The 55,839-nt window shown below is 75.2% G+C and carries 55 protein-coding genes and 3 pseudogenes (1 of these 58 only partly in view); 13 read left to right on the forward strand and 45 right to left on the reverse strand.

The window, feature by feature from the left end:
* From AB0G08_RS22625 to gltB, 4 genes and pseudogenes are all read right to left on the reverse strand, one after another.
* Positions 1 to 568: pseudogene (locus tag AB0G08_RS22625) on the reverse strand (cell division protein FtsK); the annotation flags it as partial.
* A 191-nt stretch (positions 569 to 759) separates the two neighbouring features.
* Positions 760 to 852, reverse strand: a pseudogene (locus tag AB0G08_RS22630) (lipase); the annotation flags it as partial.
* Between the two features lie 106 nt (positions 853 to 958).
* A complete protein-coding gene (locus AB0G08_RS22635; protein ID WP_358091193.1) occupies positions 959 to 2,470 on the reverse strand; it encodes a glutamate synthase subunit beta in 1,512 nt (503 codons plus the stop codon).
* Positions 2,463 to 7,157, reverse strand: coding sequence for a glutamate synthase large subunit (gltB, locus tag AB0G08_RS22640; RefSeq protein WP_358091195.1), 4,695 nt, complete (start codon positions 7,155 to 7,157; stop codon positions 2,463 to 2,465). Before gltB ends, AB0G08_RS22635 begins: the two co-directional genes overlap by 8 nt.
* Before the next feature lie 146 nt (positions 7,158 to 7,303).
* Between gltB and AB0G08_RS22645 the strand changes: the two genes are divergently transcribed.
* Positions 7,304 to 8,149, forward strand: coding sequence for a GNAT family N-acetyltransferase (locus tag AB0G08_RS22645; protein WP_358091197.1), 846 nt, complete (start codon positions 7,304 to 7,306; stop codon positions 8,147 to 8,149).
* A gap of 155 nt (positions 8,150 to 8,304) precedes the next feature.
* Here the strand turns inward: AB0G08_RS22645 and AB0G08_RS22650 are convergent, their stop codons facing one another.
* Both AB0G08_RS22650 and lgt read right to left on the reverse strand, forming a co-directional pair.
* A complete protein-coding gene (locus tag AB0G08_RS22650; protein WP_358091199.1) occupies positions 8,305 to 9,492 on the reverse strand; it encodes an NAD(P)/FAD-dependent oxidoreductase in 1,188 nt (395 codons plus the stop codon).
* Positions 9,493 to 9,504: 12 nt separating this feature from the next.
* Positions 9,505 to 10,683: a prolipoprotein diacylglyceryl transferase gene (lgt, locus tag AB0G08_RS22655; protein ID WP_358091201.1), complete on the reverse strand. Its 1,179-nt coding sequence runs from the start codon at positions 10,681 to 10,683 to the stop codon at positions 9,505 to 9,507.
* A 101-nt stretch (positions 10,684 to 10,784) separates the two neighbouring features.
* Here lgt and AB0G08_RS22660 point away from each other — a divergent pair, with 101 nt between their 5' ends.
* On the forward strand, positions 10,785 to 11,336 hold the full coding sequence (locus tag AB0G08_RS22660) for an NUDIX domain-containing protein (RefSeq protein WP_358091203.1): 552 nt from the start codon (positions 10,785 to 10,787) through the stop codon (positions 11,334 to 11,336).
* 70 nt (positions 11,337 to 11,406) lie between these two features.
* Here AB0G08_RS22660 and trpA read toward each other — a convergent pair whose 3' ends face one another.
* The 3 genes from trpA to trpC form a co-directional block, all read right to left on the reverse strand.
* Positions 11,407 to 12,210, reverse strand: a complete 804-nt coding sequence (trpA, locus tag AB0G08_RS22665; RefSeq protein WP_358091205.1) for a tryptophan synthase subunit alpha — start codon at positions 12,208 to 12,210, stop codon at positions 11,407 to 11,409.
* Between the two features lie 4 nt (positions 12,211 to 12,214).
* The gene (trpB, locus tag AB0G08_RS22670) at positions 12,215 to 13,453 is read right to left on the reverse strand and encodes a tryptophan synthase subunit beta (RefSeq protein WP_358091207.1); all 1,239 of its coding nucleotides are present in this window, start codon (positions 13,451 to 13,453) and stop codon (positions 12,215 to 12,217) included.
* A 63-nt stretch (positions 13,454 to 13,516) separates the two neighbouring features.
* Positions 13,517 to 14,320 (reverse strand): indole-3-glycerol phosphate synthase TrpC, encoded by an 804-nt coding sequence (trpC, locus tag AB0G08_RS22675; protein WP_358091274.1) that lies wholly within the window; start codon positions 14,318 to 14,320, stop codon positions 13,517 to 13,519.
* Between the two features lie 490 nt (positions 14,321 to 14,810).
* On the opposite strand from trpC, the gene AB0G08_RS22680 reads away from it, so the two are divergent.
* Positions 14,811 to 15,068, forward strand: coding sequence for a hypothetical protein (locus AB0G08_RS22680; protein ID WP_101415126.1), 258 nt, complete (start codon positions 14,811 to 14,813; stop codon positions 15,066 to 15,068).
* On the opposite strand, the gene AB0G08_RS22685 is transcribed toward AB0G08_RS22680, so the two are convergent.
* From AB0G08_RS22685 to AB0G08_RS22710, 6 genes and pseudogenes are all read right to left on the reverse strand, one after another.
* Positions 15,061 to 15,597, reverse strand: coding sequence for a Trp biosynthesis-associated membrane protein (locus AB0G08_RS22685; RefSeq protein WP_358091276.1), 537 nt, complete (start codon positions 15,595 to 15,597; stop codon positions 15,061 to 15,063). The two genes, AB0G08_RS22680 and AB0G08_RS22685, sit on opposite strands and share 8 nt — an antisense overlap.
* A gap of 77 nt (positions 15,598 to 15,674) precedes the next feature.
* A complete protein-coding gene (locus AB0G08_RS22690) occupies positions 15,675 to 17,258 on the reverse strand; it encodes an anthranilate synthase component I (protein WP_358091209.1) in 1,584 nt (527 codons plus the stop codon).
* Positions 17,255 to 17,692 carry a phosphoribosyl-AMP cyclohydrolase gene (gene hisI / locus AB0G08_RS22695; protein WP_358091278.1) on the reverse strand — a complete coding sequence of 146 codons (438 nt, stop codon included), beginning with the start codon at positions 17,690 to 17,692 and terminating at the stop codon, positions 17,255 to 17,257. Before hisI ends, AB0G08_RS22690 begins: the two co-directional genes overlap by 4 nt.
* Before the next feature lie 180 nt (positions 17,693 to 17,872).
* Positions 17,873 to 18,469 (reverse strand): annotated as a pseudogene (locus AB0G08_RS22700) (phosphoribosyl-AMP cyclohydrolase); the annotation flags it as partial.
* A 178-nt stretch (positions 18,470 to 18,647) separates the two neighbouring features.
* Entirely contained in the window at positions 18,648 to 19,652 is a 1,005-nt protein-coding gene (locus tag AB0G08_RS22705) for an aldo/keto reductase (RefSeq protein WP_358091211.1), read from the reverse strand.
* Positions 19,649 to 20,035, reverse strand: a complete 387-nt coding sequence (locus AB0G08_RS22710) for a MerR family transcriptional regulator (RefSeq protein ID WP_358091213.1) — start codon at positions 20,033 to 20,035, stop codon at positions 19,649 to 19,651. The genes AB0G08_RS22705 and AB0G08_RS22710 overlap by 4 nt, the downstream gene beginning before the upstream one ends.
* Positions 20,036 to 20,145: 110 nt before the next feature.
* On the opposite strand from AB0G08_RS22710, the gene AB0G08_RS22715 reads away from it, so the two are divergent.
* The 3 genes from AB0G08_RS22715 (at position 20,146) to AB0G08_RS22725 (ending at position 22,332) form a co-directional block, all read left to right on the forward strand.
* The gene (locus tag AB0G08_RS22715) at positions 20,146 to 20,883 is read left to right on the forward strand and encodes an ABC transporter ATP-binding protein (RefSeq protein ID WP_358091280.1); all 738 of its coding nucleotides are present in this window, start codon (positions 20,146 to 20,148) and stop codon (positions 20,881 to 20,883) included.
* Positions 20,880 to 21,617: an ABC transporter permease gene (locus tag AB0G08_RS22720; protein WP_358091215.1), complete on the forward strand. Its 738-nt coding sequence runs from the start codon at positions 20,880 to 20,882 to the stop codon at positions 21,615 to 21,617. Before AB0G08_RS22715 ends, AB0G08_RS22720 begins: the two co-directional genes overlap by 4 nt.
* Before the next feature lie 106 nt (positions 21,618 to 21,723).
* A complete protein-coding gene (locus AB0G08_RS22725; RefSeq protein WP_357876584.1) occupies positions 21,724 to 22,332 on the forward strand; it encodes a TetR family transcriptional regulator in 609 nt (202 codons plus the stop codon).
* Between the two features lie 25 nt (positions 22,333 to 22,357).
* Here the strand turns inward: AB0G08_RS22725 and AB0G08_RS22730 are convergent, their stop codons facing one another.
* A complete protein-coding gene (locus AB0G08_RS22730) occupies positions 22,358 to 23,116 on the reverse strand; it encodes a DUF2470 domain-containing protein (protein ID WP_358091217.1) in 759 nt (252 codons plus the stop codon).
* Between the two features lie 68 nt (positions 23,117 to 23,184).
* Here AB0G08_RS22730 and rpsD point away from each other — a divergent pair, with 68 nt between their 5' ends.
* Positions 23,185 to 23,796, forward strand: a complete 612-nt coding sequence (rpsD, locus tag AB0G08_RS22735; RefSeq protein WP_358091219.1) for a 30S ribosomal protein S4 — start codon at positions 23,185 to 23,187, stop codon at positions 23,794 to 23,796.
* A 58-nt stretch (positions 23,797 to 23,854) separates the two neighbouring features.
* Here rpsD and AB0G08_RS22740 read toward each other — a convergent pair whose 3' ends face one another.
* Positions 23,855 to 25,582 (reverse strand): ABC transporter ATP-binding protein, encoded by a 1,728-nt coding sequence (locus AB0G08_RS22740; protein ID WP_358091282.1) that lies wholly within the window; start codon positions 25,580 to 25,582, stop codon positions 23,855 to 23,857.
* Positions 25,583 to 25,792: 210 nt separating this feature from the next.
* Positions 25,793 to 27,673 carry an ABC transporter ATP-binding protein gene (locus AB0G08_RS22745; RefSeq protein WP_358091221.1) on the reverse strand — a complete coding sequence of 627 codons (1,881 nt, stop codon included), beginning with the start codon at positions 27,671 to 27,673 and terminating at the stop codon, positions 25,793 to 25,795.
* A 146-nt stretch (positions 27,674 to 27,819) separates the two neighbouring features.
* Between AB0G08_RS22745 and AB0G08_RS22750 the strand changes: the two genes are divergently transcribed.
* The 3 genes from AB0G08_RS22750 to AB0G08_RS22760 all read left to right on the forward strand — a co-directional run bounded on the left by AB0G08_RS22750 (position 27,820) and on the right by AB0G08_RS22760 (position 31,493).
* The gene (locus AB0G08_RS22750; protein WP_358091223.1) at positions 27,820 to 28,449 is read left to right on the forward strand and encodes a TIGR03085 family metal-binding protein; all 630 of its coding nucleotides are present in this window, start codon (positions 27,820 to 27,822) and stop codon (positions 28,447 to 28,449) included.
* A gap of 124 nt (positions 28,450 to 28,573) precedes the next feature.
* Positions 28,574 to 29,527 (forward strand): terpene synthase, encoded by a 954-nt coding sequence (locus tag AB0G08_RS22755; protein WP_358091225.1) that lies wholly within the window; start codon positions 28,574 to 28,576, stop codon positions 29,525 to 29,527.
* A gap of 139 nt (positions 29,528 to 29,666) precedes the next feature.
* Positions 29,667 to 31,493 carry a long-chain fatty acid--CoA ligase gene (locus tag AB0G08_RS22760; RefSeq protein WP_358091227.1) on the forward strand — a complete coding sequence of 609 codons (1,827 nt, stop codon included), beginning with the start codon at positions 29,667 to 29,669 and terminating at the stop codon, positions 31,491 to 31,493.
* Between the two features lie 67 nt (positions 31,494 to 31,560).
* Here AB0G08_RS22760 and AB0G08_RS22765 read toward each other — a convergent pair whose 3' ends face one another.
* Positions 31,561 to 32,865, reverse strand: coding sequence for a low temperature requirement protein A (locus AB0G08_RS22765; protein ID WP_358091229.1), 1,305 nt, complete (start codon positions 32,863 to 32,865; stop codon positions 31,561 to 31,563).
* Between the two features lie 94 nt (positions 32,866 to 32,959).
* Positions 32,960 to 34,417, reverse strand: coding sequence for a PLP-dependent aminotransferase family protein (locus AB0G08_RS22770; protein ID WP_358091231.1), 1,458 nt, complete (start codon positions 34,415 to 34,417; stop codon positions 32,960 to 32,962).
* Positions 34,418 to 34,475: 58 nt separating this feature from the next.
* Here AB0G08_RS22770 and AB0G08_RS22775 point away from each other — a divergent pair, with 58 nt between their 5' ends.
* Positions 34,476 to 35,129, forward strand: a complete 654-nt coding sequence (locus AB0G08_RS22775; RefSeq protein WP_358091233.1) for a hypothetical protein — start codon at positions 34,476 to 34,478, stop codon at positions 35,127 to 35,129.
* 199 nt (positions 35,130 to 35,328) lie between these two features.
* Positions 35,329 to 35,790 carry a hypothetical protein gene (locus tag AB0G08_RS22780; protein WP_357876564.1) on the forward strand — a complete coding sequence of 154 codons (462 nt, stop codon included), beginning with the start codon at positions 35,329 to 35,331 and terminating at the stop codon, positions 35,788 to 35,790.
* Between the two features lie 36 nt (positions 35,791 to 35,826).
* Here AB0G08_RS22780 and hisF read toward each other — a convergent pair whose 3' ends face one another.
* The 12 genes from hisF to hisD all read right to left on the reverse strand — a co-directional run bounded on the left by hisF (position 35,827) and on the right by hisD (position 44,280).
* Positions 35,827 to 36,594: an imidazole glycerol phosphate synthase subunit HisF gene (gene hisF / locus AB0G08_RS22785; protein WP_357876562.1), complete on the reverse strand. Its 768-nt coding sequence runs from the start codon at positions 36,592 to 36,594 to the stop codon at positions 35,827 to 35,829.
* Positions 36,595 to 36,674: 80 nt separating this feature from the next.
* On the reverse strand, positions 36,675 to 37,676 hold the full coding sequence (locus AB0G08_RS22790; RefSeq protein WP_358091235.1) for an NADP-dependent oxidoreductase: 1,002 nt from the start codon (positions 37,674 to 37,676) through the stop codon (positions 36,675 to 36,677).
* Positions 37,673 to 38,098 carry an organic hydroperoxide resistance protein gene (locus tag AB0G08_RS22795; protein WP_358091284.1) on the reverse strand — a complete coding sequence of 142 codons (426 nt, stop codon included), beginning with the start codon at positions 38,096 to 38,098 and terminating at the stop codon, positions 37,673 to 37,675. Before AB0G08_RS22795 ends, AB0G08_RS22790 begins: the two co-directional genes overlap by 4 nt.
* A 5-nt stretch (positions 38,099 to 38,103) precedes the next feature.
* Positions 38,104 to 38,550 carry a MarR family transcriptional regulator gene (locus AB0G08_RS22800; protein WP_358091237.1) on the reverse strand — a complete coding sequence of 149 codons (447 nt, stop codon included), beginning with the start codon at positions 38,548 to 38,550 and terminating at the stop codon, positions 38,104 to 38,106.
* A gap of 81 nt (positions 38,551 to 38,631) precedes the next feature.
* On the reverse strand, positions 38,632 to 39,021 hold the full coding sequence (locus tag AB0G08_RS22805; RefSeq protein ID WP_357876556.1) for a RidA family protein: 390 nt from the start codon (positions 39,019 to 39,021) through the stop codon (positions 38,632 to 38,634).
* Positions 39,018 to 39,743 (reverse strand): bifunctional 1-(5-phosphoribosyl)-5-((5-phosphoribosylamino)methylideneamino)imidazole-4-carboxamide isomerase/phosphoribosylanthranilate isomerase PriA, encoded by a 726-nt coding sequence (priA, locus tag AB0G08_RS22810; protein WP_358091239.1) that lies wholly within the window; start codon positions 39,741 to 39,743, stop codon positions 39,018 to 39,020. The genes AB0G08_RS22805 and priA overlap by 4 nt, the downstream gene beginning before the upstream one ends.
* Before the next feature lie 17 nt (positions 39,744 to 39,760).
* A complete protein-coding gene (locus tag AB0G08_RS22815; RefSeq protein WP_358091241.1) occupies positions 39,761 to 40,084 on the reverse strand; it encodes a hypothetical protein in 324 nt (107 codons plus the stop codon).
* 96 nt (positions 40,085 to 40,180) lie between these two features.
* Positions 40,181 to 40,813, reverse strand: a complete 633-nt coding sequence (hisH, locus tag AB0G08_RS22820; RefSeq protein ID WP_358091243.1) for an imidazole glycerol phosphate synthase subunit HisH — start codon at positions 40,811 to 40,813, stop codon at positions 40,181 to 40,183.
* Positions 40,814 to 40,868: 55 nt separating this feature from the next.
* Positions 40,869 to 41,042, reverse strand: coding sequence for a hypothetical protein (locus AB0G08_RS22825; protein ID WP_357876548.1), 174 nt, complete (start codon positions 41,040 to 41,042; stop codon positions 40,869 to 40,871).
* 112 nt (positions 41,043 to 41,154) lie between these two features.
* Entirely contained in the window at positions 41,155 to 41,766 is a 612-nt protein-coding gene (gene hisB / locus AB0G08_RS22830) for an imidazoleglycerol-phosphate dehydratase HisB (RefSeq protein WP_358091245.1), read from the reverse strand.
* A gap of 53 nt (positions 41,767 to 41,819) precedes the next feature.
* On the reverse strand, positions 41,820 to 42,890 hold the full coding sequence (locus AB0G08_RS22835) for a histidinol-phosphate transaminase (protein WP_358091247.1): 1,071 nt from the start codon (positions 42,888 to 42,890) through the stop codon (positions 41,820 to 41,822).
* Between the two features lie 67 nt (positions 42,891 to 42,957).
* The gene (gene hisD, locus AB0G08_RS22840) at positions 42,958 to 44,280 is read right to left on the reverse strand and encodes a histidinol dehydrogenase (protein ID WP_358091249.1); all 1,323 of its coding nucleotides are present in this window, start codon (positions 44,278 to 44,280) and stop codon (positions 42,958 to 42,960) included.
* A gap of 106 nt (positions 44,281 to 44,386) precedes the next feature.
* On the opposite strand from hisD, the gene AB0G08_RS22845 reads away from it, so the two are divergent.
* Positions 44,387 to 45,088, forward strand: a complete 702-nt coding sequence (locus AB0G08_RS22845; protein ID WP_358091251.1) for an LON peptidase substrate-binding domain-containing protein — start codon at positions 44,387 to 44,389, stop codon at positions 45,086 to 45,088.
* Here the strand turns inward: AB0G08_RS22845 and AB0G08_RS22850 are convergent.
* The 13 genes from AB0G08_RS22850 to ftsZ all read right to left on the reverse strand — a co-directional run.
* On the reverse strand, positions 45,003 to 45,929 hold the full coding sequence (locus tag AB0G08_RS22850) for a DUF2567 domain-containing protein (protein ID WP_358091253.1): 927 nt from the start codon (positions 45,927 to 45,929) through the stop codon (positions 45,003 to 45,005). The two genes, AB0G08_RS22845 and AB0G08_RS22850, sit on opposite strands and share 86 nt — an antisense overlap.
* Before the next feature lie 56 nt (positions 45,930 to 45,985).
* Positions 45,986 to 47,707 (reverse strand): AAA family ATPase, encoded by a 1,722-nt coding sequence (locus AB0G08_RS22855; RefSeq protein WP_358091255.1) that lies wholly within the window; start codon positions 47,705 to 47,707, stop codon positions 45,986 to 45,988.
* Between the two features lie 370 nt (positions 47,708 to 48,077).
* On the reverse strand, positions 48,078 to 49,022 hold the full coding sequence (locus AB0G08_RS22860) for an RluA family pseudouridine synthase (protein WP_358091257.1): 945 nt from the start codon (positions 49,020 to 49,022) through the stop codon (positions 48,078 to 48,080).
* Positions 49,019 to 49,651 carry a signal peptidase II gene (gene lspA, locus AB0G08_RS22865; protein WP_358091259.1) on the reverse strand — a complete coding sequence of 211 codons (633 nt, stop codon included), beginning with the start codon at positions 49,649 to 49,651 and terminating at the stop codon, positions 49,019 to 49,021. Before lspA ends, AB0G08_RS22860 begins: the two co-directional genes overlap by 4 nt.
* Before the next feature lie 66 nt (positions 49,652 to 49,717).
* On the reverse strand, positions 49,718 to 50,137 hold the full coding sequence (locus AB0G08_RS22870) for a TraR/DksA C4-type zinc finger protein (RefSeq protein WP_121400566.1): 420 nt from the start codon (positions 50,135 to 50,137) through the stop codon (positions 49,718 to 49,720).
* Between the two features lie 222 nt (positions 50,138 to 50,359).
* Positions 50,360 to 51,859 carry a potassium/proton antiporter gene (locus tag AB0G08_RS22875; protein ID WP_358091261.1) on the reverse strand — a complete coding sequence of 500 codons (1,500 nt, stop codon included), beginning with the start codon at positions 51,857 to 51,859 and terminating at the stop codon, positions 50,360 to 50,362.
* Positions 51,860 to 51,881: 22 nt separating this feature from the next.
* Complete coding sequence (locus AB0G08_RS22880) at positions 51,882 to 52,181, reverse strand: DUF167 domain-containing protein (protein WP_358091262.1); 300 nt, start codon at positions 52,179 to 52,181, stop codon at positions 51,882 to 51,884.
* 19 nt (positions 52,182 to 52,200) lie between these two features.
* Positions 52,201 to 52,821: a hypothetical protein gene (locus AB0G08_RS22885; protein ID WP_358091264.1), complete on the reverse strand. Its 621-nt coding sequence runs from the start codon at positions 52,819 to 52,821 to the stop codon at positions 52,201 to 52,203.
* Positions 52,822 to 52,897: 76 nt separating this feature from the next.
* Complete coding sequence (locus tag AB0G08_RS22890) at positions 52,898 to 53,710, reverse strand: DivIVA domain-containing protein (RefSeq protein WP_358091266.1); 813 nt, start codon at positions 53,708 to 53,710, stop codon at positions 52,898 to 52,900.
* A gap of 44 nt (positions 53,711 to 53,754) precedes the next feature.
* Positions 53,755 to 54,060, reverse strand: coding sequence for a YggT family protein (locus tag AB0G08_RS22895; RefSeq protein ID WP_088999245.1), 306 nt, complete (start codon positions 54,058 to 54,060; stop codon positions 53,755 to 53,757).
* 30 nt (positions 54,061 to 54,090) lie between these two features.
* Positions 54,091 to 54,786 carry a cell division protein SepF gene (gene sepF / locus AB0G08_RS22900; protein ID WP_358091268.1) on the reverse strand — a complete coding sequence of 232 codons (696 nt, stop codon included), beginning with the start codon at positions 54,784 to 54,786 and terminating at the stop codon, positions 54,091 to 54,093.
* A gap of 192 nt (positions 54,787 to 54,978) precedes the next feature.
* On the reverse strand, positions 54,979 to 55,725 hold the full coding sequence (locus tag AB0G08_RS22905; protein WP_358091270.1) for a YggS family pyridoxal phosphate-dependent enzyme: 747 nt from the start codon (positions 55,723 to 55,725) through the stop codon (positions 54,979 to 54,981).
* 8 nt (positions 55,726 to 55,733) lie between these two features.
* On the reverse strand, positions 55,734 to 55,839 hold the 3' end of the coding sequence (gene ftsZ / locus AB0G08_RS22910; RefSeq protein ID WP_357883525.1) for a cell division protein FtsZ. Its footprint extends 1,010 nt past the window's final position; 106 of the gene's 1,116 nt are visible here — the last part of the coding sequence; its start codon lies beyond the right edge, outside the window — the gene reads right to left on this strand; it ends in the stop codon at positions 55,734 to 55,736.

Raw genomic sequence — 55,839 nt, forward strand, 5'->3', positions numbered from 1 at the left:
CCAGCAGCAGCTCCTGGTCGGGGCGGTCGGCGTGCCGGGCGGTGCGGGCGTGCCGCTCGGCGGCGTCGAGCAGGGCGGCCACCTCGGCCTCCCCGGTGGCCGGCGGGTCGAGCACGCCGGCGTCGACCAGCGGGCGCAGCGGCCCGAAGGTGGCCCCGAGCGCGGCGGTGTCGATCCCGGCGACCCGGACGCCGCCGGTCGGGGCGGTGGCGAGCAGCCGCAGCACGAGCGCCCGCAGCAGGCCCGCCACCCGGGGGTCGCGGGCGTCCGCGTCGAGGGCGAGGTGGTGGCCGCCGCCCAGCGGTACGAGGACGGGGAAGGCGCCGTCCGGGGTGGACGCCTCGCCGACGCGGACGGGCACGGGGGCGGCGGTCACGGGGGTGGCCCCGGGCGTCGGGGTGGCGAGCGCGCCGCCGAGGGCCGCGAGCCGGGTGACCAGCTCGGGTGCGCCGGCCGGGGTGCCGTGGGGCGCCTGTCCGGCGAGCGCCCGGCGGGCGGTGTCGAGGTGTGCCCGGGCCGCCCGGTGCGCCGCGACCGCCTGCCCGTACGCCGACGCGAGCCTGCCCACCCTCTGCTCCCGTCGCCGTCGCCCCGCCTGGTCCCCAAGGACCCTAACGGACACCGGCGACGCCCGGACAGTGGCGAGCCGGGCGCGTCGGCCGGGCACACCGTGGCGCGAGGCCCCACCGTCGGACAGGGACGGACCCCTTCCCGCCGAAGAACGACAGGAAGAGGCCCGTCCCGGTGTGCCGGTGCGGGTCAGCCGGTGACGGCGTTGAGGGCGGGCAGGTAGCCGTCGGCGTCCGGGTGGTACGCCTCGATGACGCCGCTGACGTCGCGGATCCACACGTCGACCCGAGCCACGTGCCCGATGCGCTCCCCGGCAGGTTCGTCCACGGCAGGCCGTCCACGGCAGGCCCGTCCAGGACAGCCGTCCGGGACAGGCCGGACTTGCCGGTTAGCGTGCGGCCAGGGGCTGGCGGGCCGGGTCCACCGGGGCGGGCAGGGTGCCCGTCCCGCCCAGGTAGGCGTGGATGGCGGCGGCCGCGGCGCGGCCCTCGGCGATCGCCCAGACGATCAGCGAGGCGCCCCGGTGCATGTCGCCGGCGACGAAGACGCCGTCGATGTCGGTCTGCCAGTCGGGCCGGGCGTCGATCGCGCCGCGCGCGTTGCGGCCGACCCCGAGCTGGTCGAGCAGCGGCTGCTCCTCGGTGCCCTCGAAGCCGATGGCCAACAGCACCAGGTCGGCCGGCAACTCCCGCTCCGAGCCTGGCAGCGGGGTGACGATGCGCCGCCCGTCCCGCTTCTCCACGGTCACCTCGGCGATCCGCACCGCCCGCACCTGACCGGTGCCGTCGTCGACGAACTCCTGCACCGCGACGGCGAAGACCCGCTCGCCGCCCTCCTCGTGCGCCGGGTAGCTGCGCAGCAGCCACGGCCAGGTCGGCCACGGGTCCCGGGCCTCGTCGCGGGCCTGCGGCGGCTGCGGGTAGAGGTCCAACTGGTGTACGCCGGCCGCGCCCTGGCGGTGCGCCACGCCCAGGCAGTCCGCCGCCGTGTCGCCGCCACCGATGATCACGATGTGCTTGCCGGCCGCGTCGATCGGGTTGCCGTCGGGCAGGACCGCCGTGTCGGGCCGGCCGCCCGCCGCCGCGGCGGCGACCACGCGGTTGGCCGCGACGAGGTGGTCCATCGCCTGGTGCACGCCGCGCAGCCCGCGACCCGGGGTCTCCGGGGTGTCCCGGCCCCGCAGCGCGCCGCAGGCGAGCAGCACGGCGTCGTGCTCGGCGCGCAACTGCTCGGCGGTGACGTCGACGCCGACGTTCACCCCGGTGCGGAAGCGCACGCCCTCGGCGGAGAGCTGGGCCACGCGCCGGTCGATGTGGACCTTCTCCAGCTTGAAGTCGGGGATGCCGTACCGCAGGAGGCCGCCGATCGCGTCGTCGCGCTCGTACACCGTCACGGCGTGACCGGCGCGGGCGAGCTGCTGCGCGGCGGCGAGGCCGGCGGGCCCGGAGCCGACCACGGCCACCGACCGCCCGGTCGGCGCCGGCACCGGGCGCGGCGACAGCCCACCCCGCGCGACGGCCGCGTCGGCGATCTCCACCTCGACCTGCTTGATGGTGACCGGTTCGCCCCCGCCGATGCCGAGCACGCAGGCCGCCTCGCAGGGCGCCGGGCAGAGCCGGCCGGTGAACTCGGGGAAGTTGTTGGTGGCGTGCAGCGAGTCCACCGCGGCGTCCCAGTTGCCGGTGCGGACCAGGTCGTTCCAGTCCGGGATGCGGTTGCCCAGCGGGCAGCCGTCGTGGCAGAACGGGATGCCGCAGTCCATGCAGCGGGTCGCCTGCTCGCGGATCAGTTCCTCGCCGGCGGGCGGGTACACCTCACGCCAGTCGCTGATCCGCACCGGCACGGGGCGACGCGCGGGCAACCGCCGGTTGTAGCGAAGGAAACCGTTCGGGTCAGGCACGAGCCACCTCCTGGACCGTCGCCCGCGGGGCGGGCATGGTCGGCACGGACTTCGCGGCGGGCGCGGAGAGCGCGCTCATCACCGCGTCGTCGACGTCGCGGCCGGCGGCTTCGGCGGCCCGCATGATCTCCAGCACCCGGCGGTAGTCCCGGGGCACCACGGCGGTGAACTCCGCCACCGCTTCCGGCCAGCGCTTGAGCAGCCCCTCGGCGACCGCCGAGTCGGTCTCGGCGAAGTGCCGCTGCACCAGCTCGTGCAGCATCGCCTGCTCCTCCTCGGACAGCGGCGCCAGGTCGACCAGCTCCGCGTTCACCCGGCGGCGGTCCAGCTGGTGCACGAAGGCCGTGCCGCCGGACATGCCGGCGGCGAAGTTGCGGCCGGTCGGGCCCAGCACCACCACGGTCCCGCCGGTCATGTACTCGCAGCCGTGGTCGCCGACGCCCTCGACGACGGCCACCGCGCCGGAGTTGCGCACCGCGAACCGCTCCCCCACCCGGCCGCGCAGGAACAGCTCGCCCGCGGTGGCCCCGTAGAGGATCGTGTTCCCGGCGATGGTCTGGTCCTCGGCCCGCTGCCCCGGCGCGGCCTCGCCGTCGAGGAAGGGGGCGGCGGCGTCCGGGCGCACGATGAGCCGACCGCCGGAGAGGCCCTTGCCCACGTAGTCGTTGGCGTCGCCGTGCAGCCGCAGGGTGACCCCGCGCGGAAGGAACGCGCCGAACGACTGGCCGGCGGTGCCGCGCAGGGTGAACTCGATCGTGTCGGCGGGCAGGCCGGCCCCGCCGAAGCGGCGGGTCACCTCGCCGCCGAGCATCGCGCCGACGCTGCGGTGCTCGTTGCGCACCGCCATCTCCACCCGCACCGGCGTACGGTCGGCCAGCGCCGGCCCGGCCAGGGCGATCAGCTCGTTGTCCAGCGCCAGCTCCAGGCCGTGGTCCTGGGCGCGGACGCCCCGGCGCGCCGCCCCGGCCGGCAGCTCCGGCAGGTGCAGCACGGGGGTCAGGTCCAGCCCGCCGGCCTTCCAGTGCGCGATCGCCGGGGCGACGTCGAGCAGCTCGGCCTGCCCGATGGCCTCCTCGATCGACCGGAGGCCCAGCTCGGCCAGGTAGCCGCGGACCTCCTCGGCGAGGAACAGGAAGAAGTTCTCCACGAACTCCGGCCGGCCGGTGAAGCGTTCCCGCAGCACCGGGTTCTGGGTGGCGATGCCGACCGGGCAGGTGTCCAGGTGGCAGACGCGCATCATGACGCAGCCCTCGACGATCAGCGGCGCGGTGGCGAAGCCGAACTCCTCGGCGCCGAGCAGCGCCGCGACCAGCACGTCCCGGCCGGTCTTGAGCTGCCCGTCGACCTGCACGGTGACCCGGTCGCGCAGCTTGTTGAGCAGCAGCGTCTGCTGCGCCTCGGCCAGCCCCAGCTCCCACGGGGTGCCGGCGTGCTTGAGCGAGTTCAGCGGGGACGCGCCGGTGCCGCCGTCGTGGCCGGAGATCAGGATGACGTCGGCCTTGAGCTTGGCCACGCCCGCCGCCACGGTGCCGACGCCGACCTCGCTGACGAGCTTGACGTGCACCCGGGCGGACGGGTTGACGCACTTCAGGTCGTGGACGAGCTGCGCCAGGTCCTCGATGGAGTAGATGTCGTGGTGCGGCGGCGGGGAGATCAGGCCGACGCCCGGGGTGGCGTGCCGGGTACGGGCGATCCACGGCCAGACCTTGTTGCCGGGCAGCTGCCCGCCCTCGCCGGGCTTGGCGCCCTGCGCCATCTTGATCTGCAGGTCGTCGGCGTTGACCAGGTACTCGCTGGTCACCCCGAACCGGCCGCTGGCGATCTGCTTCACGGCGGAGCGGCGCTCCGGGTCGTGCAGCCGCTCGACGTCCTCGCCGCCCTCGCCGGTGTTGGACTTGCCGCCGAGGCGGTTCATCGCGATCGCCAGGGTCTCGTGTGCCTCCGCCGAGATCGACCCGTACGACATGGCGCCGGTGGCGAACCGCTTGACGATCTCGCTGGCCGGCTCGACCTCGTCGAGCGGCACCGGGGGCCGCACGCCGGTGCGCAGGGTGAACAGCCCGCGCAGCGAGCCCGCCTTCGCGGCCAGCTCGTCGACCTTGGCCGTGTACCGACGGAAGACGTCGTACTGGCGGCTGCGGGTGGCGTGCTGGAGCAGGAAGACCGTCTCCGGGTTGAACAGGTGCAGCTCGCCCTCGCGGCGCCACTGGTACTCGCCGCCCACCTCCAGCCGGCCGGTGGGCTCGGCGCCCGGCGGCGGCCAGGCCACGGAGTGCCGGGCGGCGACCTCGGCGTGGATGCCGTCCAGCCCGATTCCGCCGATCTTGCTCGGGGTGCCGCGGAAGTAGCGCTCGACCAGCCGGGAGTCCAGCCCGACGGCCTCGAAGACCTGCGCCCCGCAGTACGACGACACCGTCGAGATGCCCATCTTGGACATGATCTTCAGGACGCCCTTGCCGAGGGCCTTGACGTAGTTGCGGACCGCCTTGGCCGCTTCGACGCCGACGAGCGCGCCCGTGGAGATCATGTCCTCCACCGACTCGAACGCCAGGTAGGGGTTCACCGCCGCCGCGCCGTAGCCGATCAGCACCGCGGCGTGGTGCACCTCGCGGCAGTCGCCGGACTCGACGACCAACGCCACCTGGGTGCGGGTCTGCTCGCGCACCAGGTGCTGGTGGACGGCGGCGGTGAGCAGCAGCGACGGGATGGGGGCGAGGTCGGCGTTGGAGTCGCGGTCCGACAGCACGAGGATGCGTACGCCGTCCTCGATGGCCTCGGAGACGTGCCGGCAGATCTCCGTCAGCCGGGCCTTGATCCCGGCGCCGCCCTCGCGGATCCGGTAGAGCCCGGAGACCCGGACCGCCTTGAAGCCGGGCAGGTCGCCGTCCTCGTCGATGGAGAGGATCTTCGCCAGCTCGTCGTTGTCGATGACCGGGTACGGCAGCACGATCTGCCGGCAGCTCGCCGGGCCCGGGTCGAGCAGGTTCCCCTCCGGCCCGATGGTCGACGCCAGGCTGGTCACCAGCTCCTCGCGGATGGCGTCCAGCGGCGGGTTCGTGACCTGCGCGAAGAGCTGGTGGAAGTAGTCGTAGAGCAGCCGCGGCCGGGTCGACAGCGGGGCGATCGGGGTGTCGGTGCCCATCGAGCCGAGCGGCTCGGCGCCCGTGCGCGCCATCGGCGCGAGCAGGATCTTCAGCTCCTCCTCCGTGTAGCCGAAGGTCTGCTGGCGGCGGCGTACCGAGTCGTGGGTGTAGACGGTGTGCTCGCGCGGGGGCAGGTCGGTCAGCTCGATCAGGCCGGCGTGCAGCCAGTCGGCGTACGGCTGCTCGGCCGCCAGCTCCGCCTTGATCTCCTCGTCGTGCACGATCCGGCCGGCGACGGTGTCGACCAGGAACATCTTCCCCGGCTGGAGGCGGCCCTTGGCGACCACCCGGGCCGGGTCGAGGTCGAGCACGCCCGCCTCGCTGCCGAGCACCACGAGCCCGTCGTCCGTACGCCACCAGCGGCCCGGGCGCAGCCCGTTGCGGTCGAGCACCGCGCCGACGACCTCGCCGTCGGTGAAGGCGACCGAGGCCGGCCCGTCCCACGGCTCCATCAGGCTCGCGTGGAAGCGGTAGAAGGCCCGATTGTCGGCGGCCATGTCCGGGTCGTTCTCCCACGCCTCGGGGATCATCATCAGCACCGAGTGGGGCAGGCTCCGCCCGGCCAGGTGCAGCAGCTCCAGGACCTCGTCGAAGTTCGCCGAGTCGGAGGCGGCGGGGGTGCAGACCGGGAAGACCCGGCGGATGTTGCCGGGGAGGTTCGGGCTACGCAGGAGTGCCTCGCGGGCCTGCATCCAGTTCCGGTTGCCCCGGATGGTGTTGATCTCGCCGTTGTGCGCGATCAGCCGGTACGGGTGCGCCAGCGGCCAGGACGGGAACGTGTTGGTGGAGAACCGGGAGTGCACCAGCGCGATCGCGCTCTGCACCCGCGCGTCGGTCAGCTCCGGGTAGAACGCCGGGAGCTGGTCGGGGGTGAGCATGCCCTTCCAGACCATGGTCCGCCCGGACAGCGACGGGAAGTAGGCCGGCACGCCCCGCTCGGCGCTCTCCCGCTCGGCCTGCTTGCGCACGCAGAACGCCACCCGCTCCAGCTCGATGCCGCCCAGCGACGACCCGGCCGGCCCGGCCGGCGAGCCGGTGAGCCGGTGCGCGGCGAGGAAGAGCTGCCGGACCCGGGGCATCGCCGCCAGGGCGGTCTCGCCGAGGCCGCTCGGGTCGACCGGCACGTCCCGCCAGCCGAGCACGTCGGCGCCCTCGACCAGCGCGTACTTCTCCACCACGCGGCGGGCGCGCTCCTCGGCGGCGTCGTCGTCGGGCAGGAAGACCAGGCCGGTGGCGTACTCGCCGGCGGGCGGCAGCGGGAAGTCCACCACCGCGCGCAGGAAGGCGTCCGGGATCTGGATCATGATGCCCGCGCCGTCGCCGGTGTTCGGTTCCGCGCCCCGGGCTCCCCGGTGGTCCAGCCGGCAGAGCGCGTCGAGGCCGTTGACCACGACCGCGTGCGAGCGCCGCCCGTGCAGGTCCGCCACGAAGGCCACGCCGCAGGCGTCGTGCTCCTGCGCGGGATCGTAGAGCCCGGCCGCGGGCGCTCCCGGGCCGAGGTGCGGGGCCTGCTTCGGGCTGCTGTGAGGGTACGGAAAGGCCACCGGGCCTCCTGTCGTCGCTCAGGGTGGATCTCGATCGGGACGACGTCGGCCCTCAAGGGTCTATTGAGTCTACGTTAGGGTCCGCCGCGCAAGACCAGTGCGGATTGATCACACCTTCCAGACTCTGGGACGTGTAGTCTCGCGCGGTGGATCTTCTGCACAAGGATCTCTTCGGCCGGTTGGAGCGTTTCTACGACGCGGTGCCCCGGGATGCGGCCCGCGCGGAGGAGCACGGGGCCCTCGTGCTGTTCGTCCGGCAGGGCGCCGGTTGGCCGTTCTACGCCCGGCCCCGGCTCGACGCCCCCGAGCCGCCGTCGCTGGCCGACGTCGCGGCGGTACGCGAGCGGCAGCGCGAGCTCGGCCTGCCCGAGGCCCTCGAGTGGGTGCACGAGACCACCCCGGACCTGCTGGCCGTGGCCCGCTCGGCGGGGCTGTCGGTGTTGCAGGCGCCGCTGATGGTGCTCGACCCGGCCGCCCTGCCCGACCCGGGCACCCTCACGGACGTACCGCTGCGGGTGCTCGACGCCGCGGCGCCCGGCCTCGCGGCCGACGTCGCGGCGCGGCGGGCGGTCGCCGGCGTCGGGTTCTCCGCGGCCGGCACCGAACCCGGCGAGGCCGGCCCCGCGCAGCGCGACGCCGCGGTGGCCGAGCTGGACGAGGCGGCGCTGGACGAGGAGCGGACCCGCCTCGCCGACGGCCGCCGGCTGTCGGTGCTGGCGGAGACGCCCGCCGAGGGCGCGCTGGCCAGCGGGATGGCGATGCGGGTCGGCGACGTGGCCGAGATCGCCGGGGTGGCCACCCTGCCGGCCGCCCGCCGCCGTGGCCTGGGCGCGGCGGTCACCGCCGCGCTGGCCCGCGAGCTGCTGGCCGCCGGCACCGACCTGGTCTTCCTCTCGGCGGGCGGCGAGGACATCGCGCGGGTCTACCTCCGCGTCGGCTTCCGCCGCGTCGGCACCGCCTGCATCGCCGAACCCACCCCCGTCACCCCCTGACCGGCCGCCCACCCGGCCCCGCCCGCCCCCGGCTGCGTCGATCATGCAGTTGTGGTGCCCGGTCCAACCCGGTTCGCGGCTTCCATCCCCCACCACAACTGCATGATCGGCAGCAGCCGGGAGGGGCGAGGTCCGGGGGCGCGGATGGGGTGGGGTCAGGCCGGGGGGCGCCACTGGGCGGCCGTGGTGGCGGCCGTCGAGAGCAGGCGCGGGCTGAGGGCGCCCAGGGCGGCGTCGCGGGCGCGCAGCGCCAGTGGGCCCCGGGCCTTCAGCACCGCCGACATCCGGCGGGTCTGCCGGACCACCGTCGCCGCCCGGGGCCGGCGCACCCGGTCGTACGCCACCACCGCGTCGGGCAGCCGGGACTCGCGCAGCAGCGAGGCGAGGGTCGCGGCGTCCTCGAAGGCGAGGCAGGCGCCCTGGCCGAGGTGCGGCGGCATGGCGTGCGCGGCGTCGCCGAGCAGCACCACCCCGCCCGGGCCGGCCGGGAAGCCGTACGACCTGGGCAGCGGCCGCAGCTCGCGGATCTCCTGCTGCACCAGGTCCGTCGGGTCGGTGGCGTCGAGCAGCTCGGCGATCGGCGCGGGCCAGCCCGCGTACCAGCGGCGCAGCAGGGCGAGCTGGGTCTCCGGCGGTTCCGGGCGGGGCGCGCCGACGGCGGTGGCCACCCAGTAGATGCCGCCCCGGCTGGAGGCGCCGGAGGAGCCGCGCTCGCCGAGCGAGGCGGACACGAACCGGTAGCCGGCTCCGAGCACCTCGCCGCCGACGGGTCGGTCGGCGGGCAGCTTCGGGGCCCGGTACCAGGGGATCACCGCCCGCCAGGCGGCGCAGCCCGAGCTGACCACGCCGGACTCCGGGGCGAGCTGCCGGCGGATCTCGCTGTCGGTGCCGTCGGCCGCGACGACCAGGTCGGCCTCGATGGTGTGCCGGCCGTCGCCGACCGAGGGCCGCTCCCCGGACACGGCGCGGACCGTCCGCACGGTCACCCCGGTGCGCAGTTCGACCTCGTCGCCCAGGCCGGCGATCAGCGCGTCGTGCAGGTCCTCCCGGTGCACCACCACCGGCATCCGGTCGGCCGGGGTGGGGCGGGGCTGCACCAGCCAGTGCCCGTCCGGGCGGCGCACGCCGCCGTCGGCGAGCGGCGTGGCGATCGCCTCCAGGCCGGCGCCGAGGCCCAGGGCGCGCAGCGCGCGTACGCCGTTGGGCCAGAGCGCCACGGCGGTCGGCTCCGGGCGGACCCGGTCGGCCCGCTCCAGCAGGGTGACCCGCCAGCCGGAGCGGGCCAGCGCGCCGGCGACCGCGAGGCCACCGATTCCGGCGCCGACCACGACCGCGCTACGCATGGGTGCTCCTTCTCAGCTGTCGCGCTCGGCGGGCCGGGTGCCCGTGGCCCCGGCCCGGTCCTCCGGGGTCTTTCCGGTGGACGCGGCGTCGTCACCGGCGGATCCGGGGGCGGCATCCGCACCGGCCGTAGGCGTGTCGGCCGCGCCGGGCCCGGCCTGCCCGTCCGACCCGGCCGGCGTCTCGCCGGTCTCCCGCCAGTGCCGGTACTGCTCCTCGCTCACCACGCGGTAGCCCTCCGGCGCGGCCGGCTGGGCGCCGGCCTCCCGCGCGGACAGGTCGACCTGCGACACGTCGGAGCCGACGGCCGGATCGGGCGTCGCGGCGGCGCCGATCGGGACGAGGTACTCCCGGGGGCCGCGCACCCGCACGAAGTAGGCCAGGGCGCCGAGGAAGACCAGGCCGGCGGTCCAGACGTTCAGGCGTACGCCGAGGATGGTGTTCGCCTCGTCGGTGCGCATCAGCTCGATCCAGAACCGCCCGGCCGTGTAGCCCATGACGTAGAGCGCGAACGCCCGTCCCCGGCCGAGGCGCAGCTTGCGGTCGAGGACGAGGACGAGCGCCACCACGCCGAGGTTCCACAGCAGCTCGTAGGCGAACGTCGGGTGGTAGAGGCCCGGTTCGAGGATCGGCTGGCCGGCGTCGTCGCGCAGCGCGTGGCCCGGGTTGTCCGGGTCCATCCGGTGGATCTCCAGCCCCCAGGGCAGGCTGGTCCGGCCGCCGTAGAGCTCGTTGTTGAACCAGTTGCCGAGCCGGCCGATCGCCTGGGCCAGCGGCAGGCCGGGGGCCAGCGCGTCGGCGACCACCGAGAACGGGATGCCGAGCTGTCGGGCCGCGAGCCACGCGCCGACGGCCCCGCCGGCCACCGCGCCCCAGATGCCGAGACCGCCCTCCCAGATGGCGAACGCCTTCAGCGGGTCGCCGCCGGTGCCGAAGTACTTCTCCGGCGAGGTGATCACGTGGTAGATGCGGGCGCCGATGATGCCGGCCGGCACCGCCCAGACCGCGATGTCGAGCACCGCACCGGGGGCGACGCCGCGCTGGCGCAGCCGCCGCTCGGTGACCCAGCAGGCCACCACGATGCCGACGATGATGCACAGCGCGTACGCCCGGATCGGCACCGGTCCGAGCTGCCAGACGGCGGTGCTGGGGCTGGGCAGAGCCGCCTGGGGGGTCAGCGAGGCGAGAGTCACGGGTGCACACGCTACCGCCGCCGGCCCCTCCGGCGGCACCCCGGTCCGCCGTCCGCCGGTCCCGGTGACTTCTGGTTTGCACCGCCGTAGGCTCTTTGTCCATGAGCGCGCTCACCTGGGCGGTCGCCGCGGTCGTCACCGACGACGCCGGTCGGGTGCTGCTGTGCCGGCAGGGCCGGGGCGAGCGGCGCTACGGTCTGCCCGGTGGGCGGCTGCGCCCGGCCGAGAGTCCCGTGCGGGCGGCCACCCGCGACATCCGGGCCGAGACCGGGTGGGAGGTCGAGATCGTCGACCTGGTCGGCCTCTACCACCTCGCCGGGCGGCACGGGCCGTCGCCGGTGGGGCCCGGCGCGCCGGTGCCGGCGGCCGGGCGCGCCGGGCCGCTGCCCGACGTCCTGGTGCACGTCTTCCGGGCGCGCACGCGGGGGCCCGGACCGTCCGGCGACCCGGCGGGCGGATGCCGGCTGTCCTGGCACCACCCCTCGGCCCTGCCCGAGGCGCTCACCCCGACCACCCGGGCGGCGCTCACCGACGCCCTGGCGGGCCGCTCCGGCGTGCTGCGCGACGCCGCCCCGGGCGCCCCGGCGCCGGTGGCGGGCCAGCCGCCGGGCCAGCGGAGCACACCGCCGGCCGACCGGACACCTCGGCACTGAACCGGGCGGACACCTCGGCACTGACCCGACCGGACACCGCAGCACCGGACCGGGCGGCGGGTGGCAGGGGTCAGCGGGTGGGGTTGCGGACGCCCTCGGCGAGTTCCGCGCTCAGCGTGCGCAGGGCGGCCAGCCCGGACGCCTCGTCCGGCGCGTCGAGCAGGCAGCGGATCAGGGCGCTGCCGACGATGACGCCGTCGGCGTACCCGGCGACGGTGCCGGCCTGCGCGCCCGTGCCGACGCCCAGCCCGACGCCGACCGGCAGGTCGGTGACCTCCCGCACCCGGGAGACCAGGACGGGCGCCGCGTCGGACGTCTGCGCCCGGGCCCCGGTGACCCCCATGATGGCGGTGGCGTAGACGAAGCCCCGGCAGTGCCCGACGGTCATTGCCAGCCGCGCGTCGGTCGACGACGGCGAGACCAGGAAGGTGCGGTCCAGCCCGTACGCGTCCGAGGCGGCGAGCCACTCGCCCGCCTCCTCCGGGATCAGGTCCGGGGTGACCAGCCCGGTGCCCCCGGCCGCGGCGAGGTCCCGGGCGAAGGCGTCGACGCCGTACCGCTCGACGGGGTTCCAGTAGGTCATCGTGACCACGGGCGCCCCGGTGGCCGCGACCGCCTCGATGATGCGCAGCGTGTCCCGGGTGCGTACGCCGCCGGCGAGGGCGATGTCGCTGGCCTTCTGGATCACCGGGCCGTCCATCACCGGATCGGAGTACGGGATCTCCACCTCGATGACGTCGACGCCGGCGGAGACCATCGCGGTCATCGCGGCGATGCTGCCCTCGACGGTCGGGAAACCGGCCGGCATGCAGCCCACCAGCACGGCCCGCCCGTCGGCGCGGGCCTTGTCGAAGGCCACCCCGATCCGGCTCACGTTCTCACTGCTCCTTGTCGAGGATGCCGAAGTAGTCGCCGGCGGTGTGCACGTCCTTGTCGCCCCGACCGGAGAGGTTGACCACGATCGTCGGCTCCCGGCCCAGCTCCGCGGCGAGCTTCGGGGCGACCTTGAGGGTGCCGGCGAGCGCGTGCGCGCTCTCGATCGCCGGGATGATGCCCTCGGTCCGGCAGAGCAGCTCGAACGCGGCCATCGCCTCGTCGTCGTTCACCGGCAGGTACGTCGCGCGGCCGCTGTCGTGCAACCAGGCGTGCTCCGGCCCGACGCCCGGGTAGTCCAGGCCGGCGGAGATCGAGTGCGACTCGCACGTCTGCCCGTCGGCGTCCTGGAGCACGTACGTCCGGGTGCCGTGCAGCACCCCGGCGGAGCCGCCGGTGATGCTGGCCGCGTGCCGGCCGGTCCCCACCCCGTCGCCGCCGGCCTCGAAGCCGTAGAGCCGCACGTCGGGGTCGCCGACGAAGGCGTGGAAGATGCCCAGCGCGTTGGAGCCGCCGCCGACGCAGGCGGTGACGGCGTCCGGCAGCGCGCCGGTCAGGTCCAGGCACTGCTGGCGCGCCTCGTCGCCGATGCCGCGAACGAAGTCACGGACCATTGCCGGGAAGGGGTGCGGCCCGGCGGCGGTGCCGATCAGGTAGTGGGTGTCGTCGACGTTGGCGACCCAGTCGCGCATCGCCTCGTTCATCGCGTCCTTGAGGGTGCGCGAGCCGTTGGTGACCGGGACGACGGTGGCGCCGAGCATCCGCATCCGGGCCACGTTGAGCGCCTGCCGCTCGGTGTCGACCTGGCCCATGTAGACCACGCAGTCGAGGTCGAACAGGGCGGCGGCGGTGGCGGTGGCGACGCCGTGCTGGCCGGCGCCGGTCTCCGCGATCACCCGGCGCTTACCCATCCGCCTGGTCAGCAGGGCCTGGCCGAGCACGTTGCGCACCTTGTGCGCCCCGGTGTGGTTGAGGTCCTCCCGCTTGAGCAGCACCCGCGCGCCGACCTTGGCGGAGAACCGCTCGGCCGTGTAAAGCAGCGAGGGGGTGCCGGCGTAGTCGCGCAGCAGGGCGGCGAACTCGGCCCGGAACGACTCGTCGGCCATCGCCGCGCGGTGCGCGGCGTCCAGCTCGTCCAGCGCCGCGACCAGCGCCTCCGGCACGAACCGGCCGCCGAACCGGCCGAAGTGACCGGCGGCGTCGGGCAGCGGACCGACCGGGACGGCCGCCGCGTCGGCGCTCATGCCGACACTCCGCTTCGCTCGCTCATGGGATCGTCCTCTCGGTGCTGACGAACCGGCGCGGGGTCAGCGCACCGGGCGGGGCGTTGCCGGGTGGTTGCCGGCGTTGACCAGCTCGGCCACCGCCTCGCGGGGGCTCTTCTGGGTGACCAGGCCCTCGCCCACCAGGACCGCGTCGGCGCCCGCCGAGGCGTACCGGATGAGGTCGTGCGGTCCGCGCACCCCCGACTCGGCGATCTTGACGACGCTGCTGGGCAGGCCGGGCGCGATCCGCTCGAACACCGAGCGGTCGACCTCCAGCGTACGCAGGTTGCGGGCGTTGACCCCGATCACCTGGGCGCCGGCCTCCAGCGCGCGGTCGGCCTCCTCCTCGTCGTGGACCTCGACCAGCGCGGTCATGCCCAGCGACTCGATCCGCTCCAGCAGGCCGACGAGGGCGTTCTGCTCCAGGGCGGCGACGATCAGCAGCACCAGGTCGGCGCCGTGCGCGCGGGCCTCGTGCACCTGGTAGCTGGAGACCACGAAGTCCTTGCGCAGCACCGGGATGTTGACGGCGGCTCGGACGGCGGCCAGGTCGTCGAGCGAGCCGCCGAACCAGCGCCCCTCGGTGAGCACGCTGATCGCCCGCGCGCCGCCGGCGGCGTAGTCGCCCGCCAGGTCGGCCGGATCGGCGATCTCGGCCAGCCGCCCCTTGGACGGCGACGAGCGCTTCACCTCGGCGATCACCGCGACGCCCGGCTTGCGCAGGGCCGCGTACGCGTCCAGCGGCGGTGGCGCGGCGGCGGCCAGTTCGCGGATCCGCTCCAGCGGAACCTGCTCCTGCCGCCGGGCGATGTCCTCACGCACGCCGGCCAGGATCTCGTCGAGCACGCCTACGGACGCCGCCGGACCGGCCTCGTCCCCCTCCGCGTGCGCATGCTCAGCAGTCACCAACGGACTCCCCTCTCCGGGTGTCATGGGCCGATGCTAGGGGGCGCCACCTGGCGACAGGTGCCGGGGGTATGGCGTGCCTCACGAGATGGGCTGGGGCATAATGGCCGACCTCCGGTGAACGGGATGTCACGCTGGGCGACCACGCCCACCCGCGAACGCCACTCGACCATTCCCGCCTCCGCCACCCTGGTCATCGACGTGATCCTATCCGTTGGCGCGCCCGGTCGCCCGGTCGGCGCCCGCCGCCGACGTCCGTCGATCCTGTGACGTACCTCAAGGCCGAACGGCCCTTTGCCTGGTGGCGGCCCCGGAAGCAGAGTTGACGTGTCCGTCACCACGGCGAAACGTGAACCAGCCAGCATCGTCCTCGGGCAGACTCGATGACGCGCCTGCCCCACCGTCACCAACGAACCTCTGCGGGGTGATCATGAGCACTGTCGAGCCGCACCAGCCCATCGGACTGACGACCGTCTCGCGTACCGTCGCGTCGCTCGCCGTCGGCGTGGTCCACACCCTGGAGCGCGCCGTGGTGGGCGAGGCCCGGATGCGCACCGCGCGGGGCAACGCCTGGGAGGCGGTCTGCGCCGACCGGGCCCGGGCGGAGCAGCGGGCCGAGCTCGACCGCCTGGTGGCGGAGCTGGCGGCGGCCCGCGCCGCCGCCCGCGAGCGCCAGCCGGTCAGCTGACCGTCGGGTCCTCGCCCCGGTCCAGCGCGTCCCACGCCTGGGTGGTGTGCCGGCCGGTGACCCGGCCGCCCTCGCCCCGGGCGGCCGGCACGGCGTCGTCCGCGGGCCGCCGCTCGTAGCGGGCGCCCATCGCCGGCCACCCGGGGCCCCGCAGCGCCGTCAGCAGCCCGCCCGCCGTGGCGAGCAGCCCGCCGAGCAGGCAGAGCGCCGGCCAGTGCCGGGCCACCTCGCCGCCGAACGCCGCGACCAGGCCGTAGCCGCCGCCGGCCGCCACGGCCGCCCCGAGCCCGCACAGCAGCCCGCCCAGCAGCCGCCGCGCCCGGCCCCGGGTGGCGAGCACGGCCCCGCCACCGGCCAGCCCGACCAGGGCCAACGCCGGCAGCCAGGGCAGCAGGCCGGCGCCCGTGCGGGCGTCGCGGACCGGCGGCAGCGGGGTGGGCCGGGCGGTCAGCTCGACCGCCCAGGTGCGGGTCGACGCCCACAGCGCCAGGCCCGCGCCGGCCACGCAGAGCAGCACGGCGTACGTCAGCTCGCGCCGGCGCGCGCCCCGGCCCGCGTCCGTCGCGGCAGCCGTCCCCGGCTCCCGGCCGCGCGGCTCGGCGGCCGTCACCGGGCGGGCCGGAGGGTCTCGGCGGCGGCGATGGCGGCGAGCACGGCGGCGGCCTTGTTCCGGGTCTCCTGGTCCTCGGCGGCCGGGTCGGAGTCGGCCACCACCCCCGCCCCGGCCTGCACGTACGCCCTGCCGTCGCGCATCAGCGCGGTGCGGATCGCGATCGCCATGTCCAGGTCGCCTCCGAAGCCGAAGTAGCCCACGGTGCCGCCGTAGAGGCCCCGCCGGACCGGCTCCAGCTCCTCGATGATCTCCATGGCCCGCACCTTGGGCGCGCCGGAGAGGGTGCCGGCGGGGAAGGTCGCGGCCAGCGCGTCGAAGGCCGTGCGGTCCTCGCGCAGCGTGCCGACGACGGTCGAGACGATGTGCATGACGTGGCTGTAGCGCTCGATGGTGGCGAACTCCGGCACCTCGACCGTGCCCGGGCGGCAGACCCGGCCCAGGTCGTTGCGGCCCAGGTCGACCAGCATCACGTGCTCGGCGCGCTCCTTGGGGTCGGCGAGCAGCTCCGCCGCGAGGCGCGCGTCGGCCTCGGGGGTGCCGCCGCGCGGCCGGGTGCCGGCGATCGGGTGCAGCAGAGCCCGCCGCCGCCCCTGGGCGTCGCTGGTCACCTTCAGGTGCGCCTCCGGCGAGGAGCCGACGATGTCGAAGCCGTCGAAGCGCAGCAGGTACATGTAGGGGCTGGGGTTCGTCGTGCGCAGCACGCGGTAGACGTCCAGCGGGTCGGCGTGCGTGTCCCGCTCGAACCGCTGGGACAGCACGATCTGGAAGCACTCGCCGGCCCGGATCGCCTCCTTGGCCGCCTCGACGGCCTTCGGGTAACCGTCCTCCGGCGTGCGGCTGCGCACCTGGCCCGCCGAGGGCCGCTCGACGGTCGAGACCATCGGCGGGATCGGCCGCGACAGCGCGGTGGTCATCGCGTCGAGCCGCCCGACCGCGTGGTGGTACGCCGCCGCGACCTCGGCATCCCGGTCCGGGTCGGACAGCGGCGGCAGGATCGCGTTGGCGACGAGGATCGCCGAGCCGTCGTAGTGGTCCAGCACCACCAGGTCGGCGGCGAGCATCATGCCCAGCTCGGGCACGCCCAGGTCGTCCTCGGTCAGCTCGGGCAGCCGCTCGAAGCGCCGGATCAGCTCGTAGCCCAGGTAGCCGACCATGCCCCCGGTCAGCGGGGGCATGCCGCTGGCCGCGTCCCACGCCGGGCCGGCGAGCGCCTCGACGGTCTCGCGCAGCACCCGGACCGGGTCGCCGGAGGTGGGCAGGCCGGCCGGGGGCCGCCCCGTCCACACCGCGACCCCGTCCCGCTCGGTCAGCGTGGCGCTGCTGCGTACGCCGATGAACGAGTACCGCGACCAGGCCAGGCCGGCCGAGCCGACGCCCTGCTCGGCGGACTCCAGCAGGAACGTCCCCGGGCCCCCGGCGAGCTTGCGGTAGACGCCGACCGGGGTTTCCGCGTCGGCGAGCAGCCGGCGGGTGACCGGGACGACCCGCCAGCGGGCGGCCAGCTCGGTGAAGGCGGCCAGGTCCGGGCTGACCGCGCCGTCGGTGCCGGACCCGCCCGTCGCGCGCTGCGCGGTCACCGGGCCTGCGCCCCGTCCCCGCCGACCGGCAGCTCGGTGAAGAAGCAGGTGCGGTGCCCCGTGTGGCAGGCCGCGCCGACCTGGTCGACGTCGACCAGCAGCGCGTCGCCGTCGCAGTCCAGCGCCACCGCGCGGACGTACTGGTGGTGCCCGGAGGTGGCGCCCTTGACCCAGTACTCCCCGCGGCTGCGCGACCAGTAGGTGGCCCGGCCGGTGGTCAGGGTGCGGTGCAGCGCCTCGTCGTCCATCCAGGCGACCATCAGCACCTCGCCGGAGTCGTGCTGGCGGACCACGGCGGCGACCAGGCCGTCGGGGGTGCGGCGCAGCCGGGCGGCGATGGCCGGGTCGAGCCGGGACGGACGGACCCTGCCGTCGGCCGCGGGCTCCTGCGGACTGGGGTGGGCGCCGGTCACGGGCGCGTCAGGTACGGGCACAGTGACCCATTGTCCCGCACGCGGGGCGGGCACGGGCGACGGCTCCCGCCGGGGCCGCGGCCGCCGGTGGGCGGGCCGGGTCAGCTGGTCGACGTAGCGGTCCAGCCGGCCGTCGGTCAGGGCGTCGGCCAGGTCCGCGCCGGCGGCCCGCGCGACCTCGGCGGCGTACGGGCGGATCAGCGGCAGGACGCCGGTGACCAGGCGGGCCGCGGCGGCGCAGAGCTGGCCGACGGAGCCGGGCCGCAGCCCGAGGCAGAGCAGCAGGTCCTCGCGGTAGTTCGGGGGCGCCACCGGCAGGTCGAGGGCGGCGGCGAAGGCCGACCGTCGGGACGTCACCCGGACCGTGGGGTTGGCCAGCCGCAGCACGGACGGGCAGAGCCGGCCCAGATCGGCGGCGGCCAGCCGGACGCCGAGGTGGTCGTCGGCGTCCCGCGCGCCCGCCACCTTACCGAGCGTCGCGATCAGCTCCTCCAGCTGCGGCTCGCCGGCGGGGTGGCAGAGCACCGGCAGGTCGATCCGGGGCCGCCAGTGCGGGTCCGCCCACAACAGCCGGGCCGGCGCCGTGACCGGCAGCCCGAACGCCCAGTCGGCCGGCTCGCCGAGGCGGGTCAGCCAGGAGCGGACGTCGCGGGCGGCCACCGAGACGTGGGTCAGCCCGCCCTCGTGCTCGGCCAGGAACGCCCGGCGGGCGGCGTACGGGGCGCCACCGAGCAGCACGTCGACGTCGACGTCGCTGTGCGCGGTGGCGGCCCGCCGGGCGTGGCTGCCGCGCAGCATGATGCCCACCACGGGCTGCTCGGCCCCGGCCCGCAACCGGGCCGCCCATTCGCCCAGGAACCCCTCGTCCGGTGACGCAGCGTGACCCACGGCGCCATCGTGCCGTACGTCCGATCAGGGCGCAATGCCCGATGCCACGCCTGATGCCCGTTGGCGGACCCGCTGTCCGGTCCGAAGGCTAATGCCCGACCAACCGCATCGCCGCTTCGGGGTACCGTTCGCCGGCGACCGCGCCGGGCGGCACCGCCTCGCCCAGCCGGGCGCGCTGGGCGGCGGTGAGCCGGATGTCGGCCGCCGCCGCGTTCTCCTCCAGCCGGTGCACCCGCCGGGTGCCGGGGATCGGGAAGACGTCCTCGCCCTGGGCGAGCAGCCAGGCCAGCGCCGCCTGGGCGGGGGTGCAGCCGATCTCGTCGGCCACCGCCCGCACCTCGTCGACCAGCCTGAGGTTGGCGTCGAGGTTGCCCTCCGCGAAGCGCGGCGCCCGGGCGCGCCAGTCGTCGGCCGCGAGCTGCTCGCGGCCGGTGATCGCCCCGGTCAACAGCCCCCGCCCCACCGGCGAGTACGCGACCAGCGCCACGCCCAGCTCCCGGCAGGTGGCCAGCATCTCGCCCTCGACGTCCCGGCTGAACAGCGAGTACTCCATCTGCACGGCGGTCACCGGGTGCACCGCGTGCGCCGCCCGGAGGGTGGCGGGGCTGACCTCGGACAGGCCGATCAGCCGCACCTTGCCGGCGGCGACCTGCTCCGCCATCGCCCCGACGGTCTCCTCGATCGGCGTCGCCGGGTCGCGCCGGTGCAGGTACCACAGGTCGACGACGTCCACCCCGAGGCGGCGCAGGGAGGCGTCGCACGCCTCGCGCGCCCAGGCGGCGCTGCTGTCCACGTACAGCCCGGGGCTGCCGGTGCCGCCGGTCGCGTCGCCGCTCACCCGGTTGCCGAACTTCGTGGCCAGGAAGACCTCGTCGCGGCGGGCCCGCACCACCGGGGAGAGCAGCTCCTCGTTGCGGCCGTGGCCGTACAGGTCGGCGGTGTCCAGGTGGTTCACCCCCAGGTCGAGCGCGCGGTGCAGGGTGCGGGTCGAGCCGGCGTCGTCGCCGGCGCCGTAGGCGAAGCTCATCCCCATGCAGCCCAGCCCGATCGCGGAGACCTCGGGCCCGGACGCGCCCAGCTTCCGGCGGATCATCGGCACTCCTCCGCCCGGCGGTAGTTGTCGATCTTGTAGTTGAGCACCTTCAGGTCCTCCTCCAGCTCGGCCATCCGGGACAGCACGCGGGCCCGGTGCGCCTCGAAGAGCGCCCGCCGGGCGGCCAGGGTGGCGTCGCCCTGCCGGGCCAGCTCCGCGTAGCGGCGCATGTCCCGCACCGGCATGCCCGTGCGGCGCAGCCGGGTGAGCAGGAACAGCCAGTCGACGTCGCGTTCGGTGTAGCGACGGCGCCCGGCCGAGTCGCGCCCGACCGGGGCGACGAGGCCCTCCTGCTCGTACCAACGCAGCGTGTAGGTGGTCAGGCCGACCCGCTCGGCCGCCTCGCCGACGGTCAGGGTCGCCTCCCGGATGGTGATGTCCACGCCCTCCAGGCTTCCAGTTCGAGTGCACGCGAAGTCAACCGTTGCGGCCCGGCGGACATCTCCACTAGCGTCGAGTTCAACGCATGATGAGTTTCTCCGGGGAGGCGCCGGTGGACGAGGCGATCGCCGTCCGCGACCTGGTCGTGCGGCGGGGCGGGCGGCGGGTGCTGCACGGCGTCAGCGCGTCCGTGCCACGCGGCGTGGTCACCGGGCTGCTCGGCCCGAGCGGCAGCGGCAAGACCACGCTGCTGCGGTCGGTGGTCGGCGTGCAGGTGCTCGGCGCCGGCTCGGTGACCGTGCTGGGGCGCCCCGCCGGGTCGCCCGAGCTGCGCCGTCGCGTCGGCTACCTCACCCAGGCGCCCAGCGTCTACGCCGACCTGACCGTGCGGGAGAACGCGCGCTACTTCGCCGCGCTGCACGGCCGGGGCCGGGCCGAAGCCGACCGGGCGGTCGCCGAGGTCGGGCTCGGGTCGGCCGCCGGCCAACTGGTCGGCACCCTCTCCGGCGGGCAGCGCAGCCGGGCGTCGCTGGCCTGCGCCCTGGTCGGCGAACCGGAACTGCTCGTCCTCGACGAGCCGACCGTCGGCCAGGACCCGGTGCTGCGGGCCGACCTGTGGGCCCGGTTCCACGCCATGGCCGCCGCCGGCACCACCCTGCTGGTCTCCAGCCACGTCATGGACGAGGCGGCCCGCTGCGACCGGCTGCTGCTGATCCGCGAGGGGCGGCTGATCGCCGACGACACCCCCGACGCGGTCCGCGCCGCCGCCGGCACCGACGACCTGGACGAGGCGTTCCTGCGGCTGATCAGGGCGGGCGCGGCGGGCGCCGCCGGACGGGAGGCGTCGTGAACCCCCGGATCCTGGCCGCCACCACCGGCCGCATCCTGCGCCAACTGCGGCACGACCGGCGCACCGTGGCGCTGCTGCTGGTGGTCCCGTCGGCGCTGCTCGCCCTGGTCCACTCCATGTACGTCGACCAGCCGTCGACGTTCGACCGGGTCGCCCTGGTGATGCTCGGCTTCTTCCCCTTCGTGGTCATGTTCCTGGTGACCAGCATCGCGATGCTGCGCGAGCGCACCACGGGCACGCTGGAGCGGCTGCTCACCACCCCGCTGGGCAGGCTCGACCTGCTCTTCGGCTACGGCATCGCGTTCGGGCTGGCCGCGGTGCTCCAGGCGGTCGTCGCGTCCGTGGTCGCGTACGGGCTCCTCGGCCTGGACACCGCCGGCCACAGCGGGCTGGTGGTCATGATCGCCGCGCTGAACGCCGCGCTCGCCGTCGCGCTCGGGCTCTTCTGCAGCGCCTTCGCCCGCACCGAGTTCCAGGCCGTACAGTTCATGCCGGTCGTGGTGGTGCCCCAGTTGCTGCTCTGCGGGCTCTTCGTGCCCCGGGGCGAGATGGCCGGCTGGTTGCAGGCGGTCAGCGACGCGCTGCCCCTGTCGTACGCCGTCGAGGCGCTCCAGGAGGTCGGCGCCCACGCCGAGCCGACCGGCACGATGTGGCGGGACGCGGCGGTGGTCGCCGGCGCGGCGGCGCTGGCGCTGGTGCTGGCCGCGGCCACCCTGCGGCGGCGCAGCGGCTGAGCCGCCGTCCCGGCCGGCAGGCGGGACCGGGGCCGGGGCCGGCCCACGGCACGGCGGCGCGCCGGAGGGCCGACGACGAGGCAGGACGACGGAGCGAAGGGCGGCGATGGCGCGGCGGACCGGACGACGACCCGGCAACCCGGACACCCGGCAGGCCATCCTCGACGCGGCCCGCGCCGCCTTCGCCGAGCGGGGCTTCGACGGGTCCTCGATCCGGGCCGTCGCCGCCGCCGCGCAGGTGGACCCGGCGCTGGTGCACCACTACTTCGGCAGCAAGGACCGGCTCTTCCTGGCCGCCATGCACGCGCCGGTCGACCCGGCCGAGCTGCTGCCGGGGGTGCTCGCGGGGGACCGCGCGGGTCTCGGGGAGCGGCTGGTGCGCACCTTCCTCGGCGTCTGGGACTCCCCGGCCGGCACCGCCGGCGTGGCCCTGCTGCGCTCGGCGGTGAGCAACGAGTGGACGGCCCGGCTGCTGCGCGAGTTCCTGGTCACCCAGGTGCTGCGCAGGGTCCTCGACCAGCTCGACGCCGACCCGGCCGAGCTGCCGCTGCGCGGCTCGCTGGTGGCCAGCCAGCTGATCGGGCTGGCCATGATGCGGCACGTGGTCCGGCTGGAGCCGGTCGCCTCGGCCGCCCCGGAGACGCTCGTCGCGGCGGTCGGCCCCACCGTGCAGCGCTACCTGACGGGCGACCTCGCCGAGGTCTTCGCCGGCTGACCGGACGGCCGGGGCGCGCCTCCGGTCAGGCGTGGTCGGCGTGCCGGGGCGCGGTGTGGCGGCAGACCAGCGGGTGCAGGAGGCGGGTCAGCTCCGCCTGGCAGTCCAGCGGACGCGGGAACGCCAGCCGGACGCGCCGGCGGGCGCCGGGTCGCCCGTGGGTGACCAGCAGGCCGTACCGGTCGATCCGGACCACCCGGGGCGCGGTGTCGGGTGCGCCGTCGGCGAGACCGAGCTGGCGGCGCAGGTACCCGGCCACCTCGCTGGCGTGGTGGTCGGCGAGGTCGGCCAGGAGTTCGGCCTCGACCGCGTGCAGCGGGTCGGGCTCCGCCTCGGCGTACGCCTCCGGGTCGATGCGGCGGACGGTGTCGCCGCGTTCCCACCGGGCCTCGACCACCTCGAAGCGGTGCAGCCGGAACCGGGTGCCGACGTCGAGCAGGTCACCGGCCGGCTCCACGGCCGCGAAGTCCAGCGCGGCGCGGCGCTCCTCCTCCCCCTCCAGGCGGGCCGTCCAGCCGGAGACCCAGGCCCGGCCGAGGCTCGGCGCGCCGGCGGCGGGCGGCAGGTCCAGCACGTCCAGCACCAGCGCCACCTCGGATTCGCCGTCGGCGGGGCGCAGCGCGGCGGCGAGGTCGCTGACCACCGGCACGAGCAGCAGCACCCGTCCGTCCGGATCGGTCACGTGCCGGACCTGGTGCGGGCCGGGCCGGTGCGCGACGTGGGCGATGCCGGGCAGGCGGCCGGCGACGAGGGTGCGGACGATCTCCGCCGGGCTGGGCCGCATGGACGACTCCTTCATAGGTTAGCCTTACCTAACTCGGAGACTAGAGCACCGGATCGGAGACGTCCAGCGTGAACCACCCCAGGCCCAAGGCCCGACTCTCCCGCGCCCTCGGCATCCCGCTGACCCGCAAGTGCGTGCGGTACGTCGAGCGGCGCCCCTTCCCGCCCGGCGTGCACGGCCGGCAGCGCCGCAAGACCTCGGACTACCAGGTGCGCCTGCTCGAGAAGCAGCGCCTGCGCCACCAGTACAACGTCAGCGAGACCCAACTGCGGCGCGTCTTCGACGAGGCCGCCCGCAGCGCGGGCAAGACCGGCGAAGGCCTGGTCGCGCTCCTGGAGCGACGGCTCGACGCGGTGGTGCACCGGGCCGGCCTGGCCCGCAGCATCTACCAGGCCCGGCAGCTGGTCGCGCACGGCCACTTCACCGTCGACGGGCGGAAGGTCGACCGGCCGTCGTACCGGCTGCGCCCGGGGCAGGTGGTGGCCGTGCGCGAACGCAGCCGCGCGTCCCTGCCGTTCCAGCTCGCCGCCGCCGGCGCCAACGCCACCGAGGGCCCCGGCCAGCCGTACCTGTCGGTGGAGCTGGCCGAGCTGCGGACCACGCTGCTGCGCGAGCCCGCCCGGCACGAGGTGCCGGTGATCTGCGACGAGCAGCTGGTGGTGGAGTTCTACTCCCGCTGACCGCCGCGCGCGGCCCGACCCCCGGCCGGGCCGCGCGCCGCCGGTGCGTCGGGTCCGCTCAGCGGGTCTGCTCCAGCCAGGAGGCGTAGAGCAGGCCGTAGACCGACTCCGGGTCGCGGACCAGCTCGTCGTGCGGGCCGCGCTGCACGATCCGGCCCCGGTCCACCACGATCACCTCGTCGGCGGCCTGCGCCGTGGAGAGCCGGTGCGCGATCGCGAGGGTGGTACGCCCCCGGGTCACCGCGTCCAGGGTGCGTTGCAGCCGCACCTCCGTGGCCGGGTCGACCGCGCTGGTCGCCTCGTCCAGTACCAGCAGATCCGGGTCGGCCACGTACGCGCGGGCCAGCGCGACCAGCTGCCGCTCCCCCACGCTCAGCGCCTCGCCGCGCTCCCCCACCGGGGTGTGCAGGCCCGACGGGAGCCCGTCCAGCCAGTCCGCCAGCCCCAGCTCGGTGAAGGCCGCCGCGAGCTGCTCGTCGGTCAGCTCCGGGCGGGCGAAGCGGACGTTCTCCGCCACCGTGGCGTCGAAGAGGAAGCCGTCCTGCGGCACCATCACCACCCGCGAGCGCAGCGAGGCGAACCGGACCCGCTCCAGCGGCACGCCGGAGAGCAGCACCTGGCCGGCGGTCGGGTCCATCAGCCGGGTGAGCAGCTTGGCGAAGGTGGTCTTGCCGCTGCCGGTCTCGCCGACCACTGCCACCCGGCTCTTCGCCGGGATCTCCAGGCTGACGTCGTGCAGCACGGGCGGACCCCCCGGGTACGCGAAACGCACCCCCGCGAAGCGGATGTCCAGCGGACCGGACGGCAGCTCACGCCCCTGCTCGCCCGGGTCGGCGACGTCGGGCTCGACGTCCAGCACGTCCAGCACCCGGCGCCAGCCCGCGATGGCGTTCTGCGCCTCGTTGAGCACCTCGGTGGCGATCTGCACCGGCTGGATGAAGAGCGTGACCAGGAAGAGGAAGGCGGTCACCTCGCCGACGCTCAGGGTGCGGTCGGCGCCGAGGGTCACCCCGAGCACCACCACGCCGGCCAGCGCCAGGCCGGCCGCCAACTCCCCGACCGAGCTGCCCATGATGCTGATCCTGATCGCCCGCTGCTGCGCCCGCCGCTGGCCGTCGATCGCCTCGTCGAGCCGGCGGGCCGTCCGGCCGGCGATCCCGTAGGCCCGGATCACCGGCGCGCCGACCACGCTCTCCCCGATCGCGCCGAGCAGCGTCCCCGTGCGCTGCCGGACCACCCCGTACGCCCCGGCGAGGCGCCGCTGGAGCAGCCGGATCACGAACACGGCGGGCAGGAAGGCGGCGAAGACCACCAGGGTGAGCTGCCAGGAGTACGCGAACATGACAAGCGTGGTGACCGCCAGCTGACCGAGGTTGATCACCAGGATCACGCCGCCCCACTGGAGGAACTGGGTGATCTGGTCGACGTCGCTGGTCACCCGGGAGACCAGCGAACCGCGCCGCTCCGACTGCTGGTGCAGCATGGACAGGTCGTGCACGTGCCGGAACGCCCGGATCCGCACGTTGGCCAGCGCGGTCTCGCTGACCGTGAAGAGCCGGCGCATCATCAGGTAGCCGCAGAGCGTGGTCACCACCAGCACCCCGACGGTCGCGGCGACCACCGTCCAGACCACGCCCAGGTCCAGGCCGCCGACGATGCCGTTGTCGATGCCCTGCTGCACCGCCACCGGGACCGCCGCCCGGCCGACCATGTAGACCAGGGCCAGACCGAGCGTGCCGGCGAGGCCGACCCGCAGCTCCGGGGAGAGCGCCAGACCGCGGCGCAGCGTCTGCCAGGTGGTCTCGGGGGTCTCCGGCGTCTCGGCGTCCCCGGGCGTCTCGGCCGCCCCGGTCTTCCTCGCCGTGTCCGTGGTAGTGGTCACCGGGCCCGCCTTCCGTTCGCGACTGCGGGGCTCCGCTCCGCTGCACTCCTCGCGCTCACCGGGCCCGCCTTTCGTTCGCGACTGCGGGGCTCCGCTCCGCTGCACTCCTCGCGCTCACCGGTCCACCTCGATCTCCAGGCCCGACGTCAGCGGGGCGACCTCGTCGTACGTCTCGTCCTTGGCGTGGTCGACCTCGGCCTGCTCGTAGGCGGTGACCAGGTCGGCGTAGCCCGGCACCGTGGCCAGCAGCTCGGCGTGCGGGCCGCGGGCGAGCACCCGGCCCTGTTCCAGGTAGACCACCTCGTCGGCCAGCGCGATGGTGGCCTGCCGGTAGGCGACCACCAGGATCGACGCGGCCGGCTCGCCAGTCTCCCCCGCCGAGGAACGCAGCCCGGCCAGGATGGCCGCCTCCACCCGGGGGTCGACGGCGCTGGTCGCATCGTCGAGGACCAGCAGGCGTGGCCGGCCCGCGAGCGCGCGGGCCAGGGTGAGCCGCTGCCGCTGGCCGCCGGAGAGCGAGGTGCCCCGCTCGCCGACCTTCGTGTCGAGACCGTCGGGCAGGGCCGCGACGAAGCCGTCCGCCTCGGCCAGCCGCAGCGCGGCCCAGACGTCGTCGTCGCCGATGCCCGGCCGGTCCAGGCTGACGTTGGCCCGCACCGTGTCGTCGAAGACGAACGGCACCTGGGCGACCAACGCGGCGTTGTCCGCCAGCGACGCGGCGGTGAGCCGGCGGACGTCCACCCCGTCCAGGCACACCGTGCCGGCCCTGGGGTCGACCAGCCGCACCGCCAGCGCGGCGATCGTCGACTTGCCGGCGCCGGTCGGCCCGACCAGGGCGACGGTCTTCCCGGCGGGCACGGTGAAGGAGACCTCGCCCAGCACCTCCGTGCCGGGCAGGTGCGCCTCGGCCGGCTCGTAGCCGAAGCGGACGCCGGAGAACGCGAGGGTGGCCGGGCGGGGCTGCGTCGCGTCGAGCGTCGTGTCGCCGTACGACATCTCGCCCGTGGCGTCGAGCACCCGGCTGACCCGGTCCCAGCCGGCGACGCTGCGCGGCAGCTCGGCCAGCACCCAGCCGATGGCCCGGACGGGGAACGCCAGGACCGTGAAGAGGAAGGCGACGCTGATCAGCTCGGCGACGGTGATCTCGCCCTGCCGCAGCCGGATCGATCCGACCACCAGCACGGCGAGGGTGCCGAGGCTGGGCAGGGTCTCCAGCAGCGGGTCGAAGACGCCGCGCAGCCGGCCGACCGCCACCAGCGAGTCGCGCAGCTCCCCCGCGCGGGCGGCGAACCGGTCGGTCTCCTGCGCCTCCCGGCCCATCGTCTTGACCACCAGGGCGCCGTCGAAGCTCTCGTGCGCGATGCCGCTGACCTCGGCGCGCAGCCGCTGGGCCCGGGCCTGCCGGGGGGCCATCCGGCGGGAGTAGGCGACGTTGAGGGCGAAGAGCGCCGGGAAGACCGCGAGACCGACGAGGGCCAGCGCCCAGTCGGTGAAGAAGAGCGACGCCACCGCGCCGACCAGCATCACCAGGGTGCCCACCGCGAACGGCAGCGGGGCGATCGGGTACCAGGCGGCCTCGACGTCGGAGTTGGCGTTGGACAGCAGCGTGCCGGTGGCGTTGCGGTGGTGCCAGGACAGCGGCAGCTCCAGGTAGCGGCGGGTGACCCGGCGCCGGTAGGCGGCCTGGAGGCGGTACTGCATGTAGCCCGCGCCGAGCCGGCGGCCGAAGATGCCGGCCACCCGCAGCACGCTGATGCCGAACAGCGCGACGGCCGCCAGGGCGAGCCCCCCGACCCCGACCGCGCCGCGCTCGATCGCCGGCACCACCACGTCGCCGACCACGGCGCCCACCACGTAGGCGCTGGCCACCGTCATGGCGCCGAAGAGCACGCTGCCGGTCACCGCGACCGCGAAGATGCGCGGCTCCTCCCGGATCGCCCGCCCGAGGACGGCCAGCCCCCGCACCAGCACGTCCCGACTCGTCCTGCTCGCCACGCTCTCCCCTGCCGTAAGCCGCAATTATCTTCCTCATCCTTACCGGTCCGGGCCAGCTCCGCCGCCCCGGTCCGCTATGTCCACCGTCACGGCCGCCCCGCCGACTCGGCGCGCCGAGTGCCCTCCACGCGCCTACGATCGGTGCCATGCCGCGGTACGCCCGATCGGAGCGCGAGGCGCTCGCCGACCTGATGCAGACGCTGGGACCGGACGCCCCGACGGTCAACGAGGGATGGACCACCCGCGACCTCGCCGCCCACCTGGTGCTCCGGGAACGCCGGCCCGACGCCGCCGGCGGCATCCTGCTCCCGCCGCTGCGCGGCTACTCCGAGCGGGTGCGCCTGCGCGTCGCCGCGCGCCCGTGGCCGCGCCTGCTCGACGAGGTGCGCCGGCCGCCGGTGTGGAGTCCGGTCAGCAACCCGGTCACCGACGAGCTGGCCAACACGCTGGAGTTCTTCATCCACCACGAGGACGTGCGCCGCGCCCGCCCGGGCTGGCTCCCGCGCGACCTGGCGGCGGGGCTGAACGCGGCACTCTGGAAGCGGTGCGCGGGGCTGGCCCGGCTGGCGCTGCGCCGGTTCCCGGCCGACGTCTTCGTCCAGGCGCCCGGCTACGGCGAGCGCTCCGTCGGCCGGGGCGGCGAACCCGTGCGGGTGGTGGGCGCGCCGGGCGAGCTGGCCCTGTTCCTCAGCGGCCGGCAGCGGGTGTCCCGGGTGCAGATCGACGGGCCGGCGGCCGTCGCCGAGCGGCTCCGCGGCACCGAACTGGGAATGTGACGCCATGTACACAAGCAGTCACGGCCCAACCTGAGAAGGCGCCTACCCAACGATCCCGGCCGATCCCTGCTGCCGTACGCTGTTCCGCGCCGTCCCGTCGGGGGGCGGAGCGACAGGGGGCACCATGCGGACCTTTGCGGTCTCGGCGCTACGGGAACCCCCCTTTCCCTCGCGCCAGCACGACGCCACCGCGCGGGTGGCGCAGGAGAGCACCGAGTGGGCGCTCGACCAGGGGCTGATCAGTAACGGGCACCGGCTGCACCGGCTACGCCGGGCCGACGCCGCCGGGCTGGCGGGGCGGGCGTGCCCGGAGGGCCCGGTCGACGGCCTGCGGCTGCTCGCCGACCTGATCTCCTGGCTGTTCGTGGTGGACGACGCCTGCGACGAGGACGGCCTCGGCGACTCCCCCACCCGGCTGGCGCCGACCGTCGCCGCCCTGCTGGACGTGCTCGACGGGCGGGAGGGCCGGGCCGACGGGCCGGCCGCCGCAGCCGGGCCGCTCGGTGCGGCGCTGGGCGACCTGTGCCGGCGGGCCCGCGCCGCCGGCGGGCCCGTGGCGCTGCTGCGCTTCGTCGGCGAGGTGCGGGAGTACCTGCTGGCGCTGCTCTGGGAGGCGGCGAACCGCGAGCACGGGCGGGCGCCGGGGCTGGCCGAGTACGTCCAGATGCGCCGGCACACCGGCGGGGTCCACCCCAGCTTCACCCTCACCGAACTGGCCACCGGGGCACTGCCGGGCGCGGCGCACCGCACCGAGCCGGCGCTGGTCGCCCTCGACCTGCTCGCCGCCGACCTGGTGTGCTGGTGCAACGACGTCTTCTCGTACGGCAAGGAGCACCTCGGCCGGCCGGACGTGCACAACCTGGTCGCGGTGATCGCCGCCGGGCGGGCGGACGGCGACGAGTCGTCGGCCCTGCGGGGGGCGGCCGACCGGTTCAACGAGGCCCTCTCGGCGTACCTGGCGACGGAGGCGGCGCTGCTCGCCACGGGCGACGACGGCCTGCGGGCGGCCCTTACCGCGCGGCGCAACTGGATCCGGGCCACCTACGACTGGTCGCTGCGGGCGGCCCGGTACGCCTGAGCCGGGCGGTCCATCCTCCGAGACGTGGCCCAGCCGTGATCGACAGGGCTAGCCGATGCCCGGGCGCAGGCAATACCCTTCGGTAACGAACACCGACGTGACCATGGTCACGTCTCCACCCCCGAAGGCGGCTACAGCGATGGCTCTCGATGTACCGTACCGTTCCATCCCCGACATGTTCCTCAAGCGCGTGGCGGCGTCCCCCGACCGCGACGCCTTCGCCCACCCGGCCCCCGACGACTCCGGGCCGGTCTGGCTGAGCTGGGAGCAGATGGCCCGTCGCGCCAAGGCGGTCGCCGCCGGGCTGCACGGGCTCGGTGTCGGCCTGGAGGATCCGGTCGCGATCCTGGCGAACACCCGGCTCGACTGGGTGGTCGCCGACCTCGGCATCATGTGTGCCGGTGGCGCGACCACCACCGTCTACCCCACCACGGAGCCCGACGACGCGACCTACATCATCGCCGACTCCGGCTCCCGGGTGCTGTTCGCCGAGAACCCGGCCCAGGCCGCCAAGATCGCCGGCGCGGACCTGCCCGCGCTGACCCACGTCGTGCTCTTCGACGGCGCCGCCGACCCGGCCGCCACCGTCCCCCAGCTCACCCTCGCCGAGCTGGAGGAGCAGGGCGCCCGCGCCCTGGCCGCCGAGCCCGACCTGATCGAGATGCTGGTCGCCGGGATCGGCCCAGAGCACCTGGCCACGCTGATCTACACCTCCGGCACCACGGGGCGTCCGAAGGGCGTCGAGCTGCTGCACGGCGGCTGGTGCTGGGAGGGCGTGGCGCAGGCCGAGCTGGGGCTGCTGCGCGAGAACGACCTTCAGTACCTCTGGCTTCCGCTGTCGCACTCGTTCGGCAAGACCCTGCTCTGCGGGGCGATCCACGTGGGCCTGCCGACGTACGTCGACGGCCGGGTGGACAAGCTGGTCGAGCTGCTCTCGGTGATCCGGCCGACGCTGATGTGCGGCGCGCCCCGGGTGTTCGAGAAGGTCTACAACAAGGCGGTGACGACCGCGCAGGACGCCGGCGGCGCGAAGGCGAAGATCTTCGCCTGGGGCGTCCGGGTCGGCAAGGAGAAGGTCGCCCTGGAGCAGGCCGGCCGGCCCGTCCCGACGGGGCTCAGGCTGAAGTACACGGTGGCCGAGAAGCTGGTGTTCAGCAAGCTCCAGGCCCGCCTCGGCGGCCGGATCCGGGTGCTCGTCTCCGGCGCCGCCCCGCTCAGCCCGGAGATCGCCACCTTCTTCGCCGCGGCGAACCTGCCGATCTCCGAGGGCTACGGCCTCACCGAGACCAGCGCCGGCAACTTCGTCAACCCGCCGGACGGGCTGCGGATCGGCACCGTCGGCAAGGCGATGGGCGACCTGGAGTGCCGGATCGACACCGACGGCGAGATCCTGGTGCGCGGCCGGCCGGTGATGCGCGGCTACCACAACCTGCCCGAGGAGACCGCGGCCGCGTTCACCGAGGACGGGTTCTTCCGCACCGGCGACATCGGCACGCTGGACGCCGACGGCTACCTGAAGATCACCGACCGGAAGAAGGACCTGGTCAAGACCTCGGGTGGCAAGTACATCGCGCCCTCGCACATCGAGGGGATGTTCAAGGCCACCTGCCCGTACACCTCGCAGGCGGTGGTGATCGGCCAGGCCCGCAACTACTGCACGATGCTGGTCACGCTGGACCCGGACGCGATCAAGGGCTGGGCCGCCGGCACCCCGCTGGAGGGCCGCGACTACGCCGAGATCGTCGTCTCGCCGGAGGCGAAGGCCATGGTCGAGGGTTACGTGGCCGAGCTCAACGCCAAGCTCAACCGCTGGGAGACGATCAAGAAGGTCGCCATCCTGCCGCGCGACCTGACCATCGAGCACGGCGAGATCACCCCCTCACTCAAGATCAAGCGCCGCGGCGTGGAGAGCAACTTCGCCAGCGAGATCGAGAAGATGTACGCGGGGTCGCTCGCCGAACTCTGAGCGCGCGACGCCGGCGGCCCCGCGTTCCGACGCGGGGCCGCCGGCCGCCCGGGTGACGGCGCCGGCCTCAGAGGTGGTGGCCCCGCCACCGCGTCTGCTCGGCCTCGGAGGCGAGCTGCTCCTCCAGCGCCACCTGCCGCACGCGCCGCCGCCGTGGGGCGTCGACGACCGTCTGCACGGCGACCGTCAGCACGGCGGCCACCGCCAGCATGCCCAGGGCGACCAGTTCCGGCAGTCGCCCGGCCACCGGGGTCAGCGCGGCGAGCAGCGCCACCCCGCCGATCGTCGGCCAGCGCGCCGCGCCCAGCATCCGGCTCCCGAGCATGATCAGCGTGAGCAGGTAGAGCGCGACCCCGCCGAAGAGGGCCAGCATGTCGAAGCCGGGCAGCGGCACCCCCCACTGCGGGGTCGCCGGGTCGGCCCCCTCGTAGATCAGCCCCTTGAGGCCCAGGGCGAACAGGATCACGCCCGTGATCAGCGGCAGGTGCAGGTACGTGTACACGTCCCGGGCCAGCCCGGCGCGGGTGCGCCGCTCCCGGGTGCGGTGCAGCACCTGCTCCATGGCCAGCGCGAGGGTGTCGAAGTACGCCCACCACAGCGCCGCGACCACCGCGATGCCGAGGAGCGCCGCGATGATCACCGGCCAGCTCAGCGGCAGGGTGGCGCCGGGGCCCGGCCCGAGCCCCAGCGCGATGATCGACTCGCCGAGCGCGACCATGATGATCAACGCGTGCCGTTCCGCCCAGTGCCCCGCCGAGAGCACCGTCCACCCGGCGCGGTGCTGGGCCAGGCCGGCGCCGTACTCCACGCCGAGCGCGGCCACCCAGAACGCCAGCCGCAGCCCCGCCTCGGCGCTGCCGTCGAAGAGCCGCTGCGGCACCAGCGCGGCGGTCAGGATGAGCCCCGTCGCCACCAGGAAGGGCAGGACCAGCACGGGGCTGCGTCGGCGCACCTCCCGGTCGGTGCGCACGGCCCAGAGGAAGACCGTCACCTGGGTCGCGCGGACCAGGAAGTAGCAGACGGCGAAGACCACCGGGCCGGGCAGGCCGCCGGGGCGGTCGACGAACGCCTTCGGCAGGCTCAGCGCGAGCACGAAGACGGCGGCGGAGACGGCGAACCCGACCAGCGGCGCGATCCCCTGGTCGGTGCGGACCACGTTGCCCAGCGCGGCGAAGCCGCTCCAGCACCACCAGAGCAGGGCGAGCACCACCAGGAACCGGACCAGCCCGCGGGTGTCCAGGTTGCCGGCGGTCACCGTGGTGACGTTGAGGAAGGCGAAGACGAAGACGAGGTCGTAGAAGAGTTCGAGCCGGGTGGTGCGGGACCCCGGTGCGTTCGGCAGGATGCCGCGCGGCCACCGTATCCCCCGCACGTCCTCCACCTGCGCAGTCTCGCAGCCGCGGGGCCGAGGGCAGGCGCGATTGACCGACCCGGCCGGGAGCCCCCGGCCGGCGCGCCGGCCCGCCTCAGGCGATGACCGCCGGCTCCCGCCACTGCGACCGACCGCCCCGGTCCAGGTCGTACCGGACGGCGGCGATGCGACCGACCGCCTCGACCAGGTCGGTGGCCGGCAGGGTGAACGGCAGCCGCAGGAAGCGCTCCAACGTGCCGTCCAGGCCGAACCGGGGGCCGGGCGCCAGGCGTACGCCGACCTCCTCGGCGGCCCGGGCCAGCGCGCTGGAGATCGGCCCGTCGAGTTCGGCCCAGAGGGTCACCCCGCCGTGCGGGACGGTGACCCGCCACTCCGGCAGGCGCTGCGCGAGCGCGGCCAGCAGCGCGTCGCGCTGGGTGGTCAGCTGGGCCTGGCGCGCGGCGACGATGGCCGGCGCGTCGGCGAGCAGGTGGACCGCGACCAACTGGTCCAGGACCGGGCTGGCCATGTCGACGCCGACCCGGGCGGCGGCGAGCCGCTGCACCTGCGGGGCGGAGGCGCGGACCCAGCCGATCCGCAGGCCGCCCCAGAACGGCTTGCTCATTCCCCCGATGGTGACCACCCGGGAGTGCCGGTCGAAGCTGGCGGTCGGCGGGGGCAGCACCGTCCCGTCCAGCGGCAGGTCCACGAAGGACTCGTCGACGACCAGGTCGGTGCCGACGGCGTGCGCCGTGGCCACGACCCGTTCCCGCAGTGCGGCCGGCATCAGGTGCCCGGTCGGGTTCTGGAAGTCCGGGATCAGGTACGCCAGCTTGGGCCGGGCCTGCCGGAGCCCGCCGAGCAGCAGGTCGGCGTCCCAGCCGGGCTCCTCGACGGCCAGGCCGTGGGTGGTGATCCGGGCCCGGCGGGCGGCCAGCGCGGCCAGCGCGTTCGGGTAGCTGGGCGCCTCGACCAGCACGTTGCCGCCGGGGGCGAGGGCCAGGCGGAGCACCAGGTCGAGGGCGTGCTGGGTGCCGTTGGTGACCATGATCTGGTCGGGCGAGGTGGGCAGGCCCCGGTCGGTGTAGGCGCGGGCCACGGCCTCGCGCAGCTCGATGATCCCGGTCGGGTGGTAGCCGGCACCGCCCAGGTAGCGGGGCAGGTCCTCGGCCGCCGCGCGGGCGGCCGGCAGCAGCTCCGGCGGCGCGGCGAGCGCGGCGACCCCGAGGTCGATCATGTCCCGGTCGTCCAGCGGGGTCCAGAGCCCGGTGCTCGCCACCCGGTGGGTGCCCGGGAGCATCGTCCAGCTGCCGGCACCCCGCCGGCTGGCGAGGTGCCCGCTCTCGCGCAGCTCCCGGTACGCGGCCGTGACCGTGGTCCGGCTGATCTTCAGCGCCTCGGCCAACTCCCGCTCGGCGGGCAGCCGCACGCCCAGCGGCAGCCGGCCGTCGGCGAGCAGCCCACGGACGGCGCCGGCCAGGGCGGCGTAGTCGGGGCTGCGCCGGCGGCCGGGAAGCGCATGCCACTGACCGAGGAGCCGGGCCAATTGGACACCCCGAACCTGACTCGTCATGGCCACTCCTCCAGGATTGGCTCTTACATCGCGCCAATTGGCCTTTAGCGTGGCATGGGTGACACCGATTGGCAATCTCCGGCATCGCCCCGCGCGGCGGCTCACCCAGCTCTACGCGGGCCTCGTCCTCTACGGCGTGAGCATGGCCCTGATGATCAACTCGGAGCTGGGCCTGGACCCGTGGGACGTGTTCCACCAGGGCCTGTCCGAGCTGACCGGGCTCTCCTTCGGCACCGTCACCATCGCGGTGGGCGCGCTGGTGCTGCTGCTCTGGATACCCCTGCGTCAGCGCCCCGGCCTCGGCACGGTCAGCAACGTCCTGGTGATCGGGCTGGTGGTGGACGCGACGCTCGCGCTGCTGCCGGCCGGCGGCTCGCTGGGCGTACGGGTCGGGATGCTGGTCGGTGGCATCGTGGCCAACGGGGCGGCGACGGGCCTCTACCTCGGCGCCCGTCTCGGGCCGGGCCCCCGCGACGGCCTTATGACCGGCTACGTCGCCCGCCGGCCCGGCCGCTCGATCCGGCTCGTCCGCACCGTCATCGAGATCACGGTGCTGGCGCTGGGCTGGCTGCTCGGCGGGACGGTGGGCGTCGGCACGGTCGCCTACGCGCTGGCCATCGGCCCGCTGACCCAGGTCTTCCTGCCGCTGTTCACCGTCCCCGGGCCGCAGCACCCCGCCCCGGGCCCGGCCGCGCCGCTGCCCGCCGCCTGACCCACCCGGCCGCGCGGTGCCCGCCTGACGCCGCCGGCGCGGCGGCCGCTTTCCGCAGCCCGACGCGGCTGACGCAGTGCCCGCCCGATCGGCCGCGGGCCCCCGCACCACCCCGAGCCCCGTCCGCGACGACCCCTGTCCGGGACGCGGGCCGAACGCCGGTGTTCCCTTCGGACGCGACGCCCGGCAGAATCCTCGCATGGGGGAGAACGGATGGCGCTGGAGCGATGCCTGGATCTTCGTCTCGGTGGTGATCGCCAGCGGTGCGGGACGGCACCGCCGCGCGGCGTCCAGCCGCCGCCCCGAGGGCGTCCGCCTCGCCGACGTGCTCTCCACCGCCGACCACCTCAACCAGGCGATCCCCGAACGGCACGAGGTGGAGGCGGCGGTCCGTCGCCTCGTCGGGGCCGGACTGGTCAGCGTCACCGACGGCTGGTTCCGGATCACCGCCGACGGTGAGCGCCTCTGGCGCACCCGGCCGAGCGCCGGGCTGGCCACCACGGTCGACACCGTGCAGGGCGTACTGGCCCGGCGGCACGCCCCGGTCAGCGCCGAGTGGCACCTGGACGAGGCCGACCACGCGGCCGCCGTCCAGGAGTACGTGGTGCGGTCGATCCCGGCGCCCCGGCGTTCCCCCGAGAACCGGTCCCGCCGGGACTGACTGGCCGCCGGCGCAGCGGGCGGATCACGCGGGCGGTCAGCGGACCGGGTGGCCGGCCCCGCGCAGCGCGTCCTTGACCTCGGCGACGGTCAGCTCGCCGAAGTGGAAGACGCTGGCGGCGAGCACCGCGTCCGCGCCGGCACCGATCGCCGGCGGGAAGTGCGCCACCTGGCCCGCGCCGCCGCTGGCCACCACCGGCACGTCGACCACCCGGCGCACCGCGCCGATGAGTTCGAGGTCGAAACCGGCCTTGGTGCCGTCGGCGTCCATCGAGTTCAGCAGGATCTCCCCCGCGCCCAGCTCGGCGCCGCGGCGGGCCCACTCGACCGCGTCCAGCCCGGTGCCGCGCCGGCCGCCGTGGGTGGTCACCTCGAAACCGCTGGGCGTGCCGCCGCCCGGCGCGCGCCGCACGTCGAGCGAGAGCACCAGCACCTGCCGGCCGAACCGGTCGGCGATCTCGGCGATCAGCTCCGGACGGGCGATCGCGGCGGTGTTCACCCCGACCTTGTCCGCGCCGGCGCGCAGCAGGGTGTCGACGTCGGCGACCTGCCGGACGCCACCGCCGACGGTCAGCGGGATGAAGACCGACTCCGCCGTGCGGCGGACCACGTCGAGCATGGTGCCCCGGTCGCTGGAGGAGGCGGTGACGTCGAGGAAGGTCAGCTCGTCCGCGCCGGCCCGGTCGTACGCCGCCGCCAGCTCCACCGGGTCGCCGGCGTCGCGCAGGTCGAGGAAGTTGACCCCCTTGACCACCCGACCGGCGTCCACGTCGAGACACGGGATGACCCGCACCGCCACCGTCATGCCGCGAGCCTATCCTTCCCGGCGCCGGCGGTGACCGGCCGGTGAGGCCGGCCACCGTCGGGGTCGCGTGGTGCCCCCGCTCAGACCCGGACGAGCATCTTGCCCAGGTTCTCGCCGCGCAGCAGGCCGAGGAACGCCTCCGGGGCGTTCTCGATGCCGTCGACGACCGTCTCGTCGTACGAGACCTTCCCGTCGCGCAGCCAGCCGGCCATCTCGCGCACGAACTCGTCGCGCAGGTGGTTGTGGTCGCCGACCAGGAAGCCGCGCAGGGTGAGCCGCTTGCCGATGAGCAGCGCCAGGTTGCGCGGCGCGGCCGGCGGCTCGGTGTCGTTGTACTGCGCGATCATGCCGCAGATCGCGGCCCGGCCGTGCACCTTCATCGCGGAGATCGCCGCCTCCAGGTGGTCGCCGCCGACGTTGTCGAAGTAGACGTCGACGCCGCCGGGGGCGGCGGCCTTCAGCGAGTCGCGCACCGGGCCGTCGTGGTAGTCGAACGCGGCGTCGAAGCCGAGCGCCCGCAGCCGCTCGACCTTGGCCGCCGAGCCCGCGCTGCCGATCACGTGCGCCGCGCCCCGGAGCTTGGCGATCTGGCCGACCAGGCTGCCCACCGCGCCGGCGGCGGCGGAGACGAAGACGGTCTCCCCCGCCTTCATCCCGGCGACCTCCAGCAGCCCGGCGTAAGCGGTCAGGCCGGTCATGCCGAGCACGCTCAGGTAGGCGGTGACCGGGGCGAGGTCGGGATCGACCTTCCGGACGGCCTTCGCGTCGAGCAGCGCGTACTCGCGCCAGCCGAGGCCGTGCAGCACGGTGTCGCCGGGCCGGGCGCCCTCGGCCTCGCTGGCCACGACCTCGCCGACCGCCCCGCCGTCCAGCGGCGCGTCGAGCGCGAACGGCGGCACGTACGACTTGACGTCGTTCATCCGCCCCCGCATGTACGGGTCGACCGACACGTACCGGTTGCGGACCACGACCTGACCCGGACCCGGGGTGGGCACCTCGGTCTCCACCAGCCGGAAGTTCTCGGCGGTCGGCCAGCCCTGTGGGCGGGAGGCGAGGTGGATCTCCCGGTTGCGGATGCTCACAGCGCCTCGCGGACGGTGAGCGCCACCTCGACGTTGCCGCGGGTCGCGTTCGAGTAGGGGCAGACCTGGTGCGCTTGCGCGACCAGGTCCTCGGCGGCGGCGCGCGCGACGGCCGGCAGGTCGACCACCAGGGCGACGGTCAGCCCGAAGCCGCCGCTGCCGTTGGCGCCGATGCCCACCTCGGCCTCCACGACCGAGCCGGAGACGTCGGCCTTCGCCTTGCGGGCGACCAGGCGCAGCGCCGAGTGGAAGCAGGCGGCGTAGCCGGCCGCGAAGAGCTGCTCGGGGTTGGCGGCGCCGCCGGTGCCACCCATCTCCTTCGGCACGGCCAGGCCCAGGTCGACGGTGCCGTCGGAGGTGCGGACATGGCCGTCCCGACCGTCCCCGGTGGCCCGGGCGGACGCGGTGTAGAGCACCTGCATGGTGGTCACTGCTCCTTCTGTCGGTGGATCGTCTCGGTGACCCGGGTGAGGGTGTCGCGCAGGGCGACCAGCTCCGCCTCGGTGAGGCCCGTGGCGCGGGCGACCCGCAGCGGCACCTCGCCCATCCGGTCGCGCAGGGCCCGCCCGTCGCCGGTCAGGCCCACCTCCACCCGCCGCTCGTCGCGCGCCGACCGGGTCCGGACGACCAGCCCCGCCCCCTCCAGCCGCTTGAGCAGCGGGGAGAGCGTGCCGGAGTCCAGCCGCAGGGCGGCGCCGAGCTCGGAGACCGTGGGAGCGTCGTCGTCGCGCTCCCAGAGCACCATCAGCACCAGGTACTGCGGATAGGTCAGGCCGAACTCGTCGAGCACGGGCCGGTAGACGTCGGTGAGGGCGCGCGACGCGGCGTAGAGCGCGAAGCACACCTGCCGGCGCAGCACCAGATCGTCGGTCACCGGGGAACCGTAACGCGCAATTAGATTGCGCACAACCTATCGGGGCGCGCGGTGACCGGCGCCACCCGCCGCCGCGCGGGCTCAGCGGTCGCCGAGATACGCCTCCAGCTCCACCTCGACCAGGTGATCGGGGTCGAGCAGGCCGGCCACCACCACCATGGTGGCCGCCGGGCGGACCGCGCCGAAGACCACGTTGTGCGCCCGGCCCACCTCGTCGGCGTACGTCCGGTCGGTGACGTACATCCGGGTCCGCACCACGTCCCCGGGCTCCGCGCCCACCTCGGCGAGCGCGTCCAGCCCGATCCGCAGGGCCTGGGCGGTCTGCGCCGCCGCGTCGCCGACGTGGGTGACCACACCGTCGACGGTGGAGGTGCAGCCGGCCGTCCAGGCCAGGTCGCCGGCCCGGACGACGCGGCAGTAGCCGTACAGCGACTCCCACGGGCCGCCCGAGCCGAGCCGCGTGACGGTCACGCCGCGGCCAGGGTTTCCAGCGCCTGCGCCACGGTGAAGGCGCCCGCGTAGAGCGCCTTGCCGGCGATCACGCCCTCCACCCCGATCGGCTCCAGGGTGGCCAGCGCCCGCAGGTCGTCCAGGGTGGAGACCCCACCGGAGGCGATCACCGGGGCGTCGGTGCGGGCGCAGACCTCGCGCAGCAGGTCCAGGTTCGGCCCGCGCATGGTGCCGTCCTTGGTGATGTCGGTGACGACGTAGCGCGCCGCGCCCGCCTTGTCCAGCCGCTCCAGCACCTCGAAGAGGTCGCCGCCGTCGCGCGTCCAGCCCCGGGCCGAGAGGGTACGTCCCCGCACGTCCAGCCCGATCGCCACCCGGTCGCCGAACTCCCCGCACACCCGGTCGCACCAGACGGGGTCCTCCAGGGCGGCGGTGCCGATGTTCACCCGGGCGGCCCCGGTGCCGAGCGCCGCCCGCAACGACTCGTCGTCGCGGATGCCGCCGGACAGCTCCACCTTCACGTCGAGCTGCCGCACGACCTCGGCCAGCAGGTGCGCGTTGGAACCGCGGCCGAACGCGGCGTCGAGGTCGACCAGGTGGATCCACTCGGCGCCGTCCCGCTGCCAGGCCAGCGCGGCCTCCAACGGGTCGCCGTACGTCGTCTCGCTGCCGGCGGCGCCCTGCACGAGTCGGACGGCCTGGCCGTCGGCGACGTCCACGGCGGGCAACAGGGTGAGGCTCACGGTATTTCTCCTCGAAGTCAGGTGCGACGGTCCAGGGCGATCACCACGATCGCCGGCAGTACGAGCAGCAACAGCACGACCAGCGCGATCCGCAGCGCGAGGTCGTCGACGAACGACCAGATCAGGACCATCGCCACCAGGGTCAGCAGCACGATGGCGGCGCGCTCGCCACGGCTGTGCCGGGGCAGCCGACCCGTCCGCCCCCGGCGCAGCGACGGCGTCATCCGGCGGACCAGCGCCCGCCGCCGCGACCGCCGGGCCGCCCGCCGCTCGCGGACGACCCGTGCCCGGGCCGCCTCGGCCTCCCGGGCCGCCCGGCGCCGGGCCCGCTCCTTGCTCACGACGTGCCCCGCCGACGGGGCGGCCGGCCGAGCGACCGTGGGCGGGCGGACGGGCGGCCGGCGGGCCGGAGCGGACCCGCCCCGCCGGACAGGCGCTCAGTCACCGGTGGGGAGCGTGGCGAGCCAGTTGCGCAGCAGCGCGGCACCGGTGTCGGCGGACTTCTCCGGGTGGAACTGCGCGGCGCAGAGCGAACCCCGCTCCACGGCCGCCACGAAGTCCGTCTCGTGGTGGGCGGTGGTGACCGTGGCGCCGGCCTCCGCCAGCGCGCCCGGCGCCCCGACCCCGTACGAGTGCACGAAGTAGAACCGGCTGTCGGCGGGCAGGCCGGCGAAGAGCACCGACCCCGCCGGCGCCGCGACCGTGTTCCAGCCCATGTGCGGCAGCCGGGCGGCGGCCAGCCTGGTCACCCCGCCGGGGAGCAGCCCGAGCCCCTTGGTCACCACGCCGTGCTCGTCGCCGTGCTCGAAGAGCACCTGCATGCCCACGCAGATGCCCAGCACCGGGCGGCCCGCCTCGACCCGCTCGGCGATCACCGGGCCGGCGCCGAGGGCCTCGATCCCGGCCATGCAGGCGGCGAACGCGCCCACGCCCGGCACCACCAGGCCGTCGGCCTCGGCGGCGGCGGTCAGGTCGTCGGTCACCGTCACGTCCGCGCCCGCGCGGGCCAGGGCCCGCTCGGCCGAGCGCAGGTTGCCCGACCCGTAGTCGAGCACCACCACGCGGCTCATGCCGTCACCACCCTCCGGTCGGCGGCGCCGCGACGCCGCCGCGCGCTCCGCCCGCTCACGCACCCTCCCCCGGCAGCAGCCAGAGCACGCCGGCGGCCGTGGCCAGCACGGCGAGCAGCGCGGTGACGACCACCGCGCCGCGCGGGGCACCCTGCCTGTGCAGCGACCACGCCCCGCCGACCAGCACGCCGGCCAGGATCAGCAGCAACGACGGCAGCACCCCACCCATCAGAGCCGCCCTCCGTTCGCGACTGCGGGACTCCGCTGCGCTGCGTTCCTCGCGCTCACAGAGCCCTTCTCGTTCGCGACTGCGGGACTCCGCTGCGCTGCGTTCCTCGCGCTCACAGGGCCCCCTTCGTGCTGGGGATGGCGCCCGCCGCGCGCGGGTCGATCGCCGTGGCCTCGCGCAGCGCGCGGGAGACCGCCTTGAACTGGGCCTCCACCACGTGGTGCGCGTCCGGGTGGCCGCCGGGGCGGGCCGCCCGCAGCACGTCCACGTGCAGGGTGATCCGGGCCGCCTGGCCGAAGGACTCCCAGACGTGCCGGGTCATGCTGGTCGGGTAGACCGGCCCGATGTACGGCGCCAGCGCCGGCTCGTCGTGCACCACGTACGGACGGCCGGAGAGGTCGACCGCGGCCCGGACGAGGACCTCGTCCATCGGGACGGTGGCCGAGCCGTACCGCCGGATGCCGGCCTTGTCCCCCAGCGCCTGGTCGAACGCGGCGCCCAGGGCGAGCGCGGTGTCCTCCATCGTGTGGTGGGCGTCGATCTCCAGGTCGCCCACGGTGCGCACGGTCAGATCGAAGCCGCCGTGCCGGGCGATCTGGTGCAGCATGTGGTCGTAGAAGCCGACCCCGGTGCCGATCTCGGCCCGGCCGGCGCCGTCGAGGTCGATCTCGACGAGGACCTTCGTCTCCTTGGTGATCCGCTCCACCCGGGCGGTCCGGCTCATTGCTTGCCTTTCGGTCGCGACTGCGGGGCTCGCACGCTCACTTCTCGCTCCCACTAGATCTTCTCCACGGCGGCGAGGAAGGCGTCGGTCTCGGCGGGGGTGCCGGCGGTGACCCGCAGCCAGCCCGGCAGGCCGACGTCGCGGACCAGCACGCCGGCGTCGAGCAGGGTGCGCCAGGCGACGGCCTGGTCGCCCCCGACCTCGAACAGCACGAAGTTGGCGTCGCTGTCGGCCACCCGCAGCCCCCGGTCGCGCAGCCGCGCCACGATGCGGTCGCGCTGCTCGGAGATCGCCGCCACCGTGCCGAGCAGAGCGTCGCGGTGCGCCAGCGCCGCCCGGGCCGCGGCCTGGGTGAGCGCCGAGAGGTGGTACGGCAGCCGGACCAGCTGCACCGCCGCCACCACCGCCGGATCGGCGGCGAGGTAGCCGAGCCGGCCACCGGCGAAGCCGAACGCCTTGCTCATCGTCCGGGTCACCACCAGCCGCGGATGCCCGGGCAGCAGCGCCAGCGCGCTGACCGTGCCGGGGCGGGCGAACTCGGCGTACGCCTCGTCGACGACCACCATGCCCGGCGCGGCGTCCAGCACCGCGGCGACCACCGCCGGGTCGAGGGCGGTGCCGGTGGGGTTGTTCGGTGAGCAGAGGAAGACCACGTCCGGGGCGTGCTCGCGCACCTGGGCGACCGCCTCGTCGGCGGTCAGCCCGTAGTCGACGCCGCGGCGGGCCGGCACCCAACGGGTGCCGGTGCCGAGCGCCAGCAGCGGGTGCATCGAGTACGCGGGGGTGAAGCCGAGCGCGCTGCGCCCCGGCCCGCCGAACGCCTGGAGCAGCTGCTGCTGGATCTCGTTGGAGCCGTTCGCCGCCCACACCTGGTCGACGGTGAGCCCGTGGCCGAGATAGCCGGCCAGGTCGGCGCGCAGCGCCACGGCGTCGCGGTCCGGGTAGCGGTTGAGGTCGCGCAGCTCCGCCGCGAGGGCCTTGCCGATCGCGTCCACCACCGGCTCGGGCACCGGGTAGGAGTTCTCGTTGGTGTTCAGCCGCACGGGCACGTCGAGCTGCGGCGCCCCGTACGGCGACAGCCCGCGCAGGTCGTCGCGGATCGGCAGGTCGTCGAGCCCGCTCACGCCGCCACCCCGTTCCGCCCGGTGACGGCCCCGGGCCGTCGAGGGTCGAGCCTGCCGCTGCGCCCGCTCACCCCAGCTCCCCCGGGAAGCGCACCTGGACCGCCCGGCCGTGCGCCGGCAGGTCCTCCACGGTGGCCAGGGTGACCACGTGCGGGGCCACCTCGCGCAGCGCCTGCTCGGAGTAGTCGACCAGGTGGATGCCGCGCAGGAAGGACTGCACCGACAGCCCGGACGAGTGCCGGGCGCAGCCACCGGTGGGCAGCACGTGGTTGGAGCCGGCGCAGTAGTCGCCGAGCGACACCGGCGACCAGGCGCCGACGAAGATCGCCCCGGCGTTGCGCACCCGCAGCGCCCACTCGCGGGCGTCCCGGGTCTGGATCTCCAGGTGCTCGGCCGCGTACGCGTCGACCACCCGCAGCCCGGCGTCGAGGTCGTCGACCAGGACGACGCCGCTCTGCTCGCCGGTGAGCGCGGTGGTGACCCGCTCGGCGTGCTTGGTGGCCGGCACCTGCCGGGCCAGCTCCCGCTCGACGGCCTCGACCAGCTCGACCGAGGGGGTCACCAGCACGCTGGCCGCGAGGGGGTCGTGCTCGGCCTGGCTGACCAGGTCGGCCGCGACGTGCGCCGGGTCGGCGGTGTCGTCGGCCAGGATGGCGATCTCGGTCGGGCCGGCCTCGGCGTCGATGCCGACGACGCCGCGCAGCAGCCGCTTGGCGGCGGTGACCCAGATGTTGCCCGGGCCGGTGATCATGTCGACCGGGTCGCAGTGGGCGGCGCCCTCGGCGTCGACCGCCGCGCCGTACGCCAGCATCGCCACGGCCTGGGCGCCGCCGACGGCGTAGACCTCGTCGACGCCGAGCAGGGCGCAGGCGGCGAGCACCCGGGGGTCGGGCAGCCCGCCGTTGTCCTTCTGCGGCGGGCTCGCCACGACCAGCGAGCGCACCCCGGCCGCCTGGGCCGGCACCACGTTCATCACCACGGTCGACGGGTACATCGCCAGGCCGCCGGGGACGTAGAGGCCGACCCGGTCGACCGGCACCCAGCGCTCGGTCACCGTGCCGCCCGGCACCACCTGGGTGGTGTGGTCGGTGCGGCGCTGGTCGGCGTGCACCTTCCGGGCCCGGGTGATCGATTCCAGCAGCGCGGCGCGCACCTCGGGGTCGAGGGTGCCCTCCGCCTCGGCGATCGCCTCGGCGGGCACCCGCAGCACCTCGGGCGAGACCCCGTCGAACCGCTCACTGGCCTCCCGGATCGCCGGGTAACCATGCTCCCGGACCGCCTCCACGAGGGGGCGGATCCGCTCGACGGCCACGGAGACGTCGAGTTGGGCACGGGGCAGCAGGCGGCGCGGGTCAGGGACGCCGCCGCGCAGGTCGATCCGGTTCAACACCCTTGCGAGTCTAGGCGGCCCGCCCGGACGGCGACCGGCGCCGCCCGTACGCCGGGACGGTGAGCCGGGACACGCCGCCGCGCCGGGATCGGGCTACGCTCGACGCGTGACTGCGCGGCTGCCGGTGTTTCCGCTCGGAATGGTCCTCTTCCCCGGTCTGGTGCTGCCGCTGCACATATTCGAGGAGCGCTACCGCGCCCTGGTCCGGCACCTGGTCGCGCTGCCCGAGGAGGCCCCGCGCGAGTTCGGCGTGGTGGCCATCCGGGCCGGCTGGGAGGTCGCCCCCACCTGGCCGGACGGCCGGCCGCTGCCCGGCGGCGACGTCACCCTGCACGAGGTGGGCTGCACCGCCGAGCTGCGGCAGGTCACCGAGCGCCCCGATGGTGGCTTCGACATCGTCACGGTGGGCAAGCGCAGGTTCCGCATCGCCGACGTCGACCGCGACGCCGAGCCCTACCTCACCGCCGACGTGGAGTGGCTGCCCGAGCCGGGCGGGCCCGACGAGGTCGCCGACCTGCTCGCGGCCCGGGTGATCTCGGTCTTCCGGCAGTACCTGGGCCTGGTCCGCGCCGACCCGGAGCAGCTCTCCGAGCAGCTGCCGGAGGACCCGACGGTGCTGTCGCACCTGGTGGCCGCCACGGCCGTGCTGACCGTGGCCGACCGGCAGCGGCTGCTCGCCATCGACGACACCGCCGCCCGGCTCCGCGCCGAGCTGCGCCTGCTCAACCGCGAGGCGGCGCTGCTGCGCCAGGTGCGGGCGGTTCCGGTGCCGCTGGCGGAGCTGGCGTCCCCGCCGACTCCCAACTGAGCCCGGGTGCGCCGGGCTCGCGCTCGGGGCGCAGCGAGGGCCAGCGCGACCAGCCGGCCAGCAGGGTGTACGTCACGGCCGCGCCGAACGCGGGCAGCAGCAGGTTGCCGTGTGGCACCGGCAGCACGCCGAGCAGCCACTCGATCCCGCCCGCCCGCAGGTCGGCCGGCTTGCCGAAGGCCTGGCCGACCGGCGCGCTCTCCAGCAGTCGCTCGTAGCCGGCGAGCCCCATCCGCCGGCCGACCTGCCAGGCGACCAGTCCCGCGCCGAAGGCGCCGAACACGGCGGCGAGCAGGCCGACCGGCCCCCGTACCCGGCGCAGCAGGAACCACAGCGCGAGCGCGGCGAGCACCCCGAAGCCCAGCCCCAGCAGGCTGAACCAGCCGTCGGCGGCGACCGGCTGCTCCGGCTGCGGCTCGGCGTAGATCGCCCCGTCGGCGACCTTGAGCACCGGCGTGTCCGGCGCGAGCGCGGCCCAGAGCAGCCCGAGCGGCACCCCGAGCACGCTCGACGCGAGCACCGCCAGCAGGGCGAGCCGCACCGCCCGCCCGCGCGGCAGGTCCGGCTCCGCCGGCGGCGCGAGCGGGTAGCCGGCGGCGTACTCCAGGCCGGTCCCGCCGGGGACGTACTCCACCGCCGCGCCGTACGGCGGGACGCCGGCCGTGGCGTCGTGCGGCGGGAGGCCGGTCGTGGCGTCGTGCGGCGGGACGGGCTCCCCGGCGGCGTGCGGGTCGGCGGGGCCGACGCGGGCCGGTGGGCCGGGTTCCGGCCAGGCGGCCGGCGCCCCCGGCTCGTCGGGCCGGCGGCCGGGCCGGTCGGGTTCGGGGGTGTCCGCACTCACCCGGTGATCCTCTCAGGCCCGTGGGCGGCGTGGGTGGCCGGTGGCGGCACACCCGCTCAGCGGGCGAACGGCTCCAGCATCACCGCGGCGGCCTTCAGCCACGCCTGCCGGGTCTCCTGCTGGAGCTGGTGGTACTCGATCGAGGAGCCGGTCTCCAGCGCCGGGTCGTACGGCACCACGGCGACGGCCCGGGTGCGGGTGGCGAAGTGCCGCTCCAGGTCGTCCTGCAACGGCGAGCGGCCCGGCGTGGGGCAGGAGATCAGGGTGACCGCGTTGTCGGCCAGCTCCCCCATCCCCACCTCGTGCAGCAGGTCGAGCATCCAGTCGGCGCTGAACGCGGCGTCCTCACGCGGCACGGTGGTCACCACGAGCTGGTCCGCCGCCTGCATGACGGTGCGCCAGTTGGCGCTCTCCACGTTGTTGCCGGTGTCCACGCAGACCACGTCGTGGGTGCGCCGCAGCAGCTCCAGCACCCGCCGGACGGTGAACTGGTCGAGCCGCTGGGCGAACCGCGGGCTCTCCTCGCCGGCCAGCACGTCGTACGAGCCGTCGGAGGCGTGCCGCAGGTAGTCGTCCAGGTGCTCCAGCAGCTCGGGCCCCTCCTTGATCTCGACGTGGGCGAGATCGCTGACCAGGTGCCGGATGGTCCGGGCGTGCCGGGCGCTGCCGGCGCGCAGCCCCAGCGTGCCGCGCAGCTCGTTGTCGTCCCAGGCCAGCACGCCCCGCCCACGTACGCTGCCGACGGTCGCCGCGGCCAGCACGGTGGCGGTGGTCTTGTGCACGCCGCCCTTCGGATTGGCGAACGCGAGCACCCGGGGGGTGCCCAGGTCGCGGCGGAGCACCCCGACGGCGCGCTCCAGTTCGTTCTCCGCGCCGCGTGGGCGCCACTCGACGCGCGCCGGATAGCCCCGCTCGGCGGCCACCGGGGCGGCGGGCGGCGGCACGGCGGCCACCGCCGTGGCGGGCGGGGGTGGCGCGGCGGGCGGGGCCGGCGGGGGCGGCGCCTGGTGGGAGCGCCGGGAGCGGTAGCCGTTGTCGAGCACCGCGTAGCGGGACTCGACCGGGGGCGACTCGTGCCGGTAGCCGTTGTCCAGCACCGCGTAGCGCGACTCGACCGGCCCGGCGCCGCGGCGCGGCTCGGACTCGATGCGGGGCGGCGGAGGCTGGGCCGGCACCCGGTAGGACGGCTCGACGGGATCCGACCGGTAGGTGGGCTCGATCGGATCCGACCGATAGGACGGCTCGACGGGATCCGACCGGTAAGTGGGCTCGATCGGATCGGACCGGTAGGTGGGCTCGATCGGATCGGACCGGTAGGTGGGCTCGACCGGATCCGACCGGTAGGTGGGCTCGACCGGATCCGACCGGTAGGTGGGCTCGATCGGGGCGGCGCGGTAGGCGGGCTCGGGCGGGTACTCCGGCTCCACCCGGTAGGCCGGCTCGACCGGGTCCATCCGGTAGGCCGGCTCCACCCGGTAGGTGGCCTCGGCCCGGTAGCCGGCGTCGACCGGGCGACCGTACTCCGCGCCGTACGGCGGCGGGCCGGGCTCCGGCACGTACGGCTCGGGAGCCCGCCCGATGGCCGGCACCCGCGCGGCGAAGCCGTTGCCCGACGAGCGGCGGGGCAGCGGCTCCGGTGGGAGGGGCGGCGGATCGGCGTGCCGGTCGGCCTCGGCCTGCTCGGCCGTGCGGCTGCCGTGCCGGGCCCGGTCGAGCAGCGCCCGCCACCGCGGTGCTGGTTCGGCCGGCCGCCCCCAGCCGGTCTCGCTGCCCTCCACGGCTCGCCCTCCCAGCGCCATCGATGCCCGTCTGACAGGCTACGAACGAAACCCTATTCGGACCACACCCGTCTACGCACCTTCGGTTCTTCCTCCCGTCACGGCACGGGGCCCGGTCTGCCGCCGCCGGCGGCGTCTGCCGAGGTCGACAGGGCCAGCGGACGCGGCCCGCCGGGCGGCGACCCGGCCGAGGCGGGTGACGCGTCCGTCACGCCCGGTGCGGGTTCCGACGTTTCGCCCACCGCCGGGATCGGCGACGGGCCCGGCCGGCCCCCGTCGGGCGGCCGCCGGAGGCCGGTCCCGGGGAGCGGCCCCCGTCGGGCGGCGGGCGGGGATGCCCCTCGTCGGATCGTCACGGGCGGAACGACGCTCAGTCGCGGAGGATCTCGAGCGCGCGGTCCAGGTCGTCAGGGTAGTCGCTGACGAAGCGCACCTCGTCCCCCGTGCGGGGGTGCAGGAAGCTCAGCGACCGGGCGTGCAGCCACTGCCGGGCCAGACCCAGCCGGGCGGAGAGCGTCGGGTCCGCGCCGTAGGTGAGGTCGCCCACGCACGGGTGCCGCAGTGTGGAGAAGTGCACCCGGATCTGGTGGGTCCGCCCGGTCTCCAGCCGGACGTCGACCAGGCTCGCGGCCGGGAACGCCTCCACCGTGTCGTAGTGGGTGATGCTCGGCTTGCCGCCGGAGACCACCGCCCAGCGGTAGTCGTGGGTGGGGTGCCGGTCGATCGGGGCGTCGATGGTGCCGCGCAGCGGGTCGAGGTGCCCCTGCACCACCGCGTGGTAGCGCTTCTCCACCTCGCGGTACTTGAACGCCCGCTTCAACGCGGTGTAGGCCTGCTCGCTCTTGGCCACCACCATGATGCCCGTGGTGCCCACGTCGAGCCGGTGCACCACGCCCTGCCGCTCGGCGGCGCCGCTGGTCGAGATGCGGTGCCCGATCGCGGCCAGCGCGCCGATCACCGTCGGGCCGGTCCAGCCGGGGCTCGGGTGGGCCGCGACGCCGACCGGCTTGTCCACCACCACGATGTCGTCGTCGGCGTACACCACCCGCAGCCCGGGCACCGCCTGCGGCACCACGGTCGGCGGGGCGACGGGCGCGGGCAGGGTCACCTCCAGCCAGGAGCCGGCCTTCACCCGGTGGGAGTTGGGCCGGGCGGCCCCGTCGACCAGCGCGTCGCCGGCGTCGACCAGGGCCGCGGCGGCGGTGCGGGAGAGCCCGAACAGCCGCGACACGGCCTGGTCGAGCCGCATGCCGTCGAGGCCGTCGGGAACGGGCAGGGAACGGTGGTCGCCGCCGGCGGCGAAGGCGGCGGTCATGCCCGCTCCCGCTGCCCGGCGTCGGCCCGCGCCGGCTCGTCGGTGGCCGCGCCGTGACCGATCCGGCTGCCGTCGCGCTGCCGGCCGGTCAGCTCCAGCAGGAGGGCGAGCAGCACGCCGCAGACCAGGGCGCTGTCGGCCAGGTTGAACACCGGAAAGACCCGGCCGTACGGTGCGAAGACGCTGACCATGTCCACCACGTGCCCCACGAACCAGCCCGGGGCGCGGAAGACCCGGTCGACGAAGTTGCCCAGCGCCCCGCCCAGCACCAGGCCCAACGAGATCCCCCACGGCAGCGAGCGCAGGCGCAGCGCCATCCAGACGATCCAGCCGACCACCCCGAGGGTGATCAGCGGGAAGACCCAGGTGTGGTCGGCGCCGATGCTCCACGCCGCGCCGCTGTTGCGGGTGAGGCTGAGGTAGACCGCGCCGCCGAGCAGCCGGACCGGCTCCCGGTCCTCCAGGGCCCTTAGGGCGAGGTGCTTGGTGGCCGCGTCGGCGGCGAGCACGGTCAGCGCGATGCCGAACAGGGTGACGACGGCCCGGCGGTAGGGCGTGCCGGCCCTCGGCTCGGCGCTGCCGGCACCCGGCTCAGCGCTGCCGGGCCCGGCGGGCGGTGCTTCGGACATCTGCTCCCCATCGACGCTCGCGGCGACGCTCGCGCGCCGCCTCCCATGGCCGCCGGGGAGCGGGCCTCAGCGCCGCTCCTCCAGCTGCTTGCACGTCACGCAGAGGGTGGCCGACGGGAAGGCGGCGAGCCGCTCCACCGGGATGGGGTTGCCGCACCGCTCGCACCAGCCGTAGCCACCCTCGTCGAGCCGCTCCAACGCGCGCTCGACCTGCGTGATCCGTTCCAGGATGCTGTTGGCGAGAGAGATCTCCTGCTCACGCTCGAACGTCTTGGTCCCGGTGTCGGCCTGGTCGTCCCCGGCCGAGTCGGTCAGCCGGTCGCGCTGCAGCTCGGTGATCTCGCTCAGCGTCCGATCGTACTCGGCGCGCAACTCGTCGCGCCGCGCCGCCAGGGCCGCCCGGATCTTCTCGGTCTCCGCAGCGCTGCGGGTGGCCTTCGCCACCGGCTTCCGGCCGGCGGTCCTGGTGTCGGCTGGCTTCGCCATCGTCGCTCCCTCGGCCGCGGAACCGCGGCGGTCCGCGGCACCTGGACAGGGGCCGCCGGCATCGGCGCCCCCAGGTACAAAAGGGGCGCGCGGCGACGGCGCCGCGCACTCCGGAGGTTCGCAAGAATACGGAACGTACAGGCGCACGACAACGTGCCGCACCGACGCACCGACGTTCGGCCCCTAGCCATCCCTAACCGGGGCAAAAGGAACGCTAGCAGATCACGCGTCCGGGCCCTGGCCGTACTCGCCAAACCAGCGGGCCAGCCGGCCCCGCCGACTGACCGCCCGCAGCCGCCGCTCCGTCTCGTCGCGCACCCCGGCGGTGGCCACGATCAACATGCTGTCGCCGGTCTTGAGCCGGAAGTCCGGGCCGGGCACGACACCCGCCCCGTCGCGCAGCACCAGCGTCACCGAGGCGCCCAGCGGCAGCCGCAACTCGTCGACGTGCACCCCCGCCAGCCGCGAGCCGGGCGGCACCTCCAGCTGGAGCAGGTCCGCGCCCATCCGCTCCAGCGGCGCCGTCTCCACCCGGATCTCGGTCGGCTCGGCCGGCGCGGTCACCCGCAGCCGGCGGGCCACCGGACCCAGCGTCCCGGTCTGCAGCAGCGTGAAGATCACCACCAGTACGAAGACCGAGTCGAAGAGCCGGTCGGCGCCGGGCACCCGCTGCGACAGCGGGATGGTGGCGAGCACGATCGGCACCGCCCCGCGCAGCCCCGCCCAGGACAGGAACGCCTGCTCGCGCAGGTCGAACCGGAACGGCAGTGCGGACGCCGCCACCGACAGCGGCCGGGCCAGCAGCACCAGCGCCAGCCCGGCGACCACGGCCGGCAGCACCGCCGAGCCCAGCCGGCCCGGCGAGACGAGCAGCCCGAGCAGCACGAAGAGCCCGATCTGGGCCAGCCACGCGAGGCCGTCGGCGAAGCCGAGGATCGCCTGCCGGTGCGGCAGCCGGGCGTTGCCGAGGATCACCCCCGCCACGTAGACGGCGAGGAAACCCGAGGCGTGCAGCACCGCGCCGGCCGCGTAGGCGAACACCGTCAGCCCGACCGCCGCGATCGGGTAGAGCCCCGCCGACGGCAGCGCCGCCCGGCGCAGCGCCCACCGCCCGCCCACACCGGCCGCGAAGCCGACCGCCGCCCCGGCGCCCAGCTCGTAGCTCACCAGGGAGACCTCGTACCACCACGGGTGGTTGATCCCCTCCCGGGACAGCAGCACCACCAGCAGCACGACCGGGGCGTCGTTCATCCCCGACTCCGCCTCCAGGGTGGCCACCAGGCGCGGCGGCAGCCGCAGCCGGCGCAGCGTGGCGAAGACCGCCGCCGCGTCGGTGGAGGAGAGCACCGCGCCGTAGAGCAGGGCCAGCCGCCAGTCCAGGCCCAGCAGCAGGTGCACGACGAGGCCGACGACCAGGATGCTGACCACCACGCCGACCGTGGAGAGCAGGGCGGCCAGCCCGAGCACCGGCCGCAGGGTGCTCCACCGGGCGGTCAGCCCGCCCTCGGCGATGATCACGATGAGCGCGCAGAAGCCCAGGGTCCGGGTCAGCTCGGCGTCGTCGAAGCGGATTCCCAGCCCCGCCTCCCCGATCGCCACCCCGAGGGCCAGGTAGACCAGGAGGCTCGGCACGCCGAGCCGGGTGGAGAGACGGACGGCGCCGACCGCGACCAGCAGGACACCCGCGCCGAGCAGGAGCGCTAGATCCAGCCCCGGCGTCACCGCCGCCCGGCCCCGGCGTCGGTCACCCGGCGGCCCCGTCGCGCAGCCGGCGCAGCGCCTCCGCCAACTCCGGAGCGGGGCCCTCGACCAGGAAGAGCTTGTCGCGGCTGGCCGCGCCGGCCCGCAACGACACCACGCCCGGCCGTACGCCCAGCGCGCCGGCCAACGCCCGCCGGGCCGCCTCGGTGGCCCGCCCGTCCACGGCCGGGGCGTTCACCGCGATCACGAGGGCCGGCCCGTGCGGCCCGTCGAAGCGACCGCCGACACGGGCCCGGGCGGAGCCGGGCTTCACCCGGACCGCGACGGTCAGCGTGGCGTGCATCAGGGAACTGTCCCGCCGCTCAGATCCGACCGGCGTCGGCGGCCAGGGCGGTGTCGGGCGCGCAGCGGGCGCACGGGGTGAAGCCGAGGTCGACGGCCTCGGCGACCGGCAGCGGCTCGTGCTCCCGGCCCGCGAGGTAGGCGCAGTCGGCCAGGTGGTAGCGGGGCCGCCCGTCGACCACCCGCACCTCGGCGTCGAGGCGGGCCACCCGGGCGGCCTCGACCGGCGTGACGTCCTGCGCGGGCGGCTCGTCGTCGTACGGCACGGCGGGGCCCGCCCCGGGCGTGGCCGCCGGGACACCACCGTCGGTCGCCGGCGGCTCGGGTGGTTGCCGCCACCCGGTGCCGTCGGCGTCGACCGTGGGAGGAACGTGCTGGACGGGGATCTCCGGCTCCACCGGCGGCCCGCCGGCGAAGGCCGGCCCGGCCGGGCGGGTCGCCCGACGGGGCCGCCACCCCGGCCCGCCCGGATCCGCCGTCGCCCGGTCCGCGGCCGCCTGGCGGGCGCCCGCGACCAGCGCGACGGCGGCCAACAGGCTGGCCGCGATGGAGATGGTCAGGAGAACGCTGGAGCCACCGGCCAGGCCGAGCACCAGCAGCACCACCGCGACGAGGATGAGCAGGAGACTGGCGACTATCACGGCTCACCCCCGCCGCGTCGTGCTGATGAGGCGAGGTCGGCGACCGTCATGGTGGCGACGGTCGCCGACCGATGGTTCAGCGACCGGCTTCGAGAGCGCCGGAACGACCGCCGCCGCCGCCGTAGGAGCCGGCGAGACCGGCCGTGGCCAGCCCGTTGCCCCCGCTGGCGGCCCGGGTGCCCTCGACACCCCGGGTCATCTCGGCCTCCAGGCCCTGGCCGCGACCGTCGAGGTCACGCAGCTGGCTCTCCAGGTATGCCTTGAGCCGGGTGCGGTACTCGCGCTCGAACTGCTTGAGCTCCTCGATGTGCTTCTGCAGGGCGGTGCGCTTGGCGTCCAGGCCGCCCATGGCCTCCTGGTGCCGCTGGCGGGCGTCGCGCTCCAGGGCGTCCGCCTTGGAGCGGGCCTCGCGGGTGACCTCCTCGGCCTTGGAACGGGCCTCGGAGAGCAGCTGGTCGGCCTCGCGACGGGCGTCGGAGACGTGGTCGTCGGCAGTCCGCTGGGCCATCATCAGCACCCGCAGCGCCTGCTGCTCGCCGTCACCGCCGACCGCCGGGCCACCGGCGGTACGGACCTGCTCCAGCTCGGCCTGCATCGCGCGGGCGGCCTGCTCGGCCGCCGCCTTGTCGCGCTGCACCCGGTCGAGCTGGGCCTTGACGTCGTTGAGCTCCGCCGCGAGACGGGCGTCGCCGCCGGGGCCGGCGGGGGCGCCACCACGGCCGCCGCGCTCCACCTGGGCGCGCAGCTCGTTGTTCTCCTCGATGAGACGGGCAAGCTCGCGCTCGACCTCGTCCAGGAAAGCGTCGACCTCCTCCTCGTCGTAGCCCCGCTTGCCGATCGGCGGCTTTTTGAAGGCGACGTTGTGGACGTCGGCCGGGGTCAGCGGCATCGAAACTCCTCGGGTCAGTTGCGGCCGCGAAAGCGCGTCGGTCATCAGACGGTGCCGATGATCGACCGCCTCAACACGAACTCCATCAGCACGAACAGGATAACCAGGAGCACAAGTGAGGCCAGGTCGATGCTCACGGTACCAATTCGCAACGGAGGGATCACACGCCTCAACGCGTTGAGAGGGGGATCAGTGACGCTCCACACGATTTCCAGCCCCACCGATGCCCCGCGCCCCGGCTGCCAGCGGCGGCCGTACTGCAGGACCGCGCTCAGGACGAACCGGGCCAGCAGGACGAGCAGGAAGAAGTACAGCACCAGATACAGCACTTGCAGCACGATCGACAACACGGCAGGTGACGTCCCTCGGGTCGGGCGGGGCTAGCTCAGGCTGAAGAAGCCGCCCTCGGCGATCTTGGCCTTGTCCTCCGCGGTGACCTGGACGTTGGCCGGTGAGAGCAGGAACACCCGATTGGTCACGCGCTCGATCGTACCCCGCAGCCCGAACGCGAGGCCGGCGGCGAAGTCGACAAGTCGACGCGCGTCCGCCTCGTCCATCTCGGTGAGGTTGATGATCACCGGAACGCCGTCCCGGAAGTGCTCACCGATGGTGCGCGCCTCGCGGTACGTGGTGGGGTGCAGCGTGGTGATCTGGTAACGCTGCTCCTCCTCGGCCATCACCGCACGCTCCCGGGGTTGTGCCTGCGGCGCCAGGGCCAGGTTGTCGCGCGTGTGGTAGGTCAACGCGCCCGACGTGTCCCCGGCCGACGGCCGGGTGATGGAGCGGACGCTGGACCGCTCGGCCCGCTCCGGCCGGTCGGTGTCGCCCCGCTCGCCGTCGGCCGCCCGGGCGGCGGCGCGCTCGGAGAGCCGGCCACGGTCACCGAGCCGGGACCGGGGCGCCGGCGGCTCCTCGGAGTCGTCCTCGTCCTCGTCGGCGAACTCCTCCGAGTACCGGCTCTGCCGGTAGCGCGAATCGCGGTAGCCACCCTTGTCGTAGCCACCGTCGTCGTAGGCCCGCTCGTCGTCCTCTTCGACCAGACCGAGCCAGACCCCCGCCTTGCGCAGTGCACCCATCCCGCGCCCTTCCCGTCCGCCGTGCGGCACGCGCCCCCGTACCGTGTCGCTTGTCGCGAGTGGACCACTTCTGCCCACCGGAGCGGATCGGCAATCCCCTGGCGCGCGATTCGCGTCGCGTGCCACGACCCCCGACAACGGGACGCCGCTCCCTCAAAACAACACAGCTGTAATTTGCTTCCCGCGGTCAGGCTACCGCAGCGTGGGACGCATTCCGAGCAACGCGCTGCCGACGCGGACATGTGTCGCGCCGTACCGGATCGCGATCTCCAGGTCGCCGCTCATCCCGGCGGAGAGCGCGGTGGCTCCCGGATGGACCGCCCGGAACGCGGTGGCCACCTCGGCCAGCCGGGCGAACGCCCGCTCCGGCTCCCAGCCCAGCGGCGCGACCGCCATCAGGCCGGTCAGCCGCAGCGCCTCCGCGCCGGTTACCGCCTCGGCGACCGCGTCGAGCCCGGCGCCCGGGTCGGCCGAGTCCGGCAACGCCCCGCCCCGGGCCGCGTCACCGTCGATGCTGACCTGGACCAGCACCTCCAGCGGCCGGTCCCGCGCCGCCGACGACGCCGTGTCCAGCGCCCGCGCCAGCCGGACACTGTCGACCGAGTGCACGACGTCGGCGTAGCGGACCACCGAGCGGGCCTTGTTGCGCTGCAACTGCCCGATGAAGTGCCACCGGGCAGTCACCCCGGCCGCGGCCACCTCGGCGGCCTTGGCGGCCGCCTCCTGGTCGCGGTTCTCCCCCACGTCGACGACGCCGAGCCCGGCCAGGGCCACCACGTCCCCGGCCGGGTAGGTCTTGGTCACCGCGATCATGGTGACCTCGGACTCGTCCCGTTCCGCGGCGGCACAGGCGTCCGCGATCCGGGACCGTACGCGGCCCAGGCCGGCCGCGATCTCGGCGCGCCGGTCCGGGCGCACCGTGGCTTGGCTGTCGGTCATCGCGGTGCTCAGGAACCGTTCTTGAGGAAGTCGGGCACGTCGACGTCGTCGAAGAGGACCCGGCGGGGCGACTGCTGCGGGGCCGGCATGGTGGCCGGCGGGGCGACCGGTGCG

Source organism: Micromonospora sp. NPDC023644 (assembly GCF_040640115.1).
In the GTDB taxonomy this organism is placed as follows: Bacteria; Actinomycetota; Actinomycetes; order Mycobacteriales; family Micromonosporaceae; genus Micromonospora.

What these genes read in the sequence shown, in the direction of transcription:
- AB0G08_RS22650 (WP_358091199.1), bottom strand. Translation starts at nt 9,492, where the DNA reads ATGCGTAGCGCGGTCGTGGTCGGCGCCGGAATCGGTGGCCTCGCGGTC.
- AB0G08_RS22660 (WP_358091203.1), top strand. Translation starts at nt 10,785, where the DNA reads ATGAGCGCGCTCACCTGGGCGGTCGCCGCGGTCGTCACCGACGACGCC.
- trpB (WP_358091207.1), bottom strand. Translation starts at nt 13,453, where the DNA reads ATGAGCGCCGACGCGGCGGCCGTCCCGGTCGGTCCGCTGCCCGACGCC.
- AB0G08_RS22680 (WP_101415126.1), top strand. Translation starts at nt 14,811, where the DNA reads ATGAGCACTGTCGAGCCGCACCAGCCCATCGGACTGACGACCGTCTCG.
- AB0G08_RS22705 (WP_358091211.1), bottom strand. Translation starts at nt 19,652, where the DNA reads ATGATCCGCCGGAAGCTGGGCGCGTCCGGGCCCGAGGTCTCCGCGATC.
- AB0G08_RS22725 (WP_357876584.1), top strand. Translation starts at nt 21,724, where the DNA reads ATGGCGCGGCGGACCGGACGACGACCCGGCAACCCGGACACCCGGCAG.
- AB0G08_RS22730 (WP_358091217.1), bottom strand. Translation starts at nt 23,116, where the DNA reads ATGCGGCCCAGCCCGGCGGAGATCGTCCGCACCCTCGTCGCCGGCCGC.
- AB0G08_RS22750 (WP_358091223.1), top strand. Translation starts at nt 27,820, where the DNA reads ATGCCGCGGTACGCCCGATCGGAGCGCGAGGCGCTCGCCGACCTGATG.
- AB0G08_RS22755 (WP_358091225.1), top strand. Translation starts at nt 28,574, where the DNA reads ATGCGGACCTTTGCGGTCTCGGCGCTACGGGAACCCCCCTTTCCCTCG.
- AB0G08_RS22760 (WP_358091227.1), top strand. Translation starts at nt 29,667, where the DNA reads ATGGCTCTCGATGTACCGTACCGTTCCATCCCCGACATGTTCCTCAAG.
- AB0G08_RS22770 (WP_358091231.1), bottom strand. Translation starts at nt 34,417, where the DNA reads ATGACGAGTCAGGTTCGGGGTGTCCAATTGGCCCGGCTCCTCGGTCAG.
- AB0G08_RS22780 (WP_357876564.1), top strand. Translation starts at nt 35,329, where the DNA reads ATGGGGGAGAACGGATGGCGCTGGAGCGATGCCTGGATCTTCGTCTCG.
- hisF (WP_357876562.1), bottom strand. Translation starts at nt 36,594, where the DNA reads ATGACGGTGGCGGTGCGGGTCATCCCGTGTCTCGACGTGGACGCCGGT.
- AB0G08_RS22795 (WP_358091284.1), bottom strand. Translation starts at nt 38,098, where the DNA reads ATGCAGGTGCTCTACACCGCGTCCGCCCGGGCCACCGGGGACGGTCGG.
- hisH (WP_358091243.1), bottom strand. Translation starts at nt 40,813, where the DNA reads ATGAGCCGCGTGGTGGTGCTCGACTACGGGTCGGGCAACCTGCGCTCG.
- AB0G08_RS22825 (WP_357876548.1), bottom strand. Translation starts at nt 41,042, where the DNA reads ATGGGTGGGGTGCTGCCGTCGTTGCTGCTGATCCTGGCCGGCGTGCTG.
- hisB (WP_358091245.1), bottom strand. Translation starts at nt 41,766, where the DNA reads ATGAGCCGGACCGCCCGGGTGGAGCGGATCACCAAGGAGACGAAGGTC.
- AB0G08_RS22860 (WP_358091257.1), bottom strand. Translation starts at nt 49,022, where the DNA reads ATGACCGCCGCCTTCGCCGCCGGCGGCGACCACCGTTCCCTGCCCGTT.
- lspA (WP_358091259.1), bottom strand. Translation starts at nt 49,651, where the DNA reads ATGTCCGAAGCACCGCCCGCCGGGCCCGGCAGCGCTGAGCCGGGTGCC.
- AB0G08_RS22870 (WP_121400566.1), bottom strand. Translation starts at nt 50,137, where the DNA reads ATGGCGAAGCCAGCCGACACCAGGACCGCCGGCCGGAAGCCGGTGGCG.
- AB0G08_RS22880 (WP_358091262.1), bottom strand. Translation starts at nt 52,181, where the DNA reads ATGCACGCCACGCTGACCGTCGCGGTCCGGGTGAAGCCCGGCTCCGCC.
- AB0G08_RS22890 (WP_358091266.1), bottom strand. Translation starts at nt 53,710, where the DNA reads ATGCCGCTGACCCCGGCCGACGTCCACAACGTCGCCTTCAAAAAGCCG.
- sepF (WP_358091268.1), bottom strand. Translation starts at nt 54,786, where the DNA reads ATGGGTGCACTGCGCAAGGCGGGGGTCTGGCTCGGTCTGGTCGAAGAG.
- AB0G08_RS22905 (WP_358091270.1), bottom strand. Translation starts at nt 55,725, where the DNA reads ATGACCGACAGCCAAGCCACGGTGCGCCCGGACCGGCGCGCCGAGATC.